General features: G+C 33.6%; 48 protein-coding genes (1 of these 48 only partly in view). 20 read left to right on the plus strand and 28 right to left on the minus strand.

The window, feature by feature from the left end; translation table 11 throughout:
* On the plus strand, window positions 1–1,322 hold the final stretch of the coding sequence (gene secDF, locus ABEB18_RS09230) for a protein translocase subunit SecDF (RefSeq protein WP_348799002.1). The gene continues 1,648 nt to the left of window position 1, outside the view; only the last 1,322 of its 2,970 coding nucleotides appear in the window; the start codon falls outside the window, past its left edge; its stop codon occupies window positions 1,320–1,322.
* A gap of 77 nt (window positions 1,323–1,399) precedes the next feature.
* Here the strand turns inward: secDF and ABEB18_RS09235 are convergent, their stop codons facing one another.
* Window positions 1,400–2,293, minus strand: a complete 894-nt coding sequence (locus ABEB18_RS09235) for a LysR family transcriptional regulator (RefSeq protein ID WP_348799004.1) — start codon at window positions 2,291–2,293, stop codon at window positions 1,400–1,402.
* A 101-nt stretch (window positions 2,294–2,394) separates the two neighbouring features.
* Here ABEB18_RS09235 and ABEB18_RS09240 point away from each other — a divergent pair, with 101 nt between their 5' ends.
* On the plus strand, window positions 2,395–2,985 hold the full coding sequence (locus ABEB18_RS09240) for an NAD(P)H-dependent oxidoreductase (RefSeq protein ID WP_348799005.1): 591 nt from the start codon (window positions 2,395–2,397) through the stop codon (window positions 2,983–2,985).
* A 55-nt stretch (window positions 2,986–3,040) separates the two neighbouring features.
* Here the strand turns inward: ABEB18_RS09240 and lgt are convergent, their stop codons facing one another.
* The 5 genes from lgt to ABEB18_RS09265 form a co-directional block, all read right to left on the minus strand.
* A complete protein-coding gene (gene lgt / locus ABEB18_RS09245) occupies window positions 3,041–3,970 on the minus strand; it encodes a prolipoprotein diacylglyceryl transferase (RefSeq protein WP_348799006.1) in 930 nt (309 codons plus the stop codon).
* A gap of 76 nt (window positions 3,971–4,046) precedes the next feature.
* Window positions 4,047–4,295 carry a membrane protein insertion efficiency factor YidD gene (gene yidD, locus ABEB18_RS09250; RefSeq protein ID WP_348799007.1) on the minus strand — a complete coding sequence of 83 codons (249 nt, stop codon included), beginning with the start codon at window positions 4,293–4,295 and terminating at the stop codon, window positions 4,047–4,049.
* A 114-nt stretch (window positions 4,296–4,409) separates the two neighbouring features.
* Complete coding sequence (gene cysS / locus ABEB18_RS09255) at window positions 4,410–5,888, minus strand: cysteine--tRNA ligase (protein ID WP_348799008.1); 1,479 nt, start codon at window positions 5,886–5,888, stop codon at window positions 4,410–4,412.
* A gap of 140 nt (window positions 5,889–6,028) precedes the next feature.
* Window positions 6,029–6,700: a GTP cyclohydrolase I FolE gene (folE, locus tag ABEB18_RS09260; RefSeq protein ID WP_348799009.1), complete on the minus strand. Its 672-nt coding sequence runs from the start codon at window positions 6,698–6,700 to the stop codon at window positions 6,029–6,031.
* A gap of 187 nt (window positions 6,701–6,887) precedes the next feature.
* On the minus strand, window positions 6,888–8,084 hold the full coding sequence (locus ABEB18_RS09265) for a pyridoxal phosphate-dependent aminotransferase (RefSeq protein WP_348799010.1): 1,197 nt from the start codon (window positions 8,082–8,084) through the stop codon (window positions 6,888–6,890).
* A 126-nt stretch (window positions 8,085–8,210) separates the two neighbouring features.
* Between ABEB18_RS09265 and ABEB18_RS09270 the strand changes: the two genes are divergently transcribed.
* On the plus strand, window positions 8,211–9,539 hold the full coding sequence (locus ABEB18_RS09270) for a PDZ domain-containing protein (protein ID WP_348799011.1): 1,329 nt from the start codon (window positions 8,211–8,213) through the stop codon (window positions 9,537–9,539).
* Between the two features lie 38 nt (window positions 9,540–9,577).
* Here ABEB18_RS09270 and ABEB18_RS09275 read toward each other — a convergent pair whose 3' ends face one another.
* Window positions 9,578–9,967, minus strand: coding sequence for a DUF1573 domain-containing protein (locus tag ABEB18_RS09275; protein WP_348799012.1), 390 nt, complete (start codon window positions 9,965–9,967; stop codon window positions 9,578–9,580).
* A 208-nt stretch (window positions 9,968–10,175) separates the two neighbouring features.
* Here ABEB18_RS09275 and ABEB18_RS09280 point away from each other — a divergent pair, with 208 nt between their 5' ends.
* Entirely contained in the window at window positions 10,176–12,809 is a 2,634-nt protein-coding gene (locus ABEB18_RS09280; RefSeq protein WP_348799014.1) for a valine--tRNA ligase, read from the plus strand.
* Between the two features lie 94 nt (window positions 12,810–12,903).
* Here ABEB18_RS09280 and ABEB18_RS09285 read toward each other — a convergent pair whose 3' ends face one another.
* The 6 genes from ABEB18_RS09285 to ABEB18_RS09310 form a co-directional block, all read right to left on the minus strand.
* Window positions 12,904–13,575 carry a hypothetical protein gene (locus tag ABEB18_RS09285; RefSeq protein WP_348799015.1) on the minus strand — a complete coding sequence of 224 codons (672 nt, stop codon included), beginning with the start codon at window positions 13,573–13,575 and terminating at the stop codon, window positions 12,904–12,906.
* Between the two features lie 5 nt (window positions 13,576–13,580).
* A complete protein-coding gene (locus tag ABEB18_RS09290) occupies window positions 13,581–13,883 on the minus strand; it encodes an antibiotic biosynthesis monooxygenase family protein (protein ID WP_348799017.1) in 303 nt (100 codons plus the stop codon).
* A gap of 224 nt (window positions 13,884–14,107) precedes the next feature.
* A complete protein-coding gene (locus ABEB18_RS09295) occupies window positions 14,108–15,394 on the minus strand; it encodes an NAD(P)/FAD-dependent oxidoreductase (RefSeq protein ID WP_348799061.1) in 1,287 nt (428 codons plus the stop codon).
* Entirely contained in the window at window positions 15,385–15,711 is a 327-nt protein-coding gene (locus ABEB18_RS09300) for a DMT family transporter (RefSeq protein WP_348799018.1), read from the minus strand. Before ABEB18_RS09300 ends, ABEB18_RS09295 begins: the two co-directional genes overlap by 10 nt.
* A gap of 76 nt (window positions 15,712–15,787) precedes the next feature.
* Window positions 15,788–16,351, minus strand: coding sequence for a Crp/Fnr family transcriptional regulator (locus tag ABEB18_RS09305; protein WP_348799019.1), 564 nt, complete (start codon window positions 16,349–16,351; stop codon window positions 15,788–15,790).
* A 168-nt stretch (window positions 16,352–16,519) separates the two neighbouring features.
* Complete coding sequence (locus ABEB18_RS09310) at window positions 16,520–17,542, minus strand: DUF6630 family protein (protein WP_348799020.1); 1,023 nt, start codon at window positions 17,540–17,542, stop codon at window positions 16,520–16,522.
* A gap of 236 nt (window positions 17,543–17,778) precedes the next feature.
* Here ABEB18_RS09310 and ABEB18_RS09315 point away from each other — a divergent pair, with 236 nt between their 5' ends.
* The gene (locus tag ABEB18_RS09315; RefSeq protein WP_348799021.1) at window positions 17,779–18,030 is read left to right on the plus strand and encodes a hypothetical protein; all 252 of its coding nucleotides are present in this window, start codon (window positions 17,779–17,781) and stop codon (window positions 18,028–18,030) included.
* A 179-nt stretch (window positions 18,031–18,209) separates the two neighbouring features.
* On the opposite strand, the gene ABEB18_RS09320 is transcribed toward ABEB18_RS09315, so the two are convergent.
* Both ABEB18_RS09320 and ABEB18_RS09325 read right to left on the minus strand, forming a co-directional pair.
* Window positions 18,210–18,509 (minus strand): type II toxin-antitoxin system RelE/ParE family toxin, encoded by a 300-nt coding sequence (locus ABEB18_RS09320; RefSeq protein WP_348799023.1) that lies wholly within the window; start codon window positions 18,507–18,509, stop codon window positions 18,210–18,212.
* Complete coding sequence (locus ABEB18_RS09325) at window positions 18,509–18,754, minus strand: type II toxin-antitoxin system ParD family antitoxin (protein WP_348799062.1); 246 nt, start codon at window positions 18,752–18,754, stop codon at window positions 18,509–18,511. Before ABEB18_RS09325 ends, ABEB18_RS09320 begins: the two co-directional genes overlap by 1 nt.
* Before the next feature lie 165 nt (window positions 18,755–18,919).
* Here ABEB18_RS09325 and ABEB18_RS09330 point away from each other — a divergent pair, with 165 nt between their 5' ends.
* The 3 genes from ABEB18_RS09330 to ABEB18_RS09340 are packed head-to-tail and all read left to right on the plus strand — an operon-like array spanning window position 18,920 to window position 20,457.
* Entirely contained in the window at window positions 18,920–19,558 is a 639-nt protein-coding gene (locus ABEB18_RS09330) for a transposase (RefSeq protein WP_348799024.1), read from the plus strand.
* On the plus strand, window positions 19,540–19,860 hold the full coding sequence (locus ABEB18_RS09335) for a hypothetical protein (RefSeq protein WP_348799026.1): 321 nt from the start codon (window positions 19,540–19,542) through the stop codon (window positions 19,858–19,860). The genes ABEB18_RS09330 and ABEB18_RS09335 overlap by 19 nt, the downstream gene beginning before the upstream one ends.
* Window positions 19,861–19,902: 42 nt before the next feature.
* Window positions 19,903–20,457: a transposase gene (locus ABEB18_RS09340; RefSeq protein WP_348799028.1), complete on the plus strand. Its 555-nt coding sequence runs from the start codon at window positions 19,903–19,905 to the stop codon at window positions 20,455–20,457.
* 247 nt (window positions 20,458–20,704) lie between these two features.
* Here the strand turns inward: ABEB18_RS09340 and ABEB18_RS09345 are convergent, their stop codons facing one another.
* The 4 genes from ABEB18_RS09345 to ABEB18_RS09360 form a co-directional block, all read right to left on the minus strand.
* A complete protein-coding gene (locus ABEB18_RS09345) occupies window positions 20,705–21,769 on the minus strand; it encodes a hypothetical protein (RefSeq protein WP_348799029.1) in 1,065 nt (354 codons plus the stop codon).
* Window positions 21,766–23,130, minus strand: a complete 1,365-nt coding sequence (locus tag ABEB18_RS09350) for a DNA cytosine methyltransferase (RefSeq protein WP_348799030.1) — start codon at window positions 23,128–23,130, stop codon at window positions 21,766–21,768. Before ABEB18_RS09350 ends, ABEB18_RS09345 begins: the two co-directional genes overlap by 4 nt.
* Before the next feature lie 3 nt (window positions 23,131–23,133).
* Entirely contained in the window at window positions 23,134–23,466 is a 333-nt protein-coding gene (locus ABEB18_RS09355) for a helix-turn-helix domain-containing protein (RefSeq protein WP_348799031.1), read from the minus strand.
* A 283-nt stretch (window positions 23,467–23,749) separates the two neighbouring features.
* On the minus strand, window positions 23,750–24,109 hold the full coding sequence (locus ABEB18_RS09360) for a hypothetical protein (protein ID WP_348799032.1): 360 nt from the start codon (window positions 24,107–24,109) through the stop codon (window positions 23,750–23,752).
* A gap of 537 nt (window positions 24,110–24,646) precedes the next feature.
* Here ABEB18_RS09360 and ABEB18_RS09365 point away from each other — a divergent pair.
* From ABEB18_RS09365 to ABEB18_RS09415, 11 genes are read left to right on the plus strand one after another with little or no spacing between them, the layout of a single operon-like run.
* On the plus strand, window positions 24,647–25,294 hold the full coding sequence (locus tag ABEB18_RS09365) for a MarR family winged helix-turn-helix transcriptional regulator (RefSeq protein WP_348799033.1): 648 nt from the start codon (window positions 24,647–24,649) through the stop codon (window positions 25,292–25,294).
* On the plus strand, window positions 25,294–26,760 hold the full coding sequence (gene crtID / locus ABEB18_RS09370; protein WP_348799035.1) for a bifunctional phytoene desaturase/3,4-desaturase: 1,467 nt from the start codon (window positions 25,294–25,296) through the stop codon (window positions 26,758–26,760). The genes ABEB18_RS09365 and crtID overlap by 1 nt, the downstream gene beginning before the upstream one ends.
* Before the next feature lie 12 nt (window positions 26,761–26,772).
* Window positions 26,773–27,609: a phytoene/squalene synthase family protein gene (locus ABEB18_RS09375; protein ID WP_348799036.1), complete on the plus strand. Its 837-nt coding sequence runs from the start codon at window positions 26,773–26,775 to the stop codon at window positions 27,607–27,609.
* Complete coding sequence (locus ABEB18_RS09380; protein ID WP_348799037.1) at window positions 27,606–28,061, plus strand: hypothetical protein; 456 nt, start codon at window positions 27,606–27,608, stop codon at window positions 28,059–28,061. The genes ABEB18_RS09375 and ABEB18_RS09380 overlap by 4 nt, the downstream gene beginning before the upstream one ends.
* A gap of 3 nt (window positions 28,062–28,064) precedes the next feature.
* Entirely contained in the window at window positions 28,065–28,523 is a 459-nt protein-coding gene (locus tag ABEB18_RS09385) for an SRPBCC family protein (protein ID WP_348799039.1), read from the plus strand.
* Window positions 28,520–28,981: a sterol desaturase family protein gene (locus tag ABEB18_RS09390; protein ID WP_286386458.1), complete on the plus strand. Its 462-nt coding sequence runs from the start codon at window positions 28,520–28,522 to the stop codon at window positions 28,979–28,981. The genes ABEB18_RS09385 and ABEB18_RS09390 overlap by 4 nt, the downstream gene beginning before the upstream one ends.
* Window positions 28,978–29,673, plus strand: coding sequence for a lycopene cyclase domain-containing protein (locus ABEB18_RS09395; protein ID WP_348799040.1), 696 nt, complete (start codon window positions 28,978–28,980; stop codon window positions 29,671–29,673). Before ABEB18_RS09390 ends, ABEB18_RS09395 begins: the two co-directional genes overlap by 4 nt.
* Window positions 29,670–30,458, plus strand: a complete 789-nt coding sequence (locus ABEB18_RS09400; protein WP_348799042.1) for a TspO-related membrane protein — start codon at window positions 29,670–29,672, stop codon at window positions 30,456–30,458. Before ABEB18_RS09395 ends, ABEB18_RS09400 begins: the two co-directional genes overlap by 4 nt.
* Complete coding sequence (locus ABEB18_RS09405; RefSeq protein WP_348799043.1) at window positions 30,455–31,750, plus strand: cryptochrome/photolyase family protein; 1,296 nt, start codon at window positions 30,455–30,457, stop codon at window positions 31,748–31,750. Before ABEB18_RS09400 ends, ABEB18_RS09405 begins: the two co-directional genes overlap by 4 nt.
* A 24-nt stretch (window positions 31,751–31,774) precedes the next feature.
* Window positions 31,775–32,335, plus strand: a complete 561-nt coding sequence (gene idi, locus ABEB18_RS09410) for an isopentenyl-diphosphate Delta-isomerase (RefSeq protein ID WP_348799045.1) — start codon at window positions 31,775–31,777, stop codon at window positions 32,333–32,335.
* Window positions 32,296–32,628, plus strand: a complete 333-nt coding sequence (locus tag ABEB18_RS09415) for an NAD-dependent epimerase/dehydratase family protein (RefSeq protein WP_348799046.1) — start codon at window positions 32,296–32,298, stop codon at window positions 32,626–32,628. Before idi ends, ABEB18_RS09415 begins: the two co-directional genes overlap by 40 nt.
* Window positions 32,629–32,999: 371 nt before the next feature.
* Here the strand turns inward: ABEB18_RS09415 and ABEB18_RS09420 are convergent, their stop codons facing one another.
* From ABEB18_RS09420 to ABEB18_RS09435, 4 genes are all read right to left on the minus strand, one after another.
* On the minus strand, window positions 33,000–33,317 hold the full coding sequence (locus ABEB18_RS09420; RefSeq protein ID WP_348799047.1) for a hypothetical protein: 318 nt from the start codon (window positions 33,315–33,317) through the stop codon (window positions 33,000–33,002).
* Window positions 33,318–33,440: 123 nt separating this feature from the next.
* The gene (gene darG, locus ABEB18_RS09425) at window positions 33,441–34,478 is read right to left on the minus strand and encodes a type II toxin-antitoxin system antitoxin DNA ADP-ribosyl glycohydrolase DarG (RefSeq protein WP_348799048.1); all 1,038 of its coding nucleotides are present in this window, start codon (window positions 34,476–34,478) and stop codon (window positions 33,441–33,443) included.
* Window positions 34,479–34,490: 12 nt separating this feature from the next.
* Window positions 34,491–35,147, minus strand: coding sequence for a type II toxin-antitoxin system toxin DNA ADP-ribosyl transferase DarT (gene darT / locus ABEB18_RS09430; protein WP_348799049.1), 657 nt, complete (start codon window positions 35,145–35,147; stop codon window positions 34,491–34,493).
* Window positions 35,148–35,411: 264 nt separating this feature from the next.
* Window positions 35,412–36,077, minus strand: a complete 666-nt coding sequence (locus ABEB18_RS09435; protein WP_348799051.1) for a hypothetical protein — start codon at window positions 36,075–36,077, stop codon at window positions 35,412–35,414.
* Between the two features lie 245 nt (window positions 36,078–36,322).
* Between ABEB18_RS09435 and ABEB18_RS09440 the strand changes: the two genes are divergently transcribed.
* Window positions 36,323–36,466 (plus strand): hypothetical protein, encoded by a 144-nt coding sequence (locus tag ABEB18_RS09440; protein WP_348799052.1) that lies wholly within the window; start codon window positions 36,323–36,325, stop codon window positions 36,464–36,466.
* Here the strand turns inward: ABEB18_RS09440 and ABEB18_RS09445 are convergent.
* The 5 genes from ABEB18_RS09445 to ABEB18_RS09465 all read right to left on the minus strand — a co-directional run bounded on the left by ABEB18_RS09445 (window position 36,453) and on the right by ABEB18_RS09465 (window position 41,459).
* Window positions 36,453–36,629 carry a hypothetical protein gene (locus ABEB18_RS09445; protein ID WP_348799053.1) on the minus strand — a complete coding sequence of 59 codons (177 nt, stop codon included), beginning with the start codon at window positions 36,627–36,629 and terminating at the stop codon, window positions 36,453–36,455. The two genes, ABEB18_RS09440 and ABEB18_RS09445, sit on opposite strands and share 14 nt — an antisense overlap.
* A 196-nt stretch (window positions 36,630–36,825) precedes the next feature.
* Entirely contained in the window at window positions 36,826–37,260 is a 435-nt protein-coding gene (locus tag ABEB18_RS09450) for a DUF3995 domain-containing protein (protein ID WP_348799054.1), read from the minus strand.
* Window position 37,261: 1 nt separating this feature from the next.
* Window positions 37,262–38,389 (minus strand): FAD-dependent monooxygenase, encoded by a 1,128-nt coding sequence (locus tag ABEB18_RS09455; protein ID WP_348799055.1) that lies wholly within the window; start codon window positions 38,387–38,389, stop codon window positions 37,262–37,264.
* Between the two features lie 56 nt (window positions 38,390–38,445).
* Window positions 38,446–39,042: a Crp/Fnr family transcriptional regulator gene (locus ABEB18_RS09460; RefSeq protein ID WP_348799056.1), complete on the minus strand. Its 597-nt coding sequence runs from the start codon at window positions 39,040–39,042 to the stop codon at window positions 38,446–38,448.
* A 1,637-nt stretch (window positions 39,043–40,679) separates the two neighbouring features.
* Entirely contained in the window at window positions 40,680–41,459 is a 780-nt protein-coding gene (locus ABEB18_RS09465; RefSeq protein WP_348799057.1) for a tetratricopeptide repeat protein, read from the minus strand.
* Window positions 41,460–41,573 lie beyond the last annotated feature (114 nt).

The following is a 41,573-nucleotide window of genomic DNA, read 5'->3' on the forward strand; positions in this document are numbered from 1 at the left end:
TTTTGACAATGGGTACTGCTGTAGATGCGAATATTATTATATACGAAAGAGCAAAAGAAGAATTAAGAGCTGGTAAAACACTTGATGAAGCTGTAAAAGCTTCTTATAGCTGGACAGGAGCAATGCGTTCTATCGTAGATGCTAACGTTACTCACATTTTAACTGGAGCTGTATTGTTTATCTTTGGTTCTGGTCCGATTAAAGGTTTTGCTACAACTTTGTTAATAGGTATTATTACATCTCTATTTACATCTATTTTCATCGCTAGAATTTTCATTGATAAAAATATTGCAGGTAAAAATGATTTGAACTTCGTAACAGGATTCTCTAAAAATTTCTTTACTAATTTCCATTTTGATTTCTTAGGTCTTAAAAAATGGACTTATCTATTCTCTATTGTTATCACAATTGTTAGTATTTTTTCTATTGCTACAAATGGATTTGATCAAGGAGTTGATTTTGTAGGAGGTAGAACTTTCCAAGTTCGTTTTGACAAATCAATGAAACCTGAAGAAATTAAAGAAGAGTTAACTGCTGTTTTTGGTAGTGCAGAGGTTAAGATTTTTGGAGAGGACAATCAATTAAAAATTACAACTAAATATAGAGTTGAAGAAACTGGAAGTGTTGCAGACGAGGATGCAAATAAGAAATTGTTTGAAACTTTGAAAAAACATTACGGAGCAGATATGACTTATGACAAATTTGTAACAGCTTATGATGGTAAGAAATTAGGAATTGTACAAGCTTCAAAAGTAGGACCAACTGTTGCCGAAGATATCAAAACTAATGCATATTGGGCTGTACTTGGAGCAATGATTATTGTTGGGTTGTATTTGGTAATAAGTTTTAGAAAATGGCAATATAGTTTAGGTGCGATTGCAGCTGTAGCTCATGACGTTATTTTTGTATTAGGAATTTACTCATTATGCTGGAAATTCATGCCTTTTGGTATGGAGATAGATCAACACTTTATTGCGGCAATCTTGACTGTAATTGGTTATTCTATGAATGATACCGTTATTGTTTATGATAGGGTTCGTGAATTTATTGACGGAAAAACTAAAGGATCTTTCGCAGATATTGTAAATAAATCGATCAATTCTACAATGTCTAGAACTATCAATACTTCTTTGACAATGATTATTGTATTATTAATTATGTTTGTATTTGGTGGTGAGTCTATTAGAGGATTCATTTTTGCAATGCTTATCGGTATTGTAATCGGAACCTATTCTTCATTATTTATTGCGACTCCTGTTTTGGTGGATACAATTTCTAAAGAAGAGAAAAAAACTGTTGAAGTTCAACATCAAGAAAGCTAGAATTTAGCAATACTTATATAAAAAAAAGGATTCAACATTGTTGAATCCTTTTTTTTATACTGTTGTTTTTTTAAGAGCTACATAATTTTTATGAAAGTTTCTTTGATACGATTTATTTCATTGGTATAAATGGTTTTCTTTTTATGTGCAAAATAGAGTGTATTTTTTAAAGGAGTTTTCCCAGTCCACAATTGTTTTATTTGCCCACTTTCTAATTCATTTTTGCATAAAAAATCGGGGATTACAGCTAATCCGTTACTGTTACTTAGGCAACGAACAATTGAGTTTAAATTGGGAACAATGTAATTGGGTCTAAAATCTGCATTTTTATCAAAATTGAGCTGCCAGAATCGTCTAAGATGTTCCATATCTCCTGTCGTTCCAAACCATTTTTGTTGTTTTAACCATTGTTCAATTGCTTTAAAATCATTTTGTTTTTCAAGTAGTGTAAAGGGGGTAGCATCGATTTCTTTTCCTCCAATAAGAATGATAGTTTCTGATGAAAAAGCTTGGTACTCAATTGTGTTTTTGATGACCATTTGTGGGGTTATGATTAAGTCTAGAATCCCTTTTTCTAAATTTTCGATCATTTGCGGATATTCACCAAATTGGATAATGACATTGAAAGGAAAGTTGGCTATATAGGGTTCAAGTGTAATTTGAAAAGTTTCAAAACACATCCCGATACTAATAGTGGGGGTATCTTTTTCAGTACTTCGTTGGAAATTTTTTTCCGCTTCTTCGAGTTTGTCAATTGCTTCGGTTATGAAGTTGTACAGTACCTTACCTTTTTCTGTGGGTATCATTTTTCTACTTGTTCTGTCAAATAATTTATAACCGACATAATTTTCTAATGAGCTCAAGTGTAAACTAACTCCAGGTTGCGATATAAATAATACTTCTGCAGCACCAGTTAAAGATCTTGTTTTATAAATGTATTTAAATGTTCGGTACCATTCTAGATTAACCATGATTGTATCTATTATAATTATAATACAAATGTATGAATTAAGTTATTTTAATAATAAGTAGAACCATTGTAATTTTGCTTCATCTAATACAATATATAATAATGAGAAAGATATTTATAATAAACGGTGGGCAAAAGTTCGGTCATTCAGGTGGAAAATTTAACCAAACCATTGCTGAGACTACAGCTGAATTCTTTTTGAAAAATAATTTTGAAATAAAAACTACTGATGTCACAAATGTATATGATCCCGCAGAAGAGGTGGAAAAATTTGTTTGGGCAGATGTGATTATTTATCATACTCCAATTTGGTGGTTCCAGTTGCCACATGCTTTCAAGAAGTATATAGATGTGGTTTTTACCGAAGGACATGATAAGGGGATTTATAAAAATGATGGGCGTACGTCTAAAAATCCGGCAATCAATTACGGAACAGGAGGAATGTTGCATGGCACAAAGTATATGGTGACAACCTCTTGGAATGCTCCGAAAGAGGCATTTACTTTGCCTGGTGAATTTTTTGATGAAACCAGTGTTGATGATGGAATTTTATTTGGTTTTCATAAAATGAATGTCTTTACAGGAATGGAACCTTTAGAGAGTTTGCACTTTCACGATGTTATGAAAGGAACTAATGTGGATAGCGATTTAGAATCCTATAGAAATCATCTAACTCAGCTGTTTCTAAATTAAAAAAATAGCCATTGAATTATTTCAATGGCTATTTTTATATGAATTTGTATTAGTATTATGCCTCCGATTTATTTTTGGCTGTAATTACAAAATATAACCCCACGAGTATAAACGGAATACTCAACCATTGTCCTGTTGATAAAATGTTTCCTAATTCACTTTCAAAACCTCCTTGACTTTCTTTTACTGATTCGACTATCATACGAACTGTAAATAATAATACTAAAAATAAACCAAATAAAAACCCTGATTTTTTTCTAGTATCTGTTTTCCAGTACAGAAAAAACAAAACAGCAAAGACAAAAACGTAACAGATAGCTTCGTATAATTGAGCTGGGTGCTTTGCTGGTACTTGCTCTAATAAATTTGCATATTGAGGATTGGTAGCAATTGCATTATAAGCCTCTTTTGGAGTTGGAAGTTGTGTCGCATTTACTGCCTCTCTTGGGCTAAATTGATCTCGAACAAATCGAACGCCAAAAGCTGAAGTTGTCTCTTTTCCAACAATTTCAGAATTGAAAAAATTACCTAATCTTACAAAAATTGCACCACTTGCACAAGGAATAACTACTCGATCCAATGTCCATAATAATGGTTTGTGAAGTACTTTTTTGGAGAAAAAATACATCGCAACGATTATGGAAATTGTTGCCCCATGGCTTGCTAAACCTTGGTATCCGGTGAATTCAAATTTTGGATTAAAGCGAAATGGTAAAATAATTTCGGATAGATTGTTACGGTAATATTCCCAATCGTAAAAGAAAACATGTCCCAATCGAGCTCCGATTAAAGTTGCTAAAACGGTCCAAACAAATAAGGAATCTAGTTTGTCGATACTAATGTTTTCTCTTGTAAAAATATTTTTCATGATGTACCATCCCAATCCAAATGCTATTACGAACATTAAACTGTAAAAGCGAATCATAAAAAAACCTAAATCAATACCTTCGGAGGGATTCCAAATAATGTTTAAAGTGTGTGTCATTTAAAATTTATTTTTTTGTGAAAATACTATTTTGAGTCGATTAATTGTGTTAACTAAAAAGTAAAAAATCTTTTTTTTAATGTTTGTGATTGCATTTTTTTTCGGGTACTGGATCATATCCTTTTCCGCCCCATGGATGACAACTCAATATTCTTTTCATTCCTAAATAACCGCCATAAAACAACCCATGAATTTGCAATGCCTGAATCATATAAGTTGAACAAGTAGGTTCATATCTACAAGCCGCAGGTGTAAAAGGGGAAATTGCTCCCTGATAAAACCGCACGAGTAATACGAAAGGATAGATGAGAATTTTATTCAGCATAAGATTGCAGTGTTCAGTTATCAGTGTTTAGTGTTCAGTAATTAGAAATAATGGTTAGTTTATCTTTACTAATATTCTGACTACTTAAAAACAGACCGCTGCTTGCTAAAAATATTACTGAATGCTAAAAGTCGTTCCATCTTTTCCGTCTTTCAATTGAATGCCTAATCCAATGAGCTGATCTCGTATTTGATCGGACAGAGCAAAATCTTTATTGTCACGAGCCTGTTTACGCATACCGATAAGCATATTAACAACTCCTTCTAATTTGTCTGTATTGCCATTTGTTTTTTCTTCTTCCAATCCTAAAACATCAAAAACAAATGCTTGCATAGTTGAGTTGAACAATAGTAAATCGGCTGCAGTCAAAGTTTCTTTTCCGTCTTTTAGAACGTTAGCAAAACGAACTCCTTCAAATAATTGAGCGATAAGAATTGGGGTGTTAAAATCATCATTCATGGCGTCATAACACAATTGTTTCCAGCTAGCAATGTCAATAGTACTAGTAGTACTTGCTTGAATTCCGTTTAAAACGTCCATTGCTTCCATCAATCGTTTGTATCCTTTTTCGGCTGCTGTTATGGCTTCGTCAGAAAAATCTAAGATGCTTCTGTAGTGTGCTTGCAACATAAAAAATCTGGCTACCGAAGCTGGAAACGCTTTACTCAAAAAGGCATTTTTACCGGTTAAAATTTCTCCAGGCAAAATGTTGTTTCCTGTAGATTTGGCCATTTTTTTACCATTTAAAGTTAGCATATTGGCATGCATCCAATAATTTACAGGTGAATGTCCTGTGCAGGCTTCGTTTTGAGCTATTTCACATTCGTGATGAGGGAATTTTAAATCCATTCCGCCACCATGTATATCAAAATGATTGCCTAAATATTTAGTACTCATTGCCGTACATTCTAAGTGCCATCCTGGGAATCCATCGCTCCAAGGTGATGGCCAACGCATGATATGTTGTGGGTCTGCTTTTTTCCAAAGTGCGAAATCTTGAGGATTTCTTTTGTCTGATTGTCCGTCAAGGTCTCTGGTGTTGGCTAGCATATCTTCGATATTACGTCCACTCAATATTCCGTATTGATTGGTTTCATTGAACTTGACAACATCAAAATAAACAGAACCATTGGCTACATAACCAATTCCGTTATCAATTATGGTTTTTATGATTTCAATTTGTTCAATAATATGCCCAGTTGCCGTTGGCTCAATACTGGGTGGTAAAAAATTAAAAGCTTTTAGAATATCGTGAAAATCAACGGTATAGCGCTGTACAACTTCCATCGGTTCTAATTTTTCTAAACGAGCTTTTTTGGCAATTTTATCTTCTCCTTCATCTACATCGTCCACAATGTGTCCAACATCGGTAATATTTCGAACATAACGCACCTTGTAATCTAAGTGTTGTAAATATCTAAAGATAACATCAAAAGACATAAACGTGCGCACATTTCCAAGATGTACATTGCTGTAAACCGTTGGTCCACAAACATACATTCCCACGTTTCCTTCGTTAATTGGTGTAAATGTTTCCTTTTCTCCCGAAAGGGAATTGTATATTTTTAAGCTTTGGGTTTTGTATAATGGCATTGTGGTTGAAGTTTTCCTTTTCTCAATTCTCTAAAAAAAAGAAGGGAGTAGAGAAATGAATATGTTGATAATAATCTCCTGTTTTTTATTTTTTGTCTAGTCTTAAAGTCTTCTTTTTTGTTGAAGATTTGATGAAAGGATTAGAAGGTTGTATCTAATTTGATATAATCTAAAAACTCTCTTTTAGTTTGAGGATCTTTGAATTTTCCGCCAAATTCAGATGTTACCGTGCTACTTTCGATGTCTTGTATTCCTCTAGAGTTCACACAAAGGTGTTTAGCGTCTATTACACAAGCAACGTCATCTGTACCAAGAGCTTTTTGTAGTTCTTGCACAATTTGCATTGTTAATCGTTCTTGAACTTGAGGTCTTTTGGCAAAATGTTCTACAATACGATTCATTTTTGAAAGTCCAATAACTCTACCACTCGATATATAGGCTACATGTGCTCTACCGATAATTGGTAATAAATGATGTTCGCAAGTTGAGTAAAGTGTAATGTTTTTTTCGACCAACATTTCACCGTATTTGTAATTGTTTTCAAAAGTAGATGCTTTTGGTTTTCTGTCAGGATTCAGTCCGCTAAAAATTTCTTTAACAAACATTTTAGCTACACGGTTAGGTGTTCCTTTCATACTATCATCTGTCAAATCCATTCCTAGAGTTATAAGAATGCTTTCAACATCTTTTTTTATTTTTTCAATCTTTTCTTCATCGGTAATGTCAAAAGCATCCTTTCTTAGGGGGTTCTGAGCATTTGTACTAATATGATTGTTTCCTATTTCGTCTTGAAATTCTTCGTTGTTTATCATTAAAAGGTACTATTTTTATGAGTGTCTATTTTTGAGGGGTAAAGATAATTAATAAAAAGCAAACAATTTCTATCGTTTTGGCTTTTAATTCGGCATAAAAACAATTGTAAATGTTGAATATCTATTAAAGAAAAAGACAATACCATTTTTGATATTGTCTTTGGTGATGTAAGAAGTTGTTATTGGTTTATTTTGAATTATAAACGGTTAAAGCTTCTTTTAAAATATTGACTGCGCTTATAAGGTCTTCTTTTTTCAAAACATAGGCTATACGTACTTGGTTCAGTCCAACGCTTGGAGTCGAATAAAATCCTGCTGCTGGAGCTATCATTACCGTTGCGCCATTCAATTCATATTTTTCTAAAAGCCATTGAGCAAAATCGTCTGCATTATCAATAGGAAGTTGAGCAATACAATAAAACGCAGCTTTTGGTGTCTTTACAATAACTCCGTCAATCTTGTTTAATTCGTTAATTAGGATGTCTCTTCTTTCTTTGTATTCGGTGATTACTTCGTCAAAATAACTTTGAGGAGTATCTATGGCCGCTTCGCAAGCAATTTGTTCTATTGTTGGTGGACATAAACGAGCTTGTGCAAACTTCATTGAAGCAGCAATAACTTCTCTGTTTTTGGTTACCATACAGCCAATACGTGCGCCACACATACTGTATCTTTTTGAAACGGAATCAATCATAATAACATTTTGTTCAATTCCTTTTAAATTCATTACAGAATAGTGTTTGTCTCTTTCATCGTAAATGAATTCGCGATATACTTCATCTGCAATCAAAAATAAATCGTGTTTTTTGACTAACTCGCCTAATTGATTGATTTCGGATTCAGAATACAAATATCCTGTAGGGTTATTTGGGTTGCAAATTAAAATTGCTTTAGATTTTGGAGTAATGGCCTTTTCAAATTCTTCGATAGTGGGTAGGGTAAAACCGCTTTCTATATTAGAAATCACAGGTACAACTCGAGCACTTGATTCTGCCGAAAACGCACTGTAATTAGCATAAAAAGGTTCAGGTATAATGACTTCGTCTTCAGGATCCATAATACTACCAAGAGCAAATAATAGCGCTTCAGAACCTCCTGTAGTTATCATAATATCTTCGTAGCCTACTTTTACATCTTGTTTTGTGTAAAACTGAGCTAGTTTTTTTCGGTAACTCTCATAACCTGCCGATGGACCATATTCGATAATGCTTAGGTCAATGTTTTTTATGGCATTGATGGCGACTTCAGGGCTTTTTATATCGGGTTGTCCAATATTTAAATGGTAAACTTTGCGTCCTTCTTTTTTAGCTTTATCAGCAAAAGGAGCTAGCTTTCGAATTGGGGATTCAGGCATTTTTTTACCTCTGATTGAAATTTCAGGCATGATTGTAAAATTTGAGGTGCAAATTTGCAATTTATTTTCCAAAATCTTTGTAAACAATATAGCTATTTTGTTGTTTTTGAAACATTATTATCGTATAATTGAGTAATATTCTTTAAAAACGGCTAAATGAGAATAAAATGTATTTTTTTCCTTTTAATATTGAGAATAATGCCTGTTTTTGCTCAAGAGGGTTTTGTATTTGATAAAGGAGTCGAAAAAACATCTGTGTCTATTACTTTAGTTAATAACTTAATTTTTATTCCTATAAAAGTTAACGGAGTAGAGCTAAACTTTCTTTTGGATACTGGTGTCGAAGAAACGATACTTTTTAGTCTGGAAGAAAATCAAGAGGTTGAATTTTACAATTCCGAGAGAATCAGTTTGAGAGGGCTGGGCAGTGAAGAGGCTATTGACGGACTTAAAACGACCAATAATGTCTTGGAGTTGGAAGGATTAAAATCACATCACCAACTCATTTATGTGATTTTGGATGAAAGTTTTAATCTTTCGTCACATATCGGTATTCCTGTAAATGGAATTATTGGATATCAGTTTTTTAGGGATAATTTAGTTCGAATTGATTATGCTAAAAAAAAGTTATCGGTCTATAGCAATACCGAAGAGAATAGGAGTAAGCTGAATAAGAAATTTAATAAAGTTCCAGTTACAGTAGAGCGATTTAAACCTTATCTTCTAAGTGAAGTTGATATGGGAAAAGAAGATCTACCTGTTAAATTGTTGATCGATACTGGGAATAGTGATTCGGTTTGGCTTTTTCCTAATTTATCAGACAAAATTGTAGTACCTTCTAAAAATTTTGAAGATTTTTTAGGAAAAGGTTTTAGCGGTAATATCGAAGGAAGAAGAGGGAAAGTAGATCGATTTTCTTTTGATAAATATAATTTTTATTCCCCAATTGTCGCTTTTCCAGATTCTAGTTCCATCAAGAGTGTTCGTTTGGTTAAGGATAGAGTAGGGTCAGTTGGAGGCGAAATTCTAAAGCGTTTTTCGGTTGTGTTTGATTATAAGCATGAATCGATGTATTTGAAAAAAAATTCGCATTTTGATGAACCTTTTTCATACAATAAATGTGGAGTAGAGGTGCAACACAACGGATTACAATGGGTCAAAGAAACGGTAAAGATGGAAACCGTTCCAATAGGAGGTATCACATTTGATAGTGATGGAAAAAATGTTACCAATGAATTTAAATACAAATTTGGTTTGAAGCCTATATATGAAATTTCAAATATTCGTAAAAATTCACCAGCTGCACAATCGGGTTTACGAGTTGGGGATATAGTTCTTTCGATTAATAAAGTTCCGACGTATCGGTATTCATTGCAAAAAATAAATGAGGTATTTAAACTTCATGAAGACAAAACGATTACTATGGAAATTCAGAGAGCAGATACTATTTTGAAATTCTCATTCCAATTAATTGATGAATTATAAAAAAAGAACGCTTATTGTAGCGTTCTTTGTGTCTTGTTTTAGTTGGTTAAAACCTCACCTTTAATTTTGAGAGGAACCCTTCCTCCATCATAATTTACGGCATTGGTTTCTAAGGTTATCGTTTTACGAATAGGTCCAGGAACCATATTGTATTTAATTTCTATTGTTTCGGATTTACCAGGAGCTATAGAATTGTTGGGTTTATGTAGGATAACAAAACTCGCTGTGGTTTGGATTCCTAATATATTCAACGGAGCATCTCCAGTATTTGTTATAGTAAAGTTTCGGATTCCGTTATCAGTAGATTTATTAATTTTTCCATAGTCTATAGTATTCTCATTTTTTTGAATACTAATTTTAGGACCACTTTGAGCAAAGCCAATGTAGCTTACTAACAGCAATGCTATGAGAGATTTAAAATTTTTCATTTTCTTGTTTTTTAGTAGGTATAGTAAATATACTATCTTTTAATTAATGCACAATTTTTTATTTCGCTTTTTATACTGTTCTTAATTATTTACTTTTGTCGATAATTTTATATCACAAAAATCGAACCAAATAAAATGTTTACATGTTGATACTTGTATGTGTTTAATCGATTTGACAAATTAATCAATCACCGAATTCCAATAAAAAATGACAATTCCTGCACAATTTGACGCTAAAAGTATTGAAAACAAATGGTATGACTACTGGATGAAAAACAATTATTTTCATTCAAAACCTGATCACAGAACGCCGTATTCTATTGTGATTCCACCACCAAATGTTACAGGAGTCTTGCATATGGGACATATGTTGAATAATACCATTCAGGATGTTTTGATTCGTCGAGCGCGTTTAAAAGGATTTAATGCTTGTTGGGTACCAGGAACGGATCACGCATCTATTGCGACCGAAGCAAAAGTAGTTGCTAAATTGAAATCAGAAGGAATCAATAAGGCAGATTTAACTCGTGAAGAGTTTTTGAAACACGCTTACGATTGGACCGAAAAATATGGTGGAACTATTTTAGAGCAATTAAAACAATTGGGTTGTTCTTGCGATTGGGAAAGAACCAAATTTACGATGGATCCCGATATGTCTGCTTCTGTAATTAAATCTTTTGTGGATTTATACAACAAAGGAATGATTTATCGTGGGTATCGAATGGTAAACTGGGATCCAGAAGCCAAAACTACACTTTCCGACGAAGAAGTGATTTATGAAGAGCAAAACGGGAAATTATTTTTCTTAAAATATAAAATTGAAGGTAGCGAAGACTTTTTGACAGTTGCAACAACCCGTCCAGAAACTATTTTTGGTGATACTGCCATTTGTATCAATCCAAATGACGAGCGTTTTACTCATTTGAAAGGCAAAAAAGCAATCGTTCCTATTTGCGGTCGTGTGGTTCCAATTATCGAAGATGAATATGTAGATGTAGAATTTGGTACTGGTTGTTTGAAAGTAACGCCAGCTCACGATGTAAATGATAAAACACTAGGAGAAAAACACAATTTAGAAATTGTTGATATTTTTAATGAAGATGCGACTTTAAACAGTTTTGGTTTGCATTATGCAGGAAAAGACCGTTTTGTAGTTCGTACCGAAATTGCAAAAGAATTGGAAGAAACAGGAGCTTTGGCGAAAACCGAAATCCATTTGAATAAAGTGGGAACTTCGGAAAGAACCAAAGCTGTTATCGAACCTCGTTTGTCTGACCAATGGTTCTTGAAAATGGACGAATTGGTAAAACCAGCTATCAAAGCGGTTTTGGAAACAGGTGATATTAAACTACACCCAAAACGTTTTGATAATACCTATGCACATTGGCTAAATAATATTCGAGATTGGAATATTTCTCGTCAGTTATGGTGGGGACAACAAATTCCTGCCTATTACTATGGCGACGGAAAAGAAGATTTCGTAGTAGCCGAAAATATTGAAGACGCTTTAAAATTAGCTCAAGAAAAGACTTCAAACTTAAACCTTACTACTTCAGACTTAACTCAAGATGCCGATGCTTTAGATACTTGGTTCTCGTCTTGGTTGTGGCCGATGTCTGTTTTTGGCGGAATTATGGATCCAGAAAATGAGGATTTTAAATACTATTATCCAACCAATGATTTGGTTACTGGTCCGGATATTTTGTTTTTCTGGGTGGCCAGAATGATTATCGCTGGTTATGAATATACTGGCAAAAAACCATTTACCAATGTGTATTTGACTGGTTTGGTTCGTGATAAACAAAGACGTAAAATGTCTAAATCGTTAGGGAATTCACCTGAGCCATTAGAATTGATCGAAAAATTTGGTGCCGATGGCGTTCGCGTAGGATTGCTATTGAGTGCTTCTGCTGGTAACGATATTATGTTTGATGAGGAATTGTGTAATCAAGGAAAAGGGTTTTCTAATAAAATTTGGAATGCTTTCAAATTGATTAAAGGTTGGGAAGTCTCAAGTTCAATTCCACAACCAGAATCTTCAAAAGTGGCGATAGAATGGTACGAAGCGAAGTTTCAACAAACGTTGGCTGAAATTGAAGATAGCTTTGATAAATACAGAATTTCTGATGCTTTAATGGCAATTTATAAATTGGTTTGGGACGATTTTTGTTCTTGGTTTTTAGAAATGATTAAACCAGCTTACCAACAACCAATTGATAGCGTAACGTTGGAAAAAGCGATAGAAATGCTAGAAAATAATTTGAAATTACTGCATCCGTTTATGCCGTTTTTGACTGAAGAAATTTGGCAACATATTGCAGAGAGAACGCCTGAAGAAGCTTTAATCGTTTCAACTTGGCCAGAATTTAAAACATTTAATGTTGACTTAATTTCGGATTTTGAAAATACAATCGAAGTAATTTCAGGAGTGAGAACGATTCGTAAAGACAAGAATATTCCGTTTAAAGATGCTATCGAATTGAGGGCTATTAACAATGATAAAGTTTCGACCTATTTTGATGCCATTGTAACAAAGTTGGGGAATATTTTATCGTTGGAATATGTTTCGGATAAAGTAGATGGCGCTTTATCTTTCCGCGTAAAATCGAATGAATATTTTATTCCTATTACTGGAAATATTGATGTTGAAGCCGAAATTGCCAAATTAACTGCCGAGTTAGAATATACTCAAGGTTTCTTGAAATCAGTTCAAAATAAATTATCAAACGAGAAGTTTGTAAACGGGGCTCCAGAAAAAGTGTTGGCAAACGAAAGACAAAAAGAAGCCGATGCACTATCTAAAATTGCTACAATCGAGCAAAGCTTGGCTGGGTTGAAGTAAAATTTTTATAAATAATTTACAAAAAGGTTTGGAGTTGTATTTTCTAGTACACTTTGAACCTTTTTTGCGTTAGTTTCTTTTATCATTTTAATTTTTAGTCAATATCCTCTTTAAAAAATGCGATTCTTACGGGGGTTTCATTTTCAAAATCTTCTTTTGAAAAAAGCGGAATTGTTTGGTTTTTAGGGAGCTCTTTATTAATAAATGTTACTAAATTTACTAGATTTTCATACCGTTTTTGCAAACAATCTTGAAGATATTGCTCTTTGTTTAGATCAGTCCATTTTTTTGAAATTTTCTTTTCGGGTTTGAATTTTTTGTAATAAAGATGGGTAAATAAATAAGAATTAGCATTTGTTTTTTCGAACATCCTGGTGTCTGATTTTATTATTTTATCAATAGTAGTATAACACACATCCGAAATGTTTGTGAACCAATATAAGTAATTAGGATTCGGATTGTCATGGCTCGATCTTAAGTAAACCTGATGTTTAGTAATTGTTAAAACGAGCGAACCGTCTATTGAGGGAGAAGGCCAACGAATTTCATATCCTAAATTAGCTCTGCTTGAAGTTGTGTCTGTAGCTGAAGTTAGTAATAGGACATCAACTTTTTGATGGAATATGTCATCTGGAATTATTGCTACTCTATGTATGCTATCCTGTTTCGCACTTATTATTATCTGACCCTCAGATTTATTTTGAGCATGTCCGATCTTTGAATAGATAATAACTAGTAATAGTATTATTGTTATCTGCTTGAACATACTGGCTAAGCTTTGTTTTCTAGAATGGTTTCGTAATGTTCGACTGTTGGGAATGGGTCGTAATAATGATGCAAAAGAGTTTTCCATTTTAAATATGCCTCTGATTGTCTAAATCCAACCGTGTGGTCTTCTAAATTTTCCCACTCAACAAGCAAAATATATTTATTCTTTTGTTCCAAACATTTTCCGAGAGAGTGTTTTAGATACCCTTTTGTCGAACTGATGTATTGCCCAGCGGTTATGAAATCTTTTTCAAAATTTTTTTCTTCGCCATTCTTTACGTTCAAAATTGCTACTTCTAAAATCATATTTCTTTTCTTTAAACTTGTTTTTTGAAAACTATTTTTTCAAAAATAAAAATTTGAGTAATATACATTTTTTTGAAATTGTTTTTGAGTTAAAATTGGGGTTAGATTTAGATTCTGAAAAAAATAAACCCCGTTTAGAATTTCCAAACGAGGTTTTTAGTATGATTTTGTTAACGGAATAGTTTTTTATAAGTATTGCGCAATCCTGGTGAATCTTTTAGTAATTAAGATTTGTCCGCTGAAGGCCTTATAATCATTCGTAAGGCTTGGTCTTTGGTAAAATAGGAAACAACCCAATTGTATAAAGTGGTAACTTTATTTCGGTAATGTACTAAAGAAACCAGATGTATAAATATCCAAATACACCAAGCAAAAAAGGCTTTGAAATGTAAATTAGGAGGCAAGTCTGCAACGGCTTTATTTCTTCCGATGATTGCCATAGCACCTTTGTCAATGTACGAAAATGGTTCTAATGGTTTGTTTTGGATTTGTCTTTTGAAGTTGTTGGCAAGATTTTTTCCTTGCTGTAATGCTACTTGTGCTACTTGTGGGTGTCCTGCCGGAAAATTACGATCTGTTGTTTGTATGCAAGTGTCACCTATGGCATAAATATTTTCAAATCCTTCGACTTTGTTGTGAGAGTCGGTTATTAATCTTTTTCCACGGCCATAGCATTCTTCTGGAATTCCTTCAAAAACTTGTGCGGTAACACCTGCAGCCCAAATAAGGTTTTCGGTTTCTATAATTTTTCCATTACTCAAAATAACTTTGTTATCGATATAATCAGTAACTTGGGCATTTAGGATAATTTTTACACCTAATTTTTTCAAAGCTTTGTGAGTGTTCTCCTGTGATTTTTGACTCATTGGCGATAATAATTGAGCAGCACCATCCACAAGATAAATATGCGATTTTATACGTACATTTTTAAATTCGGGATAATCTTTTCTAAATACAGAGGTACGCATTTCTGCCAACATTCCCGATATTTCAACACCAGTTGGTCCTCCACCCGCAACAACGATAGATAATGTTTTTCGTAACTTGGCTTTGTCAGAAATAAAAGTAGTAGCTTTTTCTAATTGTTTTAGAATGTAGTTGCGCATTTCCAAAGCGTCATTGATGGTTTTCATCGGAATCGCTTTTTTTCGCACATTCTCTAATCCAAAATAGTTGGTTTCTGTACCAGTGGCAAAAACCAAATAATCATAATCGAGTTCGCCTGTTGTAAGTACAATTTTGTTTTGCTCGGGTATAACCTTTACAACCTCACCTAACTTGAAATTAACATTAGATTGATGACGTAACATTTTCCTATAAGGATAGCTAATGTTAGAAGGTTCTAGAAATCCTGTTGCAACCTGATACAAAAGTGGCGGAAAGAAAATATAGTTGTTTCTATCCACAAGGGTAATCTGATATTCTCGGTTTTTGATGTTTTTGGCAACGTTTAATCCAGCAAAACCACCGCCGATAATTACAATTTTTTTGTCATTTTGTTTTAGTGGGATACTGCTTTTAGTCCAATTATAGAACCAATTAAAGTTGTAATAAAAAGTATTCGTAAGAAAGTTGCAGGTTCTTTAAAGACAATAATTCCAATTAAAACTGTTCCTACTGCACCAATACCTGTCCAAACTGCATATGCTGTTCCCATTGGTAAGGTTTGAGTCGCCTTGATTAATAATGCCATACTAACAAATAATGCAACAAGAAAACCAGCATACCATATGTACATTTCGTTTCCAGTTGTCCCTTTTGCTTTTCCTAAACAAAAGGCAAAAGCCACTTCAAATAATCCTGCGATAATTAAAATAATCCAATTCATTTTTTTTCTTATATTTTTGATGCAAAGGTCAGAAACGGAATTGAAATAGAATTTTACAAATGATAAAAAATGATAGTTATTTTTTTTCGGCTCTAATTCTGCTTAGACTTACTTGTGTTATGCCCAAATAGGAAGCAATGTGTCCTAATTGAACTCGCTGAATTAGATCGGGACTCTCTTTTAAAAGTTCTTTGTAGCGATCTGAGGCAGTTCGGAATTGTCTTGAAATTAGCCTTTCCTCAGTTTTTGCCAATTCTTGTTCGGCAAACCTTCGTCCCCAATTTGCAATATGTATATCTTTTTCAAATAGTTTTTGCAGATCGGATGTTTTTAATAAATAGAGTTCACAATCTTCCAAAAGCTCTATGTCTTCATACCCTTTTTGATTTGCTACATAACTTTTCATCGAAAGAACTGAGTCACCTTCTCTACCAAACCAAAATGTTATTTCGGTTCCAGCCGTTTGAGAGTAGGCTCTAGCAATCCCTTTTTTTATAAAATAAAAAACCTTTTCAATTTTGTCAGCTTGCAACAAAATATGTCCTTTCGGGTAGCAAACTTCTGAAATACTGTTTTTGAGTTTCAGTTTTGAAGCTTCTGGAAGTTTGTAAATTGTATCTAAAATTTGATCAATGTTCATTTAATGCTATTTTGGCTATTAGCATAACGTATAATTATTGGCTACTATATAAAGTTTGGGACTAAAGTAGCGTAATTTTTCCGATTTATCGATATTGATACTTATTGAAGTCTAGTAGTATATCAATTTACCATTAAGTGCAATAGTTAGTTGTTTTAGCGGGAGTCCTTATTTTTCGCAATACTCGTATCCGATTTCTTTAATTGCTTTTTCTACTTTTTCTTTATCGGTTGTTTTATGCAAGACAATTACATATTCATCTGATTGTGTGTCTATAAATCCTATTTGTAGTCCTTTTTCTCTGATTGGTTTGTTAAAATCTTCAAAAACATTATCGAAAGAAATTGATGCATTTTCTTCATAATTACTTTCATTAGGTAAGTCTATTGATAAATTATAATTTTCTTTCAATGAAGATTTTAATATCCATTCTAGATCTTCAATGCCAGCTTTCCAATCCAACCTCAAAAGGAATGGAATATTATTGTTGTCTAAAAAATCCATTGTGTAATTCAGTGTTGTATAATATTCACTGTCTTTGTCATAGTTTTTGAGTTTTTCGATAAACGCAATGACTTCATTCTTTTTAGGGTTCGAGTTGATGCACAGTTCTGTTAATTCTTTGTAAGCATTTTTTTGAACGCTATTCAAGAAAGGACGATTTTCTTCTATTTTTCTTAACTTTTCTGCTTTCTTTTTTTCTTTGTCAATATCAATTTGCTTGTTATGAGTTGTTTTGACGAGGTTTACAACTTCTAAAATTGTATTTTCAATTTTAGAAATTATTTTACTATCAGTAACTTCTTTATGTAAGTCTGGAATTTGAAACCATTTTACTTCTTTTCCTCCGTTACATTTTCTTAATTCTATTTCATCGCCCAATTTTGATATAAAAAAGAATTCGGTGGGAAAATTATAATCGTCATTGTCGTAAAAAATTATTGCTTTGGGCAAATAGAAATTTCCTTCTGTAGGATTATAGTTAATACCATCTCGCGAGATTTGAACAATTTTAAAAGTTTCTTTCGTTGATTTCAGTAAATTAAAAAAGGAATTATTTAAAACAGATGTAATTTCAAATTTGTTTGTGTTTGTGTTGTTAAAAATGAAATCAAATACTTTTGGATTGATTACATCATTTTCATACTTTTTTCCACTCAATTTTTCTTCGTGATAATATATTCTTGCCATAAGTTATTTGTATTATTTGTCTTTCTACGGTCGTTTTGTAAAATTACCGTTAACGTCAGTCTGTGAAAAAACCTTCGTTAGTTGTTTTCAAATATAATGAACAATTGTATAAAAAGCAGAAAAGTAGTATATTTAAATATGCAACAAATCAGAGGAATTTCGCGCCATCAAATGTGTTTTTCGTCTCTGGAGGACACAATTTCACCCGACAATCTGGTTACAATCAAACTAATTTAATGAGACTCGAAAAAGTTAATGGAGAACACAGTTTAATCATGCTAATGTACAACATCAAACGTAGCATCAATATCCTTGGTGTCCCCGAATTACTGGCTAAACTCAAGAAATGGAACTCACCTTACAAAAGAGAAGTCTGTTTTTGTGTAAAAATGGTTTATTTAAAGCTTTTTACAGACCGTTTTGAAAATCAGTTTAAAAAGAGGCTTCTCTTAAATCGCACCTATGCAAATCTGCAAGGGCTGTTTTGAATGAAAAATCAAGAAAAAAAAGAGTTTTTTCACAGCCTGATGTTCTAGCGCTACACGCAGGCTGGGATTAAGAAAGCCTAAATTTTCGGTTAAAACTGTTTTTTCAAATACAGAACCAACTTTCCATTTAGTCAAATGCCCAAATCGCTTGTTGCGTGTGTTAGCAGTAGCTTTTTTATTTATTCGGTTAATCTGTTTTCAACATTCATTCTTTCGTGTAAAACTCTAACGACTTCAATTTCATTTGTTTTGTCTTTTTTAAAGAAAATTAAATGTGATTTTACTTTTGAAAATCTATATGATTTTCGAATTTTCCCGAAGTCATGAGCCATATCAAAATTATCAATGATATATTCAATTTCGTCAATGATTAAGTTATAATATCGATTTGCTTGTTCGACAGACCAATTTTCTGCTGTATAAATCCAAATGTTATTAATATCTTCTAATGCCTTTTCACTAATTATATATTTTGACATTATTTTTGAAAATTAGTTTTTAGCATTTCAAGATTTTTATTGCGGTCAAAATTTCTAATTTTACTACTCTTTTCACCAATTTTTAGTTCATTGATTAGAGATTTTTTTTTAGTTTCTTCTTGCTCAAAAACTCTTAAAGCAGTTCTAACAACTTCGCTTACTGAATTGTATTTTCCTGTAGAAATTTGTTCATTGATAAAGTTTTCAAAATAGTCTCCTAATAATATTGATGTATTTCGTGCCATAATTTTTTTTATCAAAGATACCAATAATTGGTATTGAATTCAATTTTTTTCGGTTTTTTACACAAAAGTTACTGCTAACGTCAGTCTGTGAAAAAACTTCCGTTTGGTATGAAACAAATATAGTAAAATAGCGATATTAAAACAGGATTTTTCGTATTTTTAGGAATGCAACATATCACAGGAACTTCCTGTCACCAAATGCGTATTTCAAGTTTAGAAGACGCTATTTCCTCCGATAATCAAGTACGCTTCATAGATGCTTTTGTAAGTCACATTGACCTTGTAAAACTTGGTTTTAAGTTACAAATCCTCAAAAAGGAAGGACACCCGAGTTATCAGACCCAATTGTTTCTAAAAATTTATTTATATGGCTATCTCAACGGAATTCTAAGTTCCCGAAAATTGGAAAAGGAAAGCCTTCGAAACATTGAAATACAATGGCTTCTAGAAGACATTTGCCCCAATTATCACAGTATCTCCGACTTTCGAAAAGACAATCCCATTGCCTTGAAAAAAATATTTAAATTGTTTGTGTTTTTTTTGAAAGATGTCGATTTGATAGGTGGTGAAACCATAGCTATTGAAGGCACCAAAAGCCGTGCACGCAACAGCAAAAAGGCCAATTTCAACCAAAAGAAAATAGACAAACATTTGGAGTGCATTGAGGCGAAAAGTCAAGAATACCTTGCTGTTTTGGAAGAAAACGACACAAAGGGAAACGCTGTAGAAATCCAAAATATCCAGCAAAAAATAGAGCGTTTAAAACAAAATAAAATCTGCTATAATTGCTGGAAGAGAAGCTAAAAGCAAGTGGTGAACCGCAAATAAGCACCACCGACAGCGATGCCCAGGCTTTGTTGGTACAAGGGCAGGTGGTTGAGATTTCGTTCAACATCCAGGCTGCAGTGGATGCCAAGCACAATCTTGTGGTAGCTACACACACCATCAACCGCAATGACCGCAACGCCTTATCGGCCATTGCCATAGAAGCCAAAGAGAATTTGGAAATAGAAACCTACACGGCATTGATGGATAAAGGCTATCATAACGGGCGGGAAATAGAAGCCTGCAAACAAGCCAACATTACCACCATTGTTGCCCAATAAGAGCAGGGAAAAAGCAACGAGAACGGCACGCAGCCTGATTATTTGGTAGCCAAGTTTGTTTACGACAAAATTGCCGACACCTACACCTGTCCACAGGGTGAAATACTCACCACTACAGGTAGATGGCACAAGAAAACCAAAGAAAGAGACAGTTATGAGTTCAAGAAATACCGAACATCAAAATGCAAAGAATGTCCCGTAAAACATTTATGTACCAGTAGAACAGGGGGAAGAGAAATAGACCGCAGCCAATATGCCGATGCCGTAGAAGAAAACAACAAACGCTATCACTCAAATGCACAGCTCTACCGCAAACGACAGGAAATTAACGAACACATCTTTGGCACCATCAAACCGCAATGGGGCTACAATCACAGCAATTTAACAGGACTTGAAAAAGTAAACGGAGAACACAGCCTGATCATGTTGGTCTACAACATCAAACGCAGTATAAATATCCTCGGGGTTCCCGAACTGATCGCCAAACTCAAAAAATGGAACTCGCCCTACAAGGCAAAAGTCTTGTTTTTGTTAGAAACGGGTCTATTAAAGCCAATTAGAGCAACCAATTTTTTTCAAATGAAATTTGCGGCCTAAAAAAAGTGCTTCTCCACAAAGCTTTATTTAAAGTGCAGAGCCGTATAAATGGAATGTTTTTATCGGAAAAAGAGGTTTTTTCACAGCCTGACGTTCCGCTACTAGGCGATGTAGCGGATTATTAATTACTATCTTTTGGAGTTTTCGCCAATATTTCCAAGTACAAAACCATTTTTAAATTAAGCCTGAAACCGCTATATTGCTTAGTAGCTGTTAGGTGCTGCCCTTCTTTTCTGTAGTGTGTTGGCTATTTCAATGCTATGTCTGTTAATATTTGTTTGATGTTTAGATGTTTTGCGTCTTGAATTTTTTTTGCGTGTTCTACTACTAAATCTATCCAATCAAATAGTTTGGTCTTGTCAGTTGTTTTGATTTCCCAATATTCCGAAAGCTCAAAAGCTGATGTTTGCATAATGGATTCAACTATATTTGGAACATTGTCAAATAAGTTTAAGAATATTCTCGGTACTTTTTGATAGACTTTTTTGCCAATCACGTAATCACTTTTTCCGCCTGCTGTAAATAAATCTCGAACGTTTGGGCAAACAACTGCTTCACGAGTTACTAACCAAATTGCTAATCTTCCAAATTTGTCGTTACTATTTCCAAAAAGTTCAGGAAAATAAGCCATTGCTCGATTTTTCAGTTCTTGCTTTTCTCTTAAAGAGAGATTGTTCCAAATCCTGATGACGATATTACTTGCTTTGCTTGTGTTTTCTGCATCCATCCACCAAAGTTCTTCGCCGGGCTTTAGTTTGCTTTTGTAATAGTCAACTATTGGCCTAATAGGATTTTCCTTCTTACGTAAAGTGTCGTAAGACATTTTTATTTTATCGAAAATGGTTTTGCCTTGCTCCAAATTCATATCAATCAAATAACGTGGCGAATGTGTTACCACAACTTCCGACAAAACTTCTTCATAAGGACGACATCGAAATTCAATTGGATTTGCAAGTTTTGCGAATAACATAAAAATTCGCTCAACATCATCAACTCTTGTACTTTCTAAAACGCTATTTCCTGTTGTTTTCCAATGATTTTGAGTTGTTGTTTTTACTTCGATTCCGTAATATTTCTTGGCAACAATGTCAGGGAATTTTTGTCCTCCGATAAGTTCGATTGAATTCTCAAATGGCGTTCCAACCGCTAAATCTGTCATTACATCTCTCACGTAAGGCTCAAGATTTCTACCCATTAGAGTAGCCACTTTTTTTGATGATTTTAGAGCATGTAAATTTAGCTCGTCAATTGTCGAGCCGAGTAAAGTGTCGAATTCACTTCTGTTTGGGTCTGAATTTACTGAAACTATCATTCTTGTTTTTTAAAATATAAGTCCCAAACTTCTTCAATCCTCTTGGCTAAATTATAAGCTAAAAGTGGTGGAACTGCGTTGCCAATAATTTTATAAGCTTGTGAGGGACTAATCAAAAAAGAACCTTTTCTGCCATTTTTGTTTTCGATTACAAAATCATAATCGGGTGGAAAAGTTTGTATTAACGCACATTCTCTAACGGTCAATCTTCTTTCTTTTAAACCCTTTTTGAGTTCGCTTTTAATTCGTCCTCCGTTTTCTTTTGAAAGTCGTCTAAACTCAATGTTTCCATGATGTTCAGAACGAATAGTTGGCGAAATACTTGAAGGTTTTATCTCGGTTTGCCCTTGACAATGTTTACCCATAAATTTTGCTTTTGAGTAAAATTTTTGCGATAAATCTTCAGTTTTTTCTGGTTCGTCTAAATGTTTAAATAAATCTTTCAGTTGAACAAAATGTTTCAATTTTTTGCTTTCATTTGTGTATGAATGTGTTGGATTTGGATAAGGTGTATAGTGTTCTGAAATTGTTTCTTTTTCTAATTCAGCCAAAGCTGATTTTTTCAAAGCCGATTTTTTAATGCCAATAAAAATTACCCTTTCTCTAGATTGCGGAACACCAAAATCTGCTGAATGTAAAACTTGTGGATCAAGAACTATGTAACCGTTTCCGTTGGCTGAAGAAAAGTCGTTTTGGATAATTGATTTTACATCACCAAGATTTACTAAGCCTTTTACATTTTCTGCGATGAAAATTTTAGGTTGCGTAATCTCAATTACCTCTTTCATCCACATATAAAGCTGTCCGCGAGTTTCCACTGAAGCCGTCTTGTCGTCAACCAATTCGCCTTTGTGATTTTTGTGTGAGTTAAAACCATTTCGTTTCCCTGCTACACTAAAATCCTGACAAGGAAATCCACCTGTTACCACATCAACATCTTCAGGAAAAACATTCACTCCATTACGATACATTTTTACTAAATCAACAATGCTTTCTTTGTAAAAATCCTCAGCATTATGTCCTCGTTTTGAAAAATAACTAACCCAGGCATTTCTTGCATCGTTCAAAATATCATTGGCAAAAACAGTTTTAAATTTTGTGTTTTTGAGTTGTACAAAGCCGTTTTTTAATTTCTTGTCGATGAAATGTGGTGTTAGAGCTTCATTGATAGATTGTTGCAAAACAGAAAATCCGCCTTCAAAACCTAAGTCCATACCACCACAACCCGAAAAAAGAGAAAGTACATTTAATGTTTCATTCGTTTCTTCTATGATGTTTTGATTTCTAACTTTTGGATAGTATAAAATGTCCAACTGCGGTTCTTCAACTACACTGATTTCTTCTATTGTTTCTGTTCGCATAGTTTAGTTTTTTACAAGATTAGACTTTAAATATTTTACTTTTTGTTCGGCAACTTTCAAGACTTTACTTGCACAATCTTCGCCCGCAATCTCATAAGCGATTTTTTCGCTCATAAACTGTACCAATAAATCTTCTTTGTCAAGTTTTAGAATTTCTGCAAGTTTTATAATGTGGTCCTTGCTCGGTTTGCGTTCGTTGCGTTCAATTTTACTTAAAATCGCTTGGTCAATGTCTAAATACGACGCTACTTGTCGAAGTAGTAACCCTAAACTTTCTCTTTTTGTTCTGATAATTTGTCCGACCGTTTCCATATGAATAATTTCATTTGACATCATTTGTCAAATGTAAATTGTCAATTTAACATTTACAACTGTCGGGTTGATTATTTATTAACAGTTTATTTTCGGTTGTGTAGTCTTTTAGGGTTGCACCTAACGTTCTGACGCTACTCGAGGTTTGGAATAAATTAAGCCCATTTTTCGGATTTGCCAAATCTTCCAAATACAAGACCATTTTTTAAATTTAGCCTAGTGCCCAAATCTCATGTAACGGCTGTTAGGTAGCGTAACTTTATGCTCAAAGTTTTTCCGCTTCCATTTATTTTCCACATTGTAATTTTTAGTTTGGTGGAGTTATTTCTTTTTCAATTTCTTCTGAAATCAGCATCATTTCATAAGTTTCGGTTCCACGATAATAAGAATAATAATTCCACGTTTTATCTTTTTTTAAACAGGCAATTATAAATTCATCTGTGCCTATGTTTTTTTTGAATCTGATTTCGCCTTCTTCAAAATGATAAGCTCTGATTAGGTTACCAATATTTGACTCATCGGCTTCATTGAATTTTACCCAAGGTTTTTCTAAAGAGACTTCTGTTCCTACCATCATTATCGTTTCTGGTTTAGTTAGTTTTAGGTAAGTAAAAAGTCCAATAATGATTATCAAAAATACTAATCCAAAATACTTTAACTTTTTCATAAGGTGTTTGTTAAAATTTACGTTCTAGGTTATGCTACCTAACGGTTTAGGGCTTTGCGAAGGAGCGGAATAGAAAGACGGAACTTTCAACTTTGCACCAACGTAGCAAAACCATTTTTTATTTGCTAATTTGCATTTTTTAAGCAAATAAAAAATGGTTTTTGCGGATAAAAAGCACAGATGTTGAATTTTGAACTTAACCCGCTCTTTTGCAAAACCCATGTTACAGGCAGGCGTTATATTTTTCATTTTAGTTAATTGGTCTTCCTCTCGTGTGGTGCCTTGACTTGGTGGCTCTTTTGCAAAACTTAGCTTTAGCGTGGGATTTGTGCGGTTTTGCAAATGTGCCACCAAAAGCGAGGGAAAACGATTGATTTCGTTTATTAGTGCTATTGGAAAAGATTAATAATTCTTAAAAAGTATAATCTTCATAAAACATACTTAATAGTATAATTATATACTAAATTTTAAATAAAAAGTACAAAATAATTCTTACTTAAAAATAAATAGTATATTTGTATCCTAATTTTAAGGAAAATGAATTACAATTTATTGCATGACGTGATGGATTTGATCCAAGAATTTGAAATCAGTAATGAGGGTCGATATGAACATTCTGTTGATGGGTTTAAAAATTGGATTTCTGCCAGTAATCAGCACACAGATAGTGAGCCTGATTGGGAAGGAAAAGAAAACGGACGAAGTGCCGAAAGTGTTATCAATACGTTGATTGTGCACATGAATAGATATGCCAAAAGTTATTCTAAATCGGCGATTTTAGGGTCTGATTTTTCTACGCAGGAAGATTTTATTTACCTAATCAATTTAAAAGCTTTTGGTGAAATGTCAAAAATGGAGTTGATAAAAAAGAATGTCCACGAAAAACCTGTTGGGATGCAGATTATCAATCGCTTGATTACTCAAGGTTGGATTGAGCAAAGTAATTCTCTCATAGACAAACGAAGTAAAGTGATTTCCATTACCTCAAAAGGATTATTGGCTTTGGAAAATCAAATGAGTAAAATCAGAAAGGCTACCGAAATCGTCACTGGAGATTTGACCCATTCTGAAAAAATGGAACTCATTCGATTACTCAACAAACTCAACGATTTTCATCAACCGATTTATGATAAAAATATTGAAACGGAACATTTGTTAAATGAGGCTTTAAAATTCAAAAACTAATGCGTAAAAAAATAGCCATAATCGGTTCTGGATTTTCAGGTTTGTCAGCTGCAGCTTATTTGGCTCAGGCTGGTAATGAAGTTCACGTATTTGAAAAGCACGGGCAAGCTGGAGGAAGAGCAAGGCAATTTTCTACTACCGAAGGCTATGTTTTTGACATGGGACCGAGTTGGTATTGGATGCCTGATATTATGGAGAATTTTTTTGCAGATTTTGGTTACAAAACTTCCGATTTTCTACAACTGATTTCCTTAAATCCGCAGTTTGAAATGATTTTTTCGGACGAAAAAATGAACGTACCCGAAAGCATTGAAGAGCTAAAAACGTTGTTTGAAAAAACGGAAAAAGGTGCAGGAAGACAATTGGAAAAATTTATGCAATCCGCCAAGTTTAAGTACGAAGTAGGCATGCAGGATTTTGTAAACAAACCTTGCCATAATTGGTTAGAATTTGTTTCGCCAAAAATAGCCAAAAGCGCCTTGAAACTGGATTTGCTTAGCAATTTCAGAAGCTATGTTGCCAAGTATTTCAAAAATGAAAAGCTCAGAACACTCATGGAATTTCCGGTGATTTTTCTGGGTGCTTCACCCAAAAATATTCCGGCATTGTACAGCATGATGAACTATGGTGGCTATGCTTTGGGAACGCATTATCCCATGGGTGGTTTTTACCAATTGGTGTTGGCAATGAAGTCCGTTGCTGAAAAACAAGGTGCTACTTTTCATTTCAACGCTACCGTTGAAAAAATACTTTCAGCAAACAAAAAAGCAACTTCTTTACTGATTAATGGCGAAGAAATTCACTTTGATTATATTGTCGCTTCTTCGGATTATTATCATACCGAAACACTTTTAGACGAAAATCTACGGAATTACAAGGAAGATTATTGGCAAAAAAAGACTTTTGCTCCATCGAGTTTGATTTTTTATTTGGGAATAAATGAAAAAATCCCAAACCTCAAACATCACACACTTTTCTTTGAAAATAACTTGGATGAACACATAGACTGCATCTATGGCGAGCGAAAATGGCCTGAAAAACCTCTTTTTTACGTCTGCTGTCCGTCCAAAACAGACAAAAATGTCGCTCCCGAAGGAAAGGAAAATTTGTTTTTACTGATGCCTTTGGCCATCGGAATAAATGACGAGGAAAACATCAGGGAAAAATACCTAGGGGAGATCCTTGCAAGAATTGAAAAACACACAGGAATAAGCGATTTGGCTTCCAAAATAGAATACAAAAAAAGCTATTGTGTGCGTGATTTTATTTCGGATTACAATGCTTATGGTGGCAATGCCTACGGATTGGCAAATACACTCAGCCAAACAGCAGTATTGAAACCAAAAATCAGAAACAAAAAGTTGAAAAACTTATTCTATACAGGACAACTAACCGTGCCTGGACCTGGTGTACCACCATCGATTATATCAGGAAAAATAGTAGCAAACGAAATCAATAAAATCTAAAAACTGAGTATTATGAAACAATTATTTGACGAATTATCTTACTCGGTAAGCAAGATGACCACCAAGAAATACAGCACAAGTTTTTCGTTGGGGATTTTGGCTCTGAAACCATCTATTCGTTCGGCTATTTATTCGATTTATGGTTATGTGAGATTGGCAGACGAAATCGTGGACAGTTTTTATGGATATGACAAAGAAAAACTACTGAATAGATTTAAAGTAGATACCGAAAACGCTTTGGCAGAAGGCATTTCGCTCAACCCCATATTGCAATCTTTTCAGGAAACGGTGCATAAATATCAGATTGACAAAGCACTCATCGACCAATTTTTGCACAGCATGGAAATGGACTTGCAAAAGATAGATTACAATTTGGAGCTATATAATGAGTACATTTATGGTTCGGCTGAGGTGGTCGGATTGATGTGTTTGCAGGTTTTTACGGATGGTAGTAAGGAAAAATACGAACAGCTAAAACCCTATGCAATGAAGTTAGGTTCGGCATTTCAAAAAATTAATTTTTTACGTGATTTAAAAGACGATTATCAATTGTTGGGCAGAACGTATTTCCCTAATATTGACATGAATGTGTTTAATAATCAGGTGAAATTTGAAATCGAAAAAGAAATCGAACAGGAATTTGAAGAGGCACTAATCGGTATAAAAAAATTACCTGCTTCGTCTTTATTTGGAGTGTATTTGGCTTATAAATATTACATTTCTTTGTTTAAAAAAATAAGAAAGAAGTCGTCAAAAGATATTTTGAACAATAGAATTCGGGTACCTGATTATCAAAAAGGATATGTTGCGTTGAGTAGTTATGTGCGTTTTAAAATGAATGTATTATGAAGAAAGTAATCGGTTTTTTGACGTTCTGTTTACTGGTGCAATTCAACGTATTTGCGATAGAATTGGATTATGTGAGAGTGAATTATGACAAGGCAGTTACGGATAAAAAATTGTGTGGCCAAATGATTGAAGATTTGAAAGATGCAGAACAAACACCGCTGTTTTTGGCTTATTTGGGTGCTTTACAAACCATTTGGGCAAATCATGTTTTTAGTCCGGTGAGTATACTAAAAACCTTTAATCAAGGAAAGAAAAACATTGAAAAAGCGGTTTCCTCGGATAAGGATAATGCAGAAATACGTTTTATCCGTTTATCCGTTCAGAAAAATGCACCCTCTTTTTTGGGTTACAATTCGATGATAAAAACGGATGAAGCATTCTTGAAAACACATCGCACAAAAATTACTTCTGAACTGGTGCAAAGCAAAATCGATATACTTTTAAAAGAATAAAACATGAGACATCAATTATATAGAGAGCAACAACTGAATTGCGACATTGATACCGCTTGGCAATTCTTTTCATCGCCCTTTAATTTGGCAAAAATAACTCCAAAAGACATGGGTTTTGTGGTAACATCCGAATTAGTGGATGCATCCATTTACGAAGGAATGATTATTGAATATAAAGTATCGCCTTTGCTAAAAATTCCGATGAAATGGAAAACCAAAATAACACAAGTAGAACATAATAAGAGCTTTGCCGACTTTCAGCAAAAAGGACCGTACAAATATTGGAACCATTTTCACGAATTTATTCCCAATGAAAAAGGCGTTTTGGTAAAAGATACTGTTGATTATGAATTGCCTTTGGGAATTTTGGGTACTGTCACTCACAGCTTATTTGTCAAAAACAAACTCAACCATATTTTTAACTACCGTTACGGCATTTTAGAAAAACTTTTTAATCAATGATAAATGTACTCATCACAATAGCCGTATTCATCGCTATGGAAGGAGCTACTTGGATTATTCACAAGTATGTGATGCATGGCTTTTTGTGGTTTTTGCACCGAGATCATCACGATCACAGCAACGAAGGCGAACTGGAAAAAAACGATTGGTTTTTTGTGATTTTTGCATTACCAACCATTGCTTTGATGTATTTTGGTTCTTTGCAAAATTTCAATTATCTGTTCTTTATCGGATTGGGTATTATGCTGTACGGAATGGCTTATTTCTTTGTACACGACATCTTTATCCACCAACGACTGAAAGTGTTTACGCACACCAAAAATCCATATTTTCTAGCACTTCGTAGGGCTCACAAACAACATCATAAGCATTTGGGCAAAGAAGAAGGCGAGTGTTTTGGCTTTTTGTATGTGCCTTTCAAATATTTTAGAATGTATTTTAATTCCGCAAAAAAATGATGGCATATACCTACTCTTTAGTCCTGTTTTTTACGGCTATTATTTGTTTTGTTGCCTCATTTGACAGGCGTTTACGCTTCGATAGGCATTTTGGAGCATTTATCAAGGCTGCGGTTCTTGTTGCCATTCCGTTTATTGCTTGGGATGTGTGGTTTACAGCAAAGGGCGTTTGGTGGTTCAATACCGATTATACTCTTGGTATCGTAATCGCTGGTTTGCCATTGGAAGAATGGTTGTTTTTCATTTGTATTCCATTTTCATGCGTGTTCACGTATTATTGTTTATATAAATTTTACAAAATGGAATGGCTTTCGGGTTTCAATAACCTGATTGTATTTGTCACTGTGATTGTTTGTTCGGTGGTTGCTTTATTGCATTACGATAAAATTTACACATTGGTTACCGCAATTGCGACTATTTTAACTTTAATCTACCTGCATTTTATTGTTAGGGCAAAATGGATTAGCAAGGCATCGTTTGTGTTTTCAGTATTGATGCTCGGTTTCTTTCCTGTAAATGGCGTGTTGACGGGTTTTGGGTTGGAGTCACCAATTGTCAATTACAATCCTAATAATTTTCTTGGTATTAGAATGATTACCATTCCCATCGAAGACGCTGTTTATGGCTATACACAATTTCTATTGGTCTTGTATTTTTTCAAGCTATTTTCAAAAAATAAAATCGAAGCATGATGAAAAAAACTTTTCAATTATTAAACGTTATTTTTTTAGTGGTAACTATCTTGATGAATTACTTGTCCAATACAGGTATTTTCAATGGTGAAACCATGGCTTCGATTTCTGCCAAATATCCTAGTTTGTTCACTCCTGCAGGTTATGCATTCTCTATTTGGGGATTGATTTATTTAGGACTTTTTGGTTTTGTCTTGTATTATGGTGCTTTCTCTAAAAATTCCGAAACAAAAGAAAAAACTGTTCAGAAAATCGGCTGGTGGTTTGTGATTTCCTGTATTTGCAATAGTTTGTGGGTTGTGACGTGGATGTATGGCTATTTGCTGTTATCCGTCCCAATTATGATTTTTTTGCTTGTTTCTTTGTTCAAAATCATTGGGAATACCAAAGAAGAATTTAGAAGTAATGATGTTAAAACCAATCTATTTCTGAAATTACCTTTTTCTATTTATGCAGGTTGGATTTCGGTTGCACTGATAGCTAATATAGCAGCTTTTCTTGTAAAAATCGAATGGAATGGTTTCGGTATTTACGAAACGACATGGACTATTATTATGATTTCAATTGCAGGATTGCTTCACTTATTTATGATTTGGAAACAAAAAATGGTAGCCTTTGCATGTGTAGCCGTTTGGGCATTGGTCGCTATTGCGGTTGCCAATCACGATAGAAATGACACGGTTTATAATGTTGCCTTGGCAATAGCAGCTATTCTGTTGGTCAGTATCCTGATTTACATCATCAAAGACATTTTAAAAAAGCGAAATAGTTCCGTTCCTGCATGAAAAATAAAATATCCATTTTTTGGTTTCGTAGGGATTTGCGGTTGGAAGACAATGTAGGTTTATGTCAGGCATTGGCTTCGGGATTTGCTGTGTTTCCGATTTTTATTTTTGATGAAACGATTTTGGAGCAATTGGAAGACAAAAAAGACAGACGTGTCGATTACATTCATCAGGCACTTTTGGTAATCAATTTGGAATTGAAAAAATACGGTTCTAAACTGACTTCTTTTTATGGAAAACCATTGGAAATATTCCAACAACTTTCTGAGGAATACGACATTCAATCAGTGTTTTGTAATCGGGATTACGAACCGAAAGCTATAAGGCGAGATACGGAGATTTATACCTTTTTCAAAAATCAAAACATTCCTTTTAAGGCATTCAAAGACCAAGTTATTATTGATAAAAATGATGTTGTAAAAAACGATGGAACGCCTTACTCGGTTTACACGCCTTATTCCAAAAAATGGAAAGAACTGCTGACAGAAAAGGATTATCAAGTTCATGAAGCGGATTATACTGGTTTTTTGAAGCAGAATTTCACTGAAATCCATTCTCTAAAAGAAATTGGTTTTCATAAAACGGATATGGTTTTTGAAAAACCAATCCTTGATTTGTCAATCATAACTGATTACGATAAATACAGGGATTTTCCTGCTTTGCAACGCACCACACAGTTGGGCATTGCATTACGATTTGGCACAATCAGTATTCGTAAATGCGTTGAATTTGCTTTTCAACACAATCAAACTTGGTTGAGCGAACTGATTTGGCGTGAGTTTTTTATGCAGATTTTGTATCATTTTCCAAAGGTGGTCAATCAGTCTTTCAAAGCGAAGTACGACAATATTCAGTGGCGGAATAATGAACAGGAATTTGAACATTGGTGTGCAGGAAAAACTGGTTATCCGATTGTGGATGCCGGAATGCGACAACTCAATGAAACAGGTTATATGCACAATCGGGTTAGGATGATTGTAGCGAGTTTTTTATGCAAACATTTGCTGATAGATTGGCGTTGGGGAGAAACATATTTTGCCCAAAAACTAAACGATTACGATTTGTCTGCTAACAACGGAAACTGGCAATGGGCAGCAGGTTCGGGTTGCGATGCTGCACCTTATTTTCGTGTTTTTAACCCAACAACACAAGCCGAAAAATTTGACAAAAACCTGGAATACATCAAAAAATGGCTACCCGAATTTGGAACAAAGGATTATCCAAAACCCATAGTTGAACACGCTTTTGCACGAGAACGTGCATTGCGAGTTTATGCGGAAGCCGTAAAATAAATCATTCACAAAAAGAGCTGAAAATTGGAAAGAAATAAAGTCATATTGGTCGATAAAAACGATAATCCATTGGGTGAAATGGAAAAGCTTGATGCCCATATTCAGGGGAAACTGCATCGGGCATTTTCGGTATTTATTTTCAATGATAAAGGCGAATTGCTGTTGCAGCAACGAGCAAGCCACAAATACCACGGAGGCGGATTGTGGACAAATACCTGCTGTTCGCATCCGCAACCTGAGGATAAAGATACCAAATCAAGTGCGGTGCAAAGACTGCTTGATGAGATGGGTTTGCTCTGCGATTTGGAATGGATTTATTCCTTTATTTACAACGAAGCGGTAGAAAACAACCTCATTGAGCATGAATTAGACCATGTTTTTATCGGATATATTAATGCAACACCCACGATTAACACAGATGAAGTGCAGGATTTTAAATGGATGGGCATAACAGAAATTTTATCGGACATCAAGGATAATCCCACACATTATACCGTGTGGTTTAAGCAGGCTTTCCCGGAATTAATTTCAAAAAACAGAAACAAATGGATAAAATACTTATCGCAGGCGGAACAGGATTTGTAGGGAAACACCTCATTACATTTTTGGGTGAGAAAGGATATACTATACATGTTTTAACTCGAAATCCAAAGCCTAATTCATCAAAAAATATTCAATTTTTCAAATGGGATATGAATCGTGGTTTTATTGATGAAAAAGCGTTTGAAGGTGTAACGGTCATCATCAATCTTACCTGTGCCAATATTGGCGAAAAGCGATGGACAGCAGAACGCAAAAAAGAAATCATAGACAGTCGCATAAAATCTATTGAGCTACTGTATGACTATGTTTCACAGAACAAATTCAATAGTCTTTAGTGAATTATCCATCATTCTTTTAGAAGGGGCAAAACATCAGCAACGAAATATTCAAAATTATATGATATTTTTTGAAATTTATACTGTAGGAAGTACTTTCTATCTATGGGTTTGTAGCGAAGGAAAATTTAGCTCTTTTGGTTTTTTAGTGGTGGTATTGTGCGTTAGGAAAAACCAAATGTGCTAAATGAGAACAAAACCTACCTTGATAAATTATCTTGTCGGTTTGGGGTTCTACGCTTGCCTGTAACGTTCCTGCGCTTGGCGAGGTTGCGAAGTTCGTGACTGATTATTTTCTGCTAAAGATAAAATTTCTTGCGAAACTTAAAGGTGATTTTTATTACAAAATTCGCAATCTCGCCAAACGCGGGTTAGGAGAGGTTGCGACACGGACGAAAAGCACGAACGATTAGCCGTTCCGATTTTCGATTCCAATTTCGGCAAGTTTTTCCGCCTTCCAATTTTCCGTTCCAATTAGTTTCAGCAGTTGAATTTTTAACTTCAGTTAAACACAAAAAATTCCGCTTTCGGTTGTCCAAAAAGCGGTTCACGTTTTGTTTGTCCGCAACAATTAAACATTCAAGTTCGTTTTCGTTTTCGGTCGGCTCGGTTTCTGTTTCGGTAAGTTTTTCCGAATTAAAATTCCTGATTGAATTCGTCTGTTTCTCGTCCACGGAGCTATACGCCATAACGTTCCGGTAGTAGGTGCAGGTTGGGATTAAAAATGCGATTTATCTCCATTAAACACAAATTTTGCAAATACAAAACAGACTTATAATAGTCACCAATACCCAACTTGCGCTTACTAGCTGTTAGGCGATGTTACTATCTATTTTTTGTAGGTGATTTATAGATATGTGAATGTATTTTGGATTAGAAAATAAACTTCTTTTTCTATCGCTCCAAGACTCTAATTTTTGAGTCAATTCATTTATATCGGTAGTTTTAAGTTCCAAAGACAGAAAATCTAAACTAGAGAGTAACTCTAATGCGAAATCAGAATAAAATCCATTTAGAAATTCTGTTGTTTTGTTTGCTATGTCAAATAAAACCGCATCGTTTTCAATATGTTTTTTAACATCATCATAGCCATCAGCAACTAATGTTAAAGGTTCAAATGGTTTTTTGTTCATATCGCTATATCCCATAATATAGCTTCCATTCAAAATGTTTAGTACGTATTTAACTTTACCAGAATAAGGACCATAAAAATTAGGTGTAAAGCTTAATTTAAAATATTTTTTAGCACCTAATCTTTGTAAAAAATAGCATATTTTTTCACTTGAAAATTCAGATACATATTCACCATTTTTTACTAAATCGTATAAAACATATAATAATAATGCTCTTGCATCTGTAAGTTTGATGCGTTCAGTTTTTAAGTGTTCTTTTATAATTGCATTTGGTTCGTAAACTAAAATATCAATATCTAAGTTGCTTAATTTTCTTTCTATAATGTTTTTTACTTTTTCCCATTCTAATCCTCCATTTCCTGCACCAAGTGGTGGGATTGCAATGCTTTTAATATTATTTGCTTGTAAAATTCTTAATAAATCATCTAATCCACTCTCAATAAATGAATATTCTGAAGGTTTTCTCCAACTCTGTTTGGTTGGGAAATTTATAATATATTTTGTACCAGAAGTAATGTTACTATCTTTTGTAATAAATAATTTACCGATAGCAATAATTTTATCTTTACAAGCTTGTTGATATAATTTAAAATTTGTTGGAAATGCTTTTTTAAACTGCAAAGCAATGCCTTTCCCCATAATACCGTCAGTGTTTACGGTATTTATAAGCGCTTCTGCTTCACTATCTAAGATGTTCCCAGTTACATATTTTATCATAGTTGCAATGTATTAAAAATATCCGTTAGGAATAACTTTTATTTTACTTTCTTCAACTCCCATTTCTAGTAATCGGTTTTTAGCATTTTCATTATAACAACCAAAGCCAATTATCAGATTGGGATTCAAGTCATCTGAGACTAAAAATTCAGCTTGCTTTTTTCGTTTAACATTTAAATTTTCATTACCTGCCCAATATTGGGCTTTAATAGAACTCCAATCAATTATTTCATTTAGCATATCGATTTTACTTTTTTCATAGAAAGAAGTGTAATTGTTTGTGCCGTGTCCATCGCTAAAATAAAAATCTAAATCTGCTTCAATGATTTTATCAATGGAGCAAACTAAATAAATTATATCTTCTGGTTTAGTTGCTTTTTCAACAAAATTACCACCTATTTGCATAATGTATAGCATAGGCATTTTTATGCCAAAATAAAAAGGTATAAAATCTCCTAATTTAATACTTTTTGAATTTAAGTTTAAGAAATCACCATTATCAACAGTTACAATTTTGTTATCTCTATTATCAATCAAGCTTAAATCTCCTACCTTAACAAAATTTGGATTGGAATTTATAGATTTTTTTTGAGTAATACCAAATTCAAGAATATGTGGTATATTTTCAATGTGTGTCATTCGATAAACAGCAGTATTGATTTTACTCATATTTTTATTAAAAATAAATATTTAATTATAAATAAATGTACTAAACTAATTCTAAATGTAATATTTAATTCTATTTTTTTTACTTGTTGTAGGTTCTCCGATTCTGCATATCAATATCGCCTAACGGTCTTGCGCTTGGCGAGGTTGCGAAGTACGGAACTGATTATTTTCGGTTAAACACAAATTTTACAAATACAAAACCAACTTTCCATTGAGCCTAAAACCCCAATCGCGCCAAACGACTGTTACCTGCTGCTGCTTATGTTAAGTTTCTTTTTCGTTATTCCGTTTCTTCAATATTTTGCACACTTTGATTACTATTAATATTACTAAAAATCCCCACAATAGTGGGTAGATTAAAATTATAAAGTCATAATGATTTCTGCCAATAATATTGAAGTTTGTTACTTTTTCTAAATATATTTCTTTTATAATTGGTTTTTTTCCAACCTCTTTAATGAAATATTGTAATTTAAATTCTTTTAAGTTTTTATCTTTTACTTTGTACCAGTTTGATATTTCAATTCTTTGATTTACGCATAGTTCGGTTATTTTGTTAGGTAAATAACTTTCTGCTTTTAAGTTTCCAATTGTATCAAATTCAATATTTTCAATATCTACAACTCTTGTTTTAGTATTTGTTAATTCACTTTTAAGTAAACTAGAATTCGATACCATTTTTATTGAAAGACTATCAATCTCAATACAATCTTTAGAAATTATAAATTCAGTACTATTTGAAATTATTGAGCTACTGTTTATCGAATTTTCAATTTCGATTTTTATGTTTTTACTTAAAGAAATACTTTTTTCTGTTTTTCCTTTTTGTATTATGTAAGTTTTCCATTTTCCTCTTGAAACTGCTAAATAAAATATTCCCAAAATCGTTAAAATAGCAAGTAGAAATATTTTGTCTTTAATGATTTTCATAGTTCTTATTTAGCGTCAATTCTCTTTTGCAGTTGCAGGTAACGTTTTGCCACTACACGATGTGCAAGGGTTCGTGTAACGATTATTTTCTGTTTAATTATAAATTTTCAAAGCGTAACGGCAATTCCACAAAATCCTTGCATAGCGTGTAATGGCTGTTATGCCTTCGGTTCTTTAACCAACATATTTTTCGGTTTAGTTTCTGCACCTATTTTAAGTCAGAAGCATTTTTAAAATTATTTATTATGTCACAAGAAATTAAAGACAATAAAATTGTCGAAATCACAAATGAAATTTTTGAACACTTAAAAGGTTTGACTTTAAAGGAATTCAATGAAGTTATTAGAAGATTACAAAATAAAGTATCAGATACTATTAAAATTCTTTAGTAGTATTACTTTCCATTAACATTAGATTAGTATTAATATCGTTTAATTTACTGACTACAGTGTCAGATTCATAATCAGAGGATATTTGGTTTGAAATGTCTGTAAGTTTTCCGCTTATTTCAATTAATAAGTTAAGCATTCTTTCAGCTTGTAATTCAGTCATAGTTTTATTTTTTTAATGTTAATATTTCTTTTTCAGCGTAAGTTCTGATGAACTGAGCCATAACGGATTCGGTCTTGGTGAAGGTGGCGATTTTCACCACAAATGTTGATGCGGAGAATCAAACTTTGATTAACCACAAATGTGTCTGCGGAGCACTGAACCGCCACTTTTGCCAAACCCGTGTTAGCAGAAGTTTTTATTTGTTCAGTTCTAAAATTAGTGTCAGTATTCCAATCGTCAAGCATAATGGTGAATAATATTTTGTGTCGTTTTGTCCAAATTTTGTCTGTTTGTATTTTTTAAAAAATCCAACATAGTTAAATTCACCAATGGCTCGTAAAATAAAAATACTTGCAATTAACCAAAGTCCATATTTGTTAACTACATCAAGCCATACAGGAAGTTTGAAGTCTAATTCAACGACATTCATAGAGACCACAAGTCCAAAGCCTAACAACCCTAAAGCAACGATAAATGTCGGCACAATACCTGGCATCATAACCTTTACATTTTCGTTTTTTGTTGGTATTACAGCACCGTTTCCCCATTGCCCCCCAAACCCCCAATAAACGTGAAGGCCTGAAAGAAATAGAAAAATTGTAATTAATAGTATTGCGATTATTGTAGTCATATTAGTCTAAGTTAAAAATCATATCCATTTGCTTTTTGTTGGAAGATTTTGGTGAATTTCTCATTGCGAAATTACGCAACCAAATTCCAAAGCCATTTTCTATTTGCGACATTTTACCAATTTGCCAACTAGTGTTTACAATAATATGTGCTTTTTTTCGTCTTACATTTTCATATTCTTTAAACGTATTTTCAAGTGTATTTCCATTGTCAAGCAGTTTCCCTAAAATATAAGCATCTTCGATGGCTTGGCAAGCTCCTTGTCCCAGATTTGGGGTTGTAGCGTGAGCCGCATCGCCTATCAAACAAACATTTTTGTCTTGCCATTTGTAGATTGGTTTGAGGTCGATAATGTCGCTACTAATTATTTTCTCTTTACTTGTTGCTGAAATAATTTTTAAGATGTCGCTATGAAATTCGCTAAACATTTCAGTTAAATTTACTACGTCTTGTTGTATGTTTTTAGAATTTACCAACGCATACCAATACACTTTTTGCTTACTAATTTTTACAAAGCCAAATCGTTTTCCCTTTCCCCACGCTTCGTTAAGTTCATTATCATATTTTTGGGGTAAATCCATTTCGCAAATTCCTCTCCAACATTTTTGGTTTGCATTTCGCAATGTACTTTCTTCAAATAATTGGTTCCTGACTACTGATCTTATTCCGTCTGCACCAATTACAAGTTTACTTTCTATGGTTGAATTGTCTTCAAAAGTCAGTTTGAAAAGTTCTGCTTTTTCAATTTTTGAAAGCCGTTTTGATAAATTTATGTTGTCGTGACCGATTTCGTTAGCAAGTATTTTTTGCAATTCTCCTCTGTGTATTGCTACAGTATGAACACCGTATTTTTTTTCGTATTCGGTTAGGTCAACTGTGGAAATGTTGTTGAGTCGCATATCCGTTATTTTCATATAGGAAATTTTGTTTCCGGCTTTTCCAATTTTGTCTTGTATGCCTAGTTTTTGAAACACTTGCATAGCATTGTTAGCCATTATTATTCCCGCTCCAACAGGTTTTATTTCTGCCGAACTTTCAAAAATCTTTACATTTAGTCCTTTCTGTTGCAGTGTTAAAGCAGTTGTGAGTCCTCCAATTCCTGCTCCAATTATGTTTACTGTTTCTGTCATTATTATTCTGTTTTTATAACGCAAAACTATAGAACGAGAATTAAAGAAACGTTCACTTAAGTTAATTTAGTAATAATGCGGTTTCGAATTCTACTTAATGATTGGGGAGTAATTCCGAGATAGCTTGCTATATATTTTTGTGGTATCATTTGGAATATTAGAGGGTTTTCTTTTAAAAGTTTTAGATATCTATTTTCTGGAGAATAATATAGTAAGTCCTCAACTCTTTTTTTTGCAGATAAATAAACTTTTTCCGTCATTTTTTTTGAAAAATATTGCCAGAATACGTTTTTATTACATAAGTTATCCCAATCATCAATACTAATGAAACAAACTTTTGAATTTTCAAGGGCTTGAATATTTAGTTTTGATTTTGTACCCAAAAGAAAGCTTTCATAATCTGTAAAAACAATATCTTCAATTTGCTGATTGAAGTGAAATAGAAAACTCACTTCTTCTCCTTTTTCATTCACATAAAATGTTCGCATTATACCTTCTTCCAACAATCCTATAAACTTACAGGTATCGTTTTCCTTTAATACAAAATCATTTTTTTTAATTTCCTTAAACTTTAGCAGTGAATACAATTCGTCAAATTCAGGGATCTCAATTTCAAATAGTCTTTGTAATTTATTATAAAACGGGTTTTTCATAAAATTTCTGCTAACGTGCCGCGGCTTGGCGAGGTTGCGAAGTACGGAACTGATTATTTTCTGTTAAATTATAAATTTCTTGCGAAACGTAAACTTGAATTTACCACTGAACTCGCAATCACGCCAAACCGCTGTTACTGGCTGGTCGTTTTGTCGAAATTACAATTAAATCGCAAACTTTTCACGCTTCTGTTGGCAAAGTCCGACTTTCACGTTTCTGTTTTTCGGTTTGCATTTTTCAATATTTTCTTTTTCAATTTTCAGTTTTTCAGATTCCAACTTTCACGTTTCCATTTTTCACGTTTCTGTTGGCAAAATCCAATTTTCAGGTTTCTGCTTTTCAAGTTTCAGCTTTTCACGCTTTTGTTGGCAGATTCCAACTTTCACGCTTCTGCTTGGAAATTTAGCGTGACGAAAGTTCTTTTTTAGATTGTTTTCTTCTGCGTAATTTCGGCAGACTAGCCAGTAACGTCTTGGCACTACAGCGGGTTTGGGACTAAATTAAGCCCATTCTTCGGATTTGCCAAATCATCCCAAATACAAAACCATCTTTCCATTAAGCCAAATGCCCAAATCCGTTGTAGTGGCTGTTACTGGAGGCTTGTTTTGTCGAAATTACGATTAAACCGCAAATTTTTACGCTTCTGTTGGCAAAATCCAACTTTCAAGTTTCTGATTTTCGGTTCGTAATTTTCAACGTTTTATTTTCAATTATTTACTTTTCGTTTTAAAATTCTGCGCAAAAAAATGACGTTTCTGCTTTTCAGGTTTCTGTTGGCAGATTCCAATTTTCACGCTTCCGCTTTTCAAGTTTCCACTTGCAAATTCCAACTTTTACGTTTCAGTTTTTCAGATTTCAGCTTTTCAAGTTTCTGCTGATAAGTTCCAATTTTCACGCTTCTGCTTTTAAATTTCTTGCGGAACGAATGCTTATTTTCTAATTGTTTTTATCTGCGTAATTTCGGCAGACTAGCCAGTAACGGTCTTGCGCTTGGCGAGGTTGCGAAGTTCGTAACCGATTATTTTCTGCTAAAGATAAAATTTCTTGCGAAACGTGAACTTGATTTTACCACAAAATTCGCAATCTTGCCAAACGCATGTTACTGGCTGGTCTTTTAGTCGAAATTACCATTAAACGGCTAACTTTTCACGCTTCTGTTGGCACATTCCAATTTTCAAGTTCGCTTCGCTTATTTGCTTTCGCTCGAGTCAGTTTTTCGGTTTCAATTTAGCTTTTTAGATTCAGTTTGTTGATCGTCAATTTTTATATTTTCAGATTCCGTTTTTCATGTTTCTGCTAGTCAATTTCAATTTTCATGTTTCAAATTTCTGCGTAAGTTTGGCAGATTTCAATTTTTCAAGTTTGCTTCGCCTATTCGCTTTCGCTCGAGTCTGCTTTTCAGATTCCAACTTTCACGTTTTTGTTTTGTCAACTTTCTGCGGAAAGAAATGCTTATTTTCTGATTGAATTTACCTGCGTAATTTCGGCAGACTAGCCAGTAACGTTCTGACGCTACAAGCGGTTTGCGGGTTAGAAAGCAGAGTATTTTCTGCTGAACGAAAATATGAATAAAAACGGTAATTCCACTAAATCCGCAAATCGCTTGTAGCGGCTGTTATATGATGTGCTTTTCGGTTTATAGTGTGTTTTTATAAAGTTCAGTTAACTTATTCAGTTTGCGACCTAATAATTTTTCGGCGTCTATTGGAGCGTTTTCAATTTGATTTTTTGACAAACTTTTTTCAAGCTCTTTGATTTGCTTAATTACATCTTCTTGTTGTAAAATACTAAAATCTACTTTTGATTCATTGTATATTAAATACCATAAATAACTCTGATAATTATCTTTTTCAAAATATTCTCCTTTTTTATAGAAGTTTGCAATTTCTAATCGGGCAGAAGTAATATTTCCGCTTAATGCAAGATTTTCGGGGTTTGGAAGTTTGGCAAGTTTTATTATCCATTCTTTAAATTTTGTTGTATTAGCTTTAACACCGTTTCCTGTCAAATAACAATTGACAACATTCCACATACAAGTTGCGTCATTATTGTTCGCACATTTTAACGCATAATCAAAAGCTTTTTCTGAGTTTTGTTCAATTCCTTGTCCATTTCCATGAGCCATCATCATCGCATAATGTCCGTCATTAAAACCATTGTCAGAAGATTTTTTATACCATTCGACGGCTTCTTTCTCGTTCTTAATTCCGGCGGTTCCACTTTGAAGAAAATATCCGTAATTATATTGTGCTTCAGCATTCCCTAATTCAGCGGATTTCTTTAAAATTGGTAATGCTTCATTATATTTTCCTTGTTGTATTAAGTCTTTCGATTGTTGATTAAGTTCGTCTTTATTTTGTCCAAATGATGATTGGAAAAAGAAGACAGAAAGAAGGATTAGAATGTTATGTTTCATTTGCGTTTTGTTGGTAAGCATATCATATAACGTTCTCGCGCTACAAGCGGTTTGGGACTAAAGTAGCTTTATTTTTCGGATTCACCAAATTCTCACAAATACAAGATCATTTTT

Source organism: Flavobacterium adhaerens, assembly GCF_040045115.1.
Lineage (GTDB): Bacteria > Bacteroidota > Bacteroidia > Flavobacteriales > Flavobacteriaceae > Flavobacterium > Flavobacterium adhaerens.

What these genes read in the sequence shown, in the direction of transcription:
- ABEB18_RS09235 (WP_348799004.1), bottom strand. Translation starts at nt 2,293, where the DNA reads ATGGTTAATCTAGAATGGTACCGAACATTTAAATACATTTATAAAACA.
- ABEB18_RS09240 (WP_348799005.1), top strand. Translation starts at nt 2,395, where the DNA reads ATGAGAAAGATATTTATAATAAACGGTGGGCAAAAGTTCGGTCATTCA.
- lgt (WP_348799006.1), bottom strand. Translation starts at nt 3,970, where the DNA reads ATGACACACACTTTAAACATTATTTGGAATCCCTCCGAAGGTATTGAT.
- yidD (WP_348799007.1), bottom strand. Translation starts at nt 4,295, where the DNA reads ATGCTGAATAAAATTCTCATCTATCCTTTCGTATTACTCGTGCGGTTT.
- cysS (WP_348799008.1), bottom strand. Translation starts at nt 5,888, where the DNA reads ATGCCATTATACAAAACCCAAAGCTTAAAAATATACAATTCCCTTTCG.
- folE (WP_348799009.1), bottom strand. Translation starts at nt 6,700, where the DNA reads ATGATAAACAACGAAGAATTTCAAGACGAAATAGGAAACAATCATATT.
- ABEB18_RS09265 (WP_348799010.1), bottom strand. Translation starts at nt 8,084, where the DNA reads ATGCCTGAAATTTCAATCAGAGGTAAAAAAATGCCTGAATCCCCAATT.
- ABEB18_RS09270 (WP_348799011.1), top strand. Translation starts at nt 8,211, where the DNA reads ATGAGAATAAAATGTATTTTTTTCCTTTTAATATTGAGAATAATGCCT.
- ABEB18_RS09275 (WP_348799012.1), bottom strand. Translation starts at nt 9,967, where the DNA reads ATGAAAAATTTTAAATCTCTCATAGCATTGCTGTTAGTAAGCTACATT.
- ABEB18_RS09280 (WP_348799014.1), top strand. Translation starts at nt 10,176, where the DNA reads ATGACAATTCCTGCACAATTTGACGCTAAAAGTATTGAAAACAAATGG.
- ABEB18_RS09285 (WP_348799015.1), bottom strand. Translation starts at nt 13,575, where the DNA reads ATGTTCAAGCAGATAACAATAATACTATTACTAGTTATTATCTATTCA.
- ABEB18_RS09290 (WP_348799017.1), bottom strand. Translation starts at nt 13,883, where the DNA reads ATGATTTTAGAAGTAGCAATTTTGAACGTAAAGAATGGCGAAGAAAAA.
- ABEB18_RS09300 (WP_348799018.1), bottom strand. Translation starts at nt 15,711, where the DNA reads ATGAATTGGATTATTTTAATTATCGCAGGATTATTTGAAGTGGCTTTT.
- ABEB18_RS09305 (WP_348799019.1), bottom strand. Translation starts at nt 16,351, where the DNA reads ATGAACATTGATCAAATTTTAGATACAATTTACAAACTTCCAGAAGCT.
- ABEB18_RS09310 (WP_348799020.1), bottom strand. Translation starts at nt 17,542, where the DNA reads ATGGCAAGAATATATTATCACGAAGAAAAATTGAGTGGAAAAAAGTAT.
- ABEB18_RS09315 (WP_348799021.1), top strand. Translation starts at nt 17,779, where the DNA reads ATGAGACTCGAAAAAGTTAATGGAGAACACAGTTTAATCATGCTAATG.
- ABEB18_RS09320 (WP_348799023.1), bottom strand. Translation starts at nt 18,509, where the DNA reads ATGTCAAAATATATAATTAGTGAAAAGGCATTAGAAGATATTAATAAC.
- ABEB18_RS09325 (WP_348799062.1), bottom strand. Translation starts at nt 18,754, where the DNA reads ATGGCACGAAATACATCAATATTATTAGGAGACTATTTTGAAAACTTT.
- ABEB18_RS09330 (WP_348799024.1), top strand. Translation starts at nt 18,920, where the DNA reads ATGCAACATATCACAGGAACTTCCTGTCACCAAATGCGTATTTCAAGT.
- ABEB18_RS09345 (WP_348799029.1), bottom strand. Translation starts at nt 21,769, where the DNA reads ATGATAGTTTCAGTAAATTCAGACCCAAACAGAAGTGAATTCGACACT.
- ABEB18_RS09350 (WP_348799030.1), bottom strand. Translation starts at nt 23,130, where the DNA reads ATGCGAACAGAAACAATAGAAGAAATCAGTGTAGTTGAAGAACCGCAG.
- ABEB18_RS09355 (WP_348799031.1), bottom strand. Translation starts at nt 23,466, where the DNA reads ATGATGTCAAATGAAATTATTCATATGGAAACGGTCGGACAAATTATC.
- ABEB18_RS09360 (WP_348799032.1), bottom strand. Translation starts at nt 24,109, where the DNA reads ATGAAAAAGTTAAAGTATTTTGGATTAGTATTTTTGATAATCATTATT.
- ABEB18_RS09365 (WP_348799033.1), top strand. Translation starts at nt 24,647, where the DNA reads ATGAATTACAATTTATTGCATGACGTGATGGATTTGATCCAAGAATTT.
- crtID (WP_348799035.1), top strand. Translation starts at nt 25,294, where the DNA reads ATGCGTAAAAAAATAGCCATAATCGGTTCTGGATTTTCAGGTTTGTCA.
- ABEB18_RS09375 (WP_348799036.1), top strand. Translation starts at nt 26,773, where the DNA reads ATGAAACAATTATTTGACGAATTATCTTACTCGGTAAGCAAGATGACC.
- ABEB18_RS09380 (WP_348799037.1), top strand. Translation starts at nt 27,606, where the DNA reads ATGAAGAAAGTAATCGGTTTTTTGACGTTCTGTTTACTGGTGCAATTC.
- ABEB18_RS09385 (WP_348799039.1), top strand. Translation starts at nt 28,065, where the DNA reads ATGAGACATCAATTATATAGAGAGCAACAACTGAATTGCGACATTGAT.
- ABEB18_RS09390 (WP_286386458.1), top strand. Translation starts at nt 28,520, where the DNA reads ATGATAAATGTACTCATCACAATAGCCGTATTCATCGCTATGGAAGGA.
- ABEB18_RS09395 (WP_348799040.1), top strand. Translation starts at nt 28,978, where the DNA reads ATGATGGCATATACCTACTCTTTAGTCCTGTTTTTTACGGCTATTATT.
- ABEB18_RS09400 (WP_348799042.1), top strand. Translation starts at nt 29,670, where the DNA reads ATGATGAAAAAAACTTTTCAATTATTAAACGTTATTTTTTTAGTGGTA.
- ABEB18_RS09405 (WP_348799043.1), top strand. Translation starts at nt 30,455, where the DNA reads ATGAAAAATAAAATATCCATTTTTTGGTTTCGTAGGGATTTGCGGTTG.
- ABEB18_RS09415 (WP_348799046.1), top strand. Translation starts at nt 32,296, where the DNA reads ATGGATAAAATACTTATCGCAGGCGGAACAGGATTTGTAGGGAAACAC.
- ABEB18_RS09420 (WP_348799047.1), bottom strand. Translation starts at nt 33,317, where the DNA reads ATGGCGTATAGCTCCGTGGACGAGAAACAGACGAATTCAATCAGGAAT.
- darG (WP_348799048.1), bottom strand. Translation starts at nt 34,478, where the DNA reads ATGATAAAATATGTAACTGGGAACATCTTAGATAGTGAAGCAGAAGCG.
- darT (WP_348799049.1), bottom strand. Translation starts at nt 35,147, where the DNA reads ATGAGTAAAATCAATACTGCTGTTTATCGAATGACACACATTGAAAAT.
- ABEB18_RS09435 (WP_348799051.1), bottom strand. Translation starts at nt 36,077, where the DNA reads ATGAAAATCATTAAAGACAAAATATTTCTACTTGCTATTTTAACGATT.
- ABEB18_RS09440 (WP_348799052.1), top strand. Translation starts at nt 36,323, where the DNA reads ATGTCACAAGAAATTAAAGACAATAAAATTGTCGAAATCACAAATGAA.
- ABEB18_RS09445 (WP_348799053.1), bottom strand. Translation starts at nt 36,629, where the DNA reads ATGACTGAATTACAAGCTGAAAGAATGCTTAACTTATTAATTGAAATA.
- ABEB18_RS09450 (WP_348799054.1), bottom strand. Translation starts at nt 37,260, where the DNA reads ATGACTACAATAATCGCAATACTATTAATTACAATTTTTCTATTTCTT.
- ABEB18_RS09455 (WP_348799055.1), bottom strand. Translation starts at nt 38,389, where the DNA reads ATGACAGAAACAGTAAACATAATTGGAGCAGGAATTGGAGGACTCACA.
- ABEB18_RS09460 (WP_348799056.1), bottom strand. Translation starts at nt 39,042, where the DNA reads ATGAAAAACCCGTTTTATAATAAATTACAAAGACTATTTGAAATTGAG.
- ABEB18_RS09465 (WP_348799057.1), bottom strand. Translation starts at nt 41,459, where the DNA reads ATGAAACATAACATTCTAATCCTTCTTTCTGTCTTCTTTTTCCAATCA.